This window comes from Ruegeria meonggei, from assembly GCF_042768335.1.
Lineage (GTDB): Bacteria > Pseudomonadota > Alphaproteobacteria > Rhodobacterales > Rhodobacteraceae > Ruegeria > Ruegeria meonggei.
On sequence record NZ_JAXHBT010000002.1, the window covers coordinates 113,400 to 171,070 of the forward strand.

The 57,671-nt window shown below is 57.4% G+C and carries 49 protein-coding genes and 1 pseudogene (2 of these 50 cut by a window edge); 23 read left to right on the top strand and 27 right to left on the bottom strand.

The genetic code is table 11. The features are described from left to right. From hpaE to SJY13_RS20685, 6 genes are all read left to right on the top strand, one after another. On the top strand, positions 1 to 38 hold the 3' portion of the coding sequence (hpaE, locus tag SJY13_RS20660) for a 5-carboxymethyl-2-hydroxymuconate semialdehyde dehydrogenase (protein WP_377193910.1). It extends 1,474 nt beyond the left edge of the window; 38 of the gene's 1,512 nt are visible here — the last part of the coding sequence; the start codon falls outside the window, past its left edge; it ends in the stop codon at positions 36 to 38. A gap of 48 nt (positions 39 to 86) precedes the next feature. Beyond that, on the top strand, positions 87 to 1,070 hold the full coding sequence (hpaD, locus tag SJY13_RS20665; RefSeq protein WP_377193912.1) for a 3,4-dihydroxyphenylacetate 2,3-dioxygenase: 984 nt from the start codon (positions 87 to 89) through the stop codon (positions 1,068 to 1,070). Positions 1,071 to 1,167: 97 nt separating this feature from the next. Beyond that, entirely contained in the window at positions 1,168 to 2,565 is a 1,398-nt protein-coding gene (locus SJY13_RS20670; protein ID WP_377193914.1) for a pyridoxal phosphate-dependent decarboxylase family protein, read from the top strand. Next, a complete protein-coding gene (locus SJY13_RS20675) occupies positions 2,562 to 3,416 on the top strand; it encodes a fumarylacetoacetate hydrolase family protein (protein ID WP_377193916.1) in 855 nt (284 codons plus the stop codon). Before SJY13_RS20670 ends, SJY13_RS20675 begins: the two co-directional genes overlap by 4 nt. After that, positions 3,413 to 4,213, top strand: coding sequence for a 2-oxo-hept-4-ene-1,7-dioate hydratase (gene hpaH, locus SJY13_RS20680; RefSeq protein WP_377193918.1), 801 nt, complete (start codon positions 3,413 to 3,415; stop codon positions 4,211 to 4,213). The genes SJY13_RS20675 and hpaH overlap by 4 nt, the downstream gene beginning before the upstream one ends. 13 nt (positions 4,214 to 4,226) lie before the next feature. Beyond that, on the top strand, positions 4,227 to 5,003 hold the full coding sequence (locus tag SJY13_RS20685) for an aldolase/citrate lyase family protein (protein ID WP_377193920.1): 777 nt from the start codon (positions 4,227 to 4,229) through the stop codon (positions 5,001 to 5,003). 119 nt (positions 5,004 to 5,122) lie between these two features. Here SJY13_RS20685 and SJY13_RS20690 read toward each other — a convergent pair whose 3' ends face one another. After that, positions 5,123 to 5,551, bottom strand: a complete 429-nt coding sequence (locus tag SJY13_RS20690) for a hypothetical protein (RefSeq protein ID WP_377193922.1) — start codon at positions 5,549 to 5,551, stop codon at positions 5,123 to 5,125. Between the two features lie 105 nt (positions 5,552 to 5,656). On the opposite strand from SJY13_RS20690, the gene SJY13_RS20695 reads away from it, so the two are divergent. Continuing rightward, positions 5,657 to 6,421, top strand: a complete 765-nt coding sequence (locus SJY13_RS20695; RefSeq protein ID WP_377193924.1) for an MmyB family transcriptional regulator — start codon at positions 5,657 to 5,659, stop codon at positions 6,419 to 6,421. Between the two features lie 193 nt (positions 6,422 to 6,614). After that, positions 6,615 to 7,946 carry an MATE family efflux transporter gene (locus SJY13_RS20700; protein WP_377193926.1) on the top strand — a complete coding sequence of 444 codons (1,332 nt, stop codon included), beginning with the start codon at positions 6,615 to 6,617 and terminating at the stop codon, positions 7,944 to 7,946. A gap of 164 nt (positions 7,947 to 8,110) precedes the next feature. On the opposite strand, the gene SJY13_RS20705 is transcribed toward SJY13_RS20700, so the two are convergent. The 3 genes from SJY13_RS20705 to SJY13_RS20715 are packed head-to-tail and all read right to left on the bottom strand — an operon-like array spanning position 8,111 to position 12,073. Then, complete coding sequence (locus SJY13_RS20705; RefSeq protein ID WP_377193928.1) at positions 8,111 to 8,890, bottom strand: carnitinyl-CoA dehydratase; 780 nt, start codon at positions 8,888 to 8,890, stop codon at positions 8,111 to 8,113. 3 nt (positions 8,891 to 8,893) lie between these two features. Then, the gene (locus tag SJY13_RS20710; RefSeq protein WP_377194624.1) at positions 8,894 to 10,903 is read right to left on the bottom strand and encodes an acetate--CoA ligase family protein; all 2,010 of its coding nucleotides are present in this window, start codon (positions 10,901 to 10,903) and stop codon (positions 8,894 to 8,896) included. A gap of 9 nt (positions 10,904 to 10,912) precedes the next feature. After that, positions 10,913 to 12,073: an acyl-CoA dehydrogenase family protein gene (locus SJY13_RS20715; RefSeq protein ID WP_377193930.1), complete on the bottom strand. Its 1,161-nt coding sequence runs from the start codon at positions 12,071 to 12,073 to the stop codon at positions 10,913 to 10,915. Between the two features lie 99 nt (positions 12,074 to 12,172). Between SJY13_RS20715 and SJY13_RS20720 the strand changes: the two genes are divergently transcribed. Continuing rightward, positions 12,173 to 13,090, top strand: coding sequence for a GlxA family transcriptional regulator (locus SJY13_RS20720; RefSeq protein ID WP_377193932.1), 918 nt, complete (start codon positions 12,173 to 12,175; stop codon positions 13,088 to 13,090). A gap of 123 nt (positions 13,091 to 13,213) precedes the next feature. Then, positions 13,214 to 14,248, top strand: a complete 1,035-nt coding sequence (locus SJY13_RS20725; protein WP_377193934.1) for an NADP-dependent oxidoreductase — start codon at positions 13,214 to 13,216, stop codon at positions 14,246 to 14,248. A 77-nt stretch (positions 14,249 to 14,325) separates the two neighbouring features. Here SJY13_RS20725 and SJY13_RS20730 read toward each other — a convergent pair whose 3' ends face one another. Beyond that, positions 14,326 to 18,228: an autotransporter domain-containing protein gene (locus tag SJY13_RS20730; RefSeq protein ID WP_377193936.1), complete on the bottom strand. Its 3,903-nt coding sequence runs from the start codon at positions 18,226 to 18,228 to the stop codon at positions 14,326 to 14,328. Positions 18,229 to 18,502: 274 nt separating this feature from the next. Here SJY13_RS20730 and SJY13_RS20735 point away from each other — a divergent pair, with 274 nt between their 5' ends. After that, positions 18,503 to 20,590, top strand: a complete 2,088-nt coding sequence (locus SJY13_RS20735; protein WP_377193938.1) for a tetratricopeptide repeat-containing sulfotransferase family protein — start codon at positions 18,503 to 18,505, stop codon at positions 20,588 to 20,590. A 49-nt stretch (positions 20,591 to 20,639) separates the two neighbouring features. On the opposite strand, the gene SJY13_RS20740 is transcribed toward SJY13_RS20735, so the two are convergent. Genes SJY13_RS20740 through napF form a run of 8 tightly spaced genes read right to left on the bottom strand, consistent with a single transcriptional unit; the run spans position 20,640 to position 27,146 of the window. Next, positions 20,640 to 20,897 carry a hypothetical protein gene (locus SJY13_RS20740; protein WP_377193940.1) on the bottom strand — a complete coding sequence of 86 codons (258 nt, stop codon included), beginning with the start codon at positions 20,895 to 20,897 and terminating at the stop codon, positions 20,640 to 20,642. A gap of 13 nt (positions 20,898 to 20,910) precedes the next feature. Continuing rightward, positions 20,911 to 21,612 carry a NapC/NirT family cytochrome c gene (locus SJY13_RS20745; RefSeq protein WP_377193942.1) on the bottom strand — a complete coding sequence of 234 codons (702 nt, stop codon included), beginning with the start codon at positions 21,610 to 21,612 and terminating at the stop codon, positions 20,911 to 20,913. Between the two features lie 29 nt (positions 21,613 to 21,641). Beyond that, positions 21,642 to 22,079, bottom strand: a complete 438-nt coding sequence (locus SJY13_RS20750; RefSeq protein ID WP_200818550.1) for a nitrate reductase cytochrome c-type subunit — start codon at positions 22,077 to 22,079, stop codon at positions 21,642 to 21,644. Positions 22,080 to 22,091: 12 nt separating this feature from the next. Next, positions 22,092 to 23,009, bottom strand: a complete 918-nt coding sequence (gene napH / locus SJY13_RS20755; RefSeq protein WP_377193944.1) for a quinol dehydrogenase ferredoxin subunit NapH — start codon at positions 23,007 to 23,009, stop codon at positions 22,092 to 22,094. Beyond that, positions 23,006 to 23,824 (bottom strand): ferredoxin-type protein NapG, encoded by an 819-nt coding sequence (gene napG, locus SJY13_RS20760; protein ID WP_377193946.1) that lies wholly within the window; start codon positions 23,822 to 23,824, stop codon positions 23,006 to 23,008. The genes napH and napG overlap by 4 nt, the downstream gene beginning before the upstream one ends. Positions 23,825 to 23,851: 27 nt before the next feature. Next, the gene (gene napA / locus SJY13_RS20765) at positions 23,852 to 26,344 is read right to left on the bottom strand and encodes a nitrate reductase catalytic subunit NapA (protein WP_377193948.1); all 2,493 of its coding nucleotides are present in this window, start codon (positions 26,342 to 26,344) and stop codon (positions 23,852 to 23,854) included. Next, positions 26,341 to 26,634 carry a chaperone NapD gene (locus tag SJY13_RS20770; RefSeq protein WP_377193950.1) on the bottom strand — a complete coding sequence of 98 codons (294 nt, stop codon included), beginning with the start codon at positions 26,632 to 26,634 and terminating at the stop codon, positions 26,341 to 26,343. The genes napA and SJY13_RS20770 overlap by 4 nt, the downstream gene beginning before the upstream one ends. Further along, a complete protein-coding gene (gene napF / locus SJY13_RS20775) occupies positions 26,631 to 27,146 on the bottom strand; it encodes a ferredoxin-type protein NapF (protein WP_377193952.1) in 516 nt (171 codons plus the stop codon). Before napF ends, SJY13_RS20770 begins: the two co-directional genes overlap by 4 nt. A 347-nt stretch (positions 27,147 to 27,493) precedes the next feature. Between napF and SJY13_RS20780 the strand changes: the two genes are divergently transcribed. From SJY13_RS20780 to SJY13_RS20790, 3 genes are read left to right on the top strand one after another with little or no spacing between them, the layout of a single operon-like run. After that, entirely contained in the window at positions 27,494 to 29,911 is a 2,418-nt protein-coding gene (locus SJY13_RS20780; RefSeq protein ID WP_377193954.1) for a DUF3141 domain-containing protein, read from the top strand. Next, entirely contained in the window at positions 29,908 to 31,302 is a 1,395-nt protein-coding gene (locus SJY13_RS20785; protein ID WP_377193956.1) for a bifunctional enoyl-CoA hydratase/phosphate acetyltransferase, read from the top strand. Before SJY13_RS20780 ends, SJY13_RS20785 begins: the two co-directional genes overlap by 4 nt. Then, complete coding sequence (locus tag SJY13_RS20790; protein WP_377193958.1) at positions 31,295 to 32,464, top strand: acetate/propionate family kinase; 1,170 nt, start codon at positions 31,295 to 31,297, stop codon at positions 32,462 to 32,464. The genes SJY13_RS20785 and SJY13_RS20790 overlap by 8 nt, the downstream gene beginning before the upstream one ends. A 12-nt stretch (positions 32,465 to 32,476) precedes the next feature. On the opposite strand, the gene SJY13_RS20795 is transcribed toward SJY13_RS20790, so the two are convergent. The 7 genes and pseudogenes from SJY13_RS20795 to SJY13_RS20825 form a co-directional block, all read right to left on the bottom strand. Continuing rightward, positions 32,477 to 32,938, bottom strand: a complete 462-nt coding sequence (locus SJY13_RS20795) for a phage holin family protein (RefSeq protein WP_377193960.1) — start codon at positions 32,936 to 32,938, stop codon at positions 32,477 to 32,479. A gap of 10 nt (positions 32,939 to 32,948) precedes the next feature. Then, on the bottom strand, positions 32,949 to 33,212 hold the full coding sequence (locus tag SJY13_RS20800) for a hypothetical protein (protein WP_377193962.1): 264 nt from the start codon (positions 33,210 to 33,212) through the stop codon (positions 32,949 to 32,951). 149 nt (positions 33,213 to 33,361) lie between these two features. Further along, complete coding sequence (locus SJY13_RS20805; RefSeq protein ID WP_377193964.1) at positions 33,362 to 34,033, bottom strand: D-lyxose/D-mannose family sugar isomerase; 672 nt, start codon at positions 34,031 to 34,033, stop codon at positions 33,362 to 33,364. Between the two features lie 16 nt (positions 34,034 to 34,049). Next, positions 34,050 to 34,976, bottom strand: coding sequence for a carbohydrate kinase family protein (locus tag SJY13_RS20810; protein ID WP_377193966.1), 927 nt, complete (start codon positions 34,974 to 34,976; stop codon positions 34,050 to 34,052). A gap of 37 nt (positions 34,977 to 35,013) precedes the next feature. Further along, entirely contained in the window at positions 35,014 to 35,973 is a 960-nt protein-coding gene (locus SJY13_RS20815) for a glucokinase (RefSeq protein WP_377194626.1), read from the bottom strand. A 63-nt stretch (positions 35,974 to 36,036) separates the two neighbouring features. Next, positions 36,037 to 37,338, bottom strand: a pseudogene (locus tag SJY13_RS20820) (GH1 family beta-glucosidase); the annotation flags it as partial. 2 nt (positions 37,339 to 37,340) lie between these two features. Next, the gene (locus SJY13_RS20825; protein ID WP_377193968.1) at positions 37,341 to 38,372 is read right to left on the bottom strand and encodes a LacI family DNA-binding transcriptional regulator; all 1,032 of its coding nucleotides are present in this window, start codon (positions 38,370 to 38,372) and stop codon (positions 37,341 to 37,343) included. Between the two features lie 217 nt (positions 38,373 to 38,589). Between SJY13_RS20825 and SJY13_RS20830 the strand changes: the two genes are divergently transcribed. The 9 genes from SJY13_RS20830 (at position 38,590) to SJY13_RS20870 (ending at position 49,969) form a co-directional block, all read left to right on the top strand. Further along, the gene (locus SJY13_RS20830) at positions 38,590 to 39,858 is read left to right on the top strand and encodes an ABC transporter substrate-binding protein (protein WP_377193970.1); all 1,269 of its coding nucleotides are present in this window, start codon (positions 38,590 to 38,592) and stop codon (positions 39,856 to 39,858) included. A gap of 66 nt (positions 39,859 to 39,924) precedes the next feature. Beyond that, entirely contained in the window at positions 39,925 to 40,932 is a 1,008-nt protein-coding gene (locus SJY13_RS20835; RefSeq protein WP_085822146.1) for a carbohydrate ABC transporter permease, read from the top strand. Positions 40,933 to 40,937: 5 nt separating this feature from the next. Continuing rightward, the gene (locus SJY13_RS20840; RefSeq protein WP_377193972.1) at positions 40,938 to 42,086 is read left to right on the top strand and encodes a carbohydrate ABC transporter permease; all 1,149 of its coding nucleotides are present in this window, start codon (positions 40,938 to 40,940) and stop codon (positions 42,084 to 42,086) included. Between the two features lie 9 nt (positions 42,087 to 42,095). Further along, positions 42,096 to 43,751 carry an alpha-glucosidase gene (locus tag SJY13_RS20845; protein ID WP_377193974.1) on the top strand — a complete coding sequence of 552 codons (1,656 nt, stop codon included), beginning with the start codon at positions 42,096 to 42,098 and terminating at the stop codon, positions 43,749 to 43,751. Positions 43,752 to 43,754: 3 nt separating this feature from the next. After that, positions 43,755 to 44,837: an ABC transporter ATP-binding protein gene (locus tag SJY13_RS20850; RefSeq protein WP_377193976.1), complete on the top strand. Its 1,083-nt coding sequence runs from the start codon at positions 43,755 to 43,757 to the stop codon at positions 44,835 to 44,837. 587 nt (positions 44,838 to 45,424) lie between these two features. Beyond that, the gene (locus SJY13_RS20855; RefSeq protein ID WP_085822150.1) at positions 45,425 to 46,549 is read left to right on the top strand and encodes an extracellular solute-binding protein; all 1,125 of its coding nucleotides are present in this window, start codon (positions 45,425 to 45,427) and stop codon (positions 46,547 to 46,549) included. 116 nt (positions 46,550 to 46,665) lie between these two features. After that, on the top strand, positions 46,666 to 47,778 hold the full coding sequence (locus SJY13_RS20860; RefSeq protein ID WP_085822151.1) for an ABC transporter ATP-binding protein: 1,113 nt from the start codon (positions 46,666 to 46,668) through the stop codon (positions 47,776 to 47,778). Positions 47,779 to 47,789: 11 nt separating this feature from the next. Further along, positions 47,790 to 48,710 carry an ABC transporter permease gene (locus SJY13_RS20865; protein WP_085822152.1) on the top strand — a complete coding sequence of 307 codons (921 nt, stop codon included), beginning with the start codon at positions 47,790 to 47,792 and terminating at the stop codon, positions 48,708 to 48,710. Next, positions 48,707 to 49,969 carry an ABC transporter permease gene (locus tag SJY13_RS20870; protein ID WP_377193978.1) on the top strand — a complete coding sequence of 421 codons (1,263 nt, stop codon included), beginning with the start codon at positions 48,707 to 48,709 and terminating at the stop codon, positions 49,967 to 49,969. The genes SJY13_RS20865 and SJY13_RS20870 overlap by 4 nt, the downstream gene beginning before the upstream one ends. A gap of 34 nt (positions 49,970 to 50,003) precedes the next feature. On the opposite strand, the gene SJY13_RS20875 is transcribed toward SJY13_RS20870, so the two are convergent. The 7 genes in view from SJY13_RS20875 to melA are tightly spaced (at most 48 nt apart) and all read right to left on the bottom strand, a layout consistent with a single transcriptional unit that may run on beyond the window. Continuing rightward, on the bottom strand, positions 50,004 to 51,923 hold the full coding sequence (locus SJY13_RS20875; protein WP_377193980.1) for a beta-galactosidase: 1,920 nt from the start codon (positions 51,921 to 51,923) through the stop codon (positions 50,004 to 50,006). Continuing rightward, on the bottom strand, positions 51,920 to 52,780 hold the full coding sequence (locus SJY13_RS20880) for an SMP-30/gluconolactonase/LRE family protein (protein ID WP_377193982.1): 861 nt from the start codon (positions 52,778 to 52,780) through the stop codon (positions 51,920 to 51,922). Before SJY13_RS20880 ends, SJY13_RS20875 begins: the two co-directional genes overlap by 4 nt. Beyond that, complete coding sequence (locus SJY13_RS20885; protein WP_377193984.1) at positions 52,777 to 53,382, bottom strand: 2-dehydro-3-deoxy-6-phosphogalactonate aldolase; 606 nt, start codon at positions 53,380 to 53,382, stop codon at positions 52,777 to 52,779. The genes SJY13_RS20880 and SJY13_RS20885 overlap by 4 nt, the downstream gene beginning before the upstream one ends. Then, the gene (locus tag SJY13_RS20890; protein ID WP_377193986.1) at positions 53,379 to 54,272 is read right to left on the bottom strand and encodes a 2-dehydro-3-deoxygalactonokinase; all 894 of its coding nucleotides are present in this window, start codon (positions 54,270 to 54,272) and stop codon (positions 53,379 to 53,381) included. Before SJY13_RS20890 ends, SJY13_RS20885 begins: the two co-directional genes overlap by 4 nt. A 4-nt stretch (positions 54,273 to 54,276) precedes the next feature. Then, entirely contained in the window at positions 54,277 to 55,044 is a 768-nt protein-coding gene (locus tag SJY13_RS20895; RefSeq protein WP_377193988.1) for an SDR family NAD(P)-dependent oxidoreductase, read from the bottom strand. Continuing rightward, positions 55,044 to 56,750 carry an IlvD/Edd family dehydratase gene (locus tag SJY13_RS20900; RefSeq protein ID WP_377193990.1) on the bottom strand — a complete coding sequence of 569 codons (1,707 nt, stop codon included), beginning with the start codon at positions 56,748 to 56,750 and terminating at the stop codon, positions 55,044 to 55,046. The genes SJY13_RS20895 and SJY13_RS20900 overlap by 1 nt, the downstream gene beginning before the upstream one ends. Positions 56,751 to 56,798: 48 nt before the next feature. Next, positions 56,799 to 57,671, bottom strand: partial view of an alpha-glucosidase/alpha-galactosidase gene (melA, locus tag SJY13_RS20905; RefSeq protein ID WP_377193992.1) — the 3' portion only. 468 nt of this gene lie beyond the right edge of the window; the window shows 873 of its 1,341 coding nt (coding positions 469-1,341); its start codon lies beyond the right edge, outside the window; its stop codon occupies positions 56,799 to 56,801.

Genomic DNA, 57,671 nt, shown 5'->3' on the forward strand with positions numbered 1-57,671 from the left:
CTGGTCAGCACAAGATCATGCAGCTGGGTAAGCTGTAACAACCACCAATTAGAAGCGCGCGAAAACTCTAACACCAGGAGGCCTTTATGCCCGTTCCAGCCCCCAATCTATACCCCGACTTCAACACCATCAGGCTAAGCCATGTTTGCCTGAATGTCAGCGATCTGGCTGCATCGCGTAAGTTCTATTCGGATATTCTGGGGCTGCAGGTCTCGGATGAGACGGACACCCATATCTATCTGCGGGCGATGGAAGAACGCTGGCACCATTGCGTGATCCTGCAGAAATCCGACCAGCCCGGCACGGTCGAGGTTATGGGGTTCAAAACCTTCGATGAACAGGATCTGGACCGGGCCGAGGCATATTTCCGCTCCAAGGGATGCCCGGTGGAATGGGTTGAGCGGCCTTATCAGGGGCGCACGCTGCTGACTTCGGACAATATGGGTATTCCGTTGGAGTTCTATCACAAGATGGACCGATTAGAGCCGATCCATCAGAAATACGCGCTTTATCGGGGCGTAAAACCGCTGCGGATTGACCATTTCAACTGCTTTTCATCCAATGTCGATGACAGTGTGGCCTTCTACAGCGATTTCGGCTTTCGCGTGACGGAATATACCGAGGACGATGACAGCAAGCGCCTGTGGGCCGCGTGGATGCACCGCAAAGGTGGGGTGCATGACATGGCGTTTACCAATGGCACCGGTCCACGCATGCACCATGTGGCCTTTTGGGTACCGACGCCGTTGAACATCATTGACCTGCTCGATCTGATGTCCACCACGGGATATGTCGGCAATATCGAACGCGGCCCGGGACGACACGGTATTTCCAATGCCTTCTTCCTGTATATCCTCGATCCCGATGGCCACCGGATTGAGATCTATTGCTCAGATTACCAGACCGTGGACCCGGATCTTGAGCCGATCAAATGGGATCTCAAGGACCCACAGCGCCAGACCCTGTGGGGGGCGGCAGCCCCGCGCAGTTGGTTCGAACATGGCACCCCGTTTGTGGGGGTTGATCTGAAGGAGTTGGATTTGACCGCCTCACCCATTATCGCGCCATAGGAAAACAGAAGGCTTGAAGTGCGTGATCCGGACCATAGTCTGGACAAAAACACGGCTTTTGGTGCGCGCGCGGAAATTGAAAAAGGAAGTATAACCCATGGATTGGGATGAGTTTTCGCATTGGGGGCAACATATCTCACGATGGGCTGCCGATTATCACAAAACCCTGGCAGATCGCCCAGTGCGGGCGCAAACTGCTCCGGGGGATATCGCCGCTCAGCTTTTGGCCGCCCCTCCGGACGCGGGTGAGCCGATGGAGGCTATCCTCGCCGATTTTGAGCGCATCGTGATGCCCGGCATTACCCATTGGCAGCACCCGAGGTTCTTTGCCTATTTCCCCGCCAACGCCGCGCCGCCTTCGATGCTGGCGGAAATGCTGGTGACCACGATTGCGGCGCAATGCATGCTTTGGCAGACCTCGCCTGCGGCAACTGAGGTCGAAGGCGTCATGGTCGACTGGCTGCGCCAGGCGCTCGGTTTGCCCGACGGCATGACAGGTGTCATTCAAGACAGCGCGTCTTCGGCCACCTTATCGGCAGTGTTGACCATGCGCGAACGGGCCACCGGGTTTAGCGGCAACCGCGAAGGCCTGAACGGCAAGGGGTCGTTGCGCATATATTGCTCGGATCAGGTGCATTCCTCAATCGACAGGGCCTGCTGGGTTGCTGGGATTGGTCAGGACAATTTGGTCAAGCTTCCGACGCAGGGCGATACCTTTGCGATTGATCCGGACCGGCTTGAGGCCGCCATTCAGGATGACATCGCTGCAGGGCACGTCCCAGCTGGTATCATTGCGATCACCGGCGGCACGGGTGTGGGGGCCTGCGACGACCTGATCGCCGTGGCCGAAATTGCGCAAAAATTCGACCTGTATTCCCATCTGGACGCCGCTTGGGCCGGGTCTGCAATGATCTGCCCCGAGTTCCGCCAGACATTCTGGCCCGGAGCAGAACGGTATGACAGCATCGTCTTTAACCCTCATAAATGGCTGGGGGCGCAGTTCGACTGTGCCATCCAATTCCTGCGGGACGCAGCGCCGCAGCTAAACACCCTGAAAATCGAGCCGGAATACCTCAAGACAACCGGTGCAGAGGTGACGAACTATTCGGAATGGACAATCCCCTTGGGGCGCCGGTTTCGTGCATTGAAAATCTGGTTCCTTTTGCGCTCATACGGGTTGGAAGATCTGCGCTCGCGCATCCGCAATCACGTGGCCTGGGCGCAGGAGCTGGCGCAACAGATCAAAGCCATGGAAGGGTTTGAAATCACGACCGGCCCGATCCTAAGCCTGTTTTCCTTTCGGTGCCCCGGTGATGACGACATGCAACAACGGCTGGTCGATGCGCTAAACACCGACGGGCGGATTTACCTGACCCAGGGGCTGTTTGAGGGGCGGAAAATCATCCGCTTTCAGGTCGGGCAATTTGATACGACTCGGGATGATGTGCTGATGGCCGCCAAAGTCATCGGCGACGTTTGGGAGAAGATCAGATGAAGTTCGCAACATTCACCGCCTCTGGCGATACCTTTTTTGGCGCAATCACTGATCAAGGCGCAATTGCCCTGAACGATGACTTTCCCAACCATACCAGCCTGTTTGAGGTGATCGCCGCAGGTGCGTTCGACCAATTGTCGACAGCCGCCGAAGGCAAGCCCGTGACGCATACTGATTTTGCCTATGAAATGGTGATGCCGGATGCCCGCCGAATCCTATGTGTCGGGGTGAACTTCCCGGATCGTAACGCCGAGTACAAAGATGGCAGCACGCAGCCGCAATACATGTCGCTGTTTCCGCGCTTTGCCAGCGGGTTCACCGGGCACAATCGCCCTCTGATCCGGCCTCCGGAAAACCACACGCTGGATTACGAGGGTGAGGTGGCCATCGTGATTGGAAAAGCAGGTCGCAGGATTGCGCAGGCAGATGCGTATGACCATATCGCGGCCCTAACTCTATGTAACGAAGGGACAATCCGCGACTGGGTGCGTCACGCCAAGTTCAACGTCACGCAGGGCAAGAACTGGGACAAATCAGGTGCGATTGGCCCGTGGCTTGTGCCGTTTGCTGATGCGGCCCAACTGGATGAGGCCCGCATTCAGACTCATGTAAATGGAGAGCTGCGTCAGGACGATACGCTGAACCGAATGATGTTCCCGATCCGACGTGAGATCGAATACATCTCGACCTTCATGACGTTGCAGCCCGGCGATGTAATCATCACCGGCACACCTACCGGCGCAGGTGCGCGGTTCGACCCTCCGAAATACCTGATCCCGGGGGACGTCGTCGAAGTCTCGGCCAGCGGCATTGGCACCTTGCGGAACACGGTCGAGGACGAGCAGCCATGAGCCCCGAAGACCATGCCCGTGCCGCCGCTGACTTGCTGCAAGCGGAACAAAACCGCGAACAAATCGGCTTGCTGACCCTGCGCCACCCTGAAATGGGAATGGACGACGCGTATCAGGTGCAAAACGCTCTGTATCACCAAAAACTGGCAGCCGGGCGCAAGGTGATCGGATGGAAAATCGGCCTGACATCAAAGGCAATGCAATACGCGTTGAATATCGACATCCCCGATAGTGGGATTTTGTTCGATGACATGATCTTTGATCATGGAGGCACAGTTCCGGCTAACCGCTTCATTCAGCCCCGGATAGAAGCGGAGATTGCCTTTGTAATGAAAGCGCCTGTGGGCGGCGCGGATGTTAACCGCGAGGATATCATCGCCGCAACGGACTATGTCGTCCCATCGATTGAAATCCTTGACACACGTATCCAACGCGTTGACCCCCAGACTGGGAAGGCCCGCACCGTCTATGATACGATCAGCGACAATGCCGCCAACGCGGGCATTGTTCTGGGCCGGGAACGCCACGCAATTGATGCCTTCGATCTGCGCTGGGTTGGCGCGCTGACCTTTCGCAATGGCGAGATTGAGGAAACCGGGCTTGGTGCCGGGGTTCTGAACGACCCGGTCGAAAGCGTGGTCTGGCTGGCCCGGCGCATGGCGCAATACGGTCAGAGCATTGGGCCCGGGCAGGTGATCCTGTCGGGCAGTTTCATCCGCCCTGTAGAATGCCCATCGGGCACCGCCATCCAGGCTGATTTCGGGCCTTTCGGGTCGGTCGATATTAATTTTGCATAAAGGAGCGCCGCACATGCCCGCGCCAAAGAACAGGTTCAAGGCGGCGCTGAAAGCCGGGACACCTCAGATCGGGTGTTGGATCGCGATGGCCAATACCTATGCTGCCGAGATTGCTGCGACTGCCCGGTTCGATTGGCTGCTGGTAGACGGCGAGCACGCGCCAAACGACTTACGGTCTATCCTGGATCAGGTGCGGGTGATCGAAGGATCGGGCAGCACCCCTGTTGCGCGTTTGCCGATTGGCGAGACCTGGATGATCAAGCAGTACCTGGATGCCGGGGCGCAGAACCTTCTGGTCCCCATGGTCGAAAGCGGCGATCAGGCAAGGGCCCTCGTCCGGGCTGTTCAATATCCGCCTCATGGCGTGCGCGGCGTGGGTTCATCGCTGGCGCGCGCCTCGCAGTTTGCGGCGATCCCGGACTATCTGAAAACGGCCGATGAGCAGATTTGCCTGCTGGTGCAGGTGGAAAATCGGCTGGGGTTGAGTGCGCTGGACGATATCTTGACCAGCGATGTGGACGGGGTGTTCATCGGTCCCGCTGATCTGGCCGCCGATATGAGCCACATCGGCAATGCCGGGCATCCCGACGTGGTCGAGACTGTTTTGGATGCGATGACCCGCATTGTGGCAGCGGGCAAAGCGGCGGGTATCCTGACCCTTGATCCGGACATGCAACGCAAATGTCTGGAACTGGGGGCAAGTTTTGTAGCCACAAACATCGACGTCACTCTGTTTGCAAATGCCCTGCGCGGCGCGGCCGAGACCGGGCTGGCTTTGGTACCGGACTAAACCGCATCTGACGTTGCAAAGACGGCATTTGCCAGAAAACACAGCGTCAGTTTTGCCGTTTGCAAAACGCTGTTGATCGACTGGTCCGGGCATGCCGTCTTTTATCTTTGATTCTGGTATCACGAGGACACTAGCCTCGCCTCAGGCCGCGGTTTGCAGGACAACAGGATCAACGCCAAAAAGGACAAGTTCAGAACCACGTTCATTGGCGCTCCGACCAGAACTGAAGCTGTACTGTCGGTCACAAACCACGTCCACGCTGTGCAGCGTGCAACTTTGGCTGCCGCGTCGGTCGAGATTGGGGCGACATAGGTCCCCAGCGCCCATTGCATCGCACCAAGCCCAGCGGTCAACCCGCCCGAAATGCCCAGCAGCAAAGGCGTGGGAACGGCTAATTCTGGCGGGACGTCGTGAAGGGGCCAATAAGCCACCTGAAGGAATACACGGGCCGCGGGGTGCAGCACGGGCAACGCCGCAAGGGCAAACAGAATACCCGTGGCGGCCAAAACCCCACCGGCAAAACGCATTGCTGATTGTTGTTGTGTCATGTGATTCTCCTTCGTATGCCCTCCTTTCTTGCGCGCCACATTGGGGCCAAAGCAATTACCTCAGAGGTAAGTGATTTCTGTCGGGTCCACTGTTAGGGTCGCCTCATGACGCCCTATCCAAATATGCTGAAAGAATGGCGCAAGCGCCGCCGGATGAGCCAACTGGATCTAGCGGTCGAGGCTGAGGTCAGCGCGCGGCACATCTCCTTTCTCGAAACCGGCCGTTCCAAACCCAGCCCGGACATGATCCTGCATCTGTCAGAGGTCATGGAACTGCCGGTCGACACCCGAAATCAGATGATGCGCGCCGAAGGGTTCGCACCCAGATACGCGGCGACGCCCTTTGATGACAGTACAATGGCCCCAATCAGGGATGCGGTCGATTGGACGCTGAAACGACACGACCCCTATCCCGGGATGGTGCTGGATAGGCTCTGGTCTGTCGTAAAGCTGAATGAAGGGGCGCAGCGGCTGTTTGCTCCGCTGGGTCTGTCCGAGGGACAGAGCCTATTGGATCTTTTGGCGCACCCGATGATGCCAAGTGTCGTGGAAAACTGGCCTGAGGTTGCGCACCATATGATGCTTAGGCTGCGGGCTGAAAGTGCAAATGTCGGGGGGATGCCCGAATTGGATGCTGCCGCGCAGGCCCTGGCCTCACAAGCCAATAGCCGGTCCGAAGCTGCATTAGGCCCAACTGTGCCGACTGTATATCGTTTTGGGAACCAGCGCCTGTCCCTGTTTGGCACGATTGCTCATTTCAGCACGGTCACGGACGAAACGCTGGACGATCTGAAGATCGAGTTGTTTTTCCCCGCCGATGCGGAAAGTGCCGCGATTCTGGCAACGTTGTCCGGCAAACCACAAAGCTGACGCCCGCCGGTCAAGCTGCGCTGAGGTATCTGGACGGGTGATTGCAATTGCCCTACAAGCGGTACAGTCAAACCGTCCCAATAAGGACCAAACTCATGGTTTCCACGTCGCAGGGCTGAACAGCCTTTTTTGAAGCGGAGCGATACCTCCACCACGCGATTTTGACGTCGGGCGCTGGCCCGACAGGTGAACCATGACTGACCTTACCTTTAACCCGCAGGCGTCGACACGCGCCGAATTCTGGCCGCTGATCCAGCTGGCCGTTCCCTTGATGGTGGGATTGGCGGCTGCCCTATTAATCGGCGTCGTTGACACTGTGATGATCTCTCCTCTGGGAACAGTGCCGCTTGCTGCTGCAGGCGTGACCACAGCCGTTTTGATCATTTTGATTTCCGCGCTCTGGGGCGTGATTACCGCGATTTCAGTGCAGATCAGCCAGGCCGAAGGCGCCCAGGATCCTGCGCGCGTTGCCCTTGCTTTACGCAGTGGGATGTTGATGTGCCTGCTGGGCGGTGGCGGCGGGGCGGCGCTGATGTGCGTACTGTTCCCCTTGCTGGGACCCTTGGGACAACCGCAAGAGGTTCTGGACATTCTCTTGCCCTACTGGATGTCGATGGCGATCTGGATCATCCCGTTTACTCTGTTTTTCGGCCTCAAAGCTCTGTTCGACGCAGTAGGGCGGCCCTGGACTGCGGTGGCATTGTCCTATCTTGGGGTGTTGATCAACGTGCCGGCCAATTACGCGTTTATCCATATCTTTGATCTGGGGATTCTGGGTGCGGGTTTGGCGAGTATCCTGTCGCAATGCGTTTCACTTGGGGCGGCCTGCCTTGTTCTGCTTTACACACCCGGGCTGGCAGCTTTTCGTCAGCGGGTCGCCGTGACCTGGACAGATGTCTGGGCACAAACCAAAGACGCGCTGCCACTTTGCATCGGCTATGCGGGCGAAGGTGGTGCCTATGCCGTCGTTGGCCTGATGATGGGCTGGTTGGGGGCCGAGGCACTGGCCGCGCATCAGATCGTCAACGCGCTGGCTGGGCTGGCCTATATGATACCACTTGGTATGGCAGGTGCTGCTTCAATCCGCGTCGGGTTGGCCGTTGGCGGAGGCAGCCGGTCGCGCCTGCGCCCGATCCTGAAAGCGTCATTTGTCATGGTGACCCTCTGGCAAGTCCTGGCTGCTGCCCTGTTCATTGCCGCCGGACGCTTGATGGCCGAGACGATGTCGAACGACCGGGCGGTAATTGATCTGGCGGCGACCTTGTTCATCGTTGTGGCGCTGTTGCAGGTGGCCGACGGGGTGCAGGGTACCGCCTTGGGGGCACTCAGGGGTATGTCCGACATGAACCTGCCAACTTTCATAACGCTTACCGCTTATTGGCCCCTGGCGCTGCCGGCAAGCTATGGGCTTGGGTTCGTTCTGGGCTATGGGGCGGTTGGGGTCTGGATCGGATACTTGCTGGGTCTTTTGGTGGCCGCGGTCGCACTTCCGGTACGGTTCTGGATGTTGACGAAAGAGCCATAGTTTGACTCCTATCCCCTAGTAGGAATCGCCTGGCGGAAGTGGTGCCGCCAGGAATGCGACCAACCCGACCTCCCTTGGGTTGGCCGCCACAGTTTTCTGACCAGACCCTTCCAGGATGCCGAAAGATACAATTGCAGTTATAGGTACATAACCTAAGACACCGTCTATTTACCTTTCCAGACGGGGTCGCGTTTCTCGGAAAAGGCGTGGGCACCTTCCAGTTGGTCTTCGCTTGCGTAAAGAGTATCAACACTGCGCAACTGGCGCTTGGTAATGCGGTTCATGGCATCCTGAAAATTACTGTCTTCGGCGTCCCGCACGATATCCTTGATTGCGGCATAAACCAGCGGAGGGCCCGAGGCCAGCAGACGGGCCAGTTCCCAAGCGCGGTCCATCAGTTGATCCGATGCGATGATCTCGTTGACCAAACCCCAGCGGTTGGCCTCGGTCGCGTCAAACCAGCGCCCGGTTAACAGCAACTCCATTGCGATGTGGTATGGGATGCGTTTGGGCAGTTTCACGCTGGCTGCATCAGCAACAGTGCCCGAGCGGATTTCCGGCAAGGCGAATGTAGCATGCTCGGCGGCCAGGATCATGTCGGCTGACAGGGCCAGTTCCAACCCACCACCACAAGCGATACCGTTGACGGCTGCGATGATCGGCTTGTTCATGTCGCGCAGTTCCTGCAGCCCGCCAAAGCCGCCAACACCGTAATCCCCATCGACGGCATCCCCGTCAGCGGCGGCTTTCAGATCCCAGCCTGGGCAAAAGAACTTCTCGCCTCCGCCGGTCAGAATGGCCACGCGCAGGTCCGGATCATCGCGGAAACCGGCAAAGACCTCTCCCATGATCCGGCTGGTGGCCAGGTCGATGGCGTTGGCCTTGGGCCGATCCAGCGTCACCTCAAGAATTGCCTCTTCACGGCGGGTTTTGATCGGGTCCATATCTCAGGCCTTTCTGATGAGGGCATCCACTGCGACAGCCGTATCTGGCGTGCAGAGGAGCGGATTGATTTCAACCTCGCCAAGCGTGTCGGCATTTTGCATGACATAGTCCTGAACGGCCTGAACAGCGCTGATAATCGCATCCATATCAGCCGCGGACTGGCCTCGATAGCCCGTCAAAAGGGGTGCGATGTTCAATGATCCAAGTGCGACGCGGATGTCATCGGCCGTGCTGGGCACCAGCAGGGACACGGTATCGCGCAATATCTCGGTCATCAAACCACCTGCGCCCAGTGTCAGGACAAACCCGTGCGCCAGGTCGCGAACCACACCGATTAGCAACTCGACCACGGGTCCGGTGATCATTTCTTCGATCAGAATTTCTTCGGTGCCGATGTCCCTGGCAACATCGGCGACGTCTGCAGCTGATACGCCCAGACGCACGGCCGCATGTTCGGATTTATGTGCCAACCCTACGCCTTTCACGGCGAACGGTGCTTGCAACTTTTGCACAGCGTTGCGCGCCTCGGCAGCGTCGCGAACGGTACGGTGTTGCGGAATAAGCAATCCACATTCCGCCAGGGCTTGCTTGGCTTGCGCCTCGGTTAAGGTTGTTGTGGCATCGACCTTGCCAGGTAAACAGATTGGGTCGGTGGCCGGCGCCGATATCTGCGTCGCCGCGCGTGTGGCGGATAGAGCCTCACGCAGGCCCATCAGCGGGACAACTCCGCCGGTCATCAACTCTTGCGCAACAGTGTCAGGCAGAAGCTCGGGCAGGGTGGCGGCAACGGCAAATCGCGCGCCCGTTTCAGCGCGCACTCTCAGCGCGGCCTGTGTGGCACAGGCCCAGTCCGCCGGGTCGGTGGTTGGGTAGTCAACGATCGAGACCGTCAGGTCGATATCGTCGCCGGTCATCCCGGACCACGCCCGGGCCATCGCCTCTTCGTCGCGCCAGATATAGGTGTGATAGTCCAAAGGGTTACTCAGCGCGACCATTGGCCCCAACGCATCTCGTAGACAGGCTTTCTTGTCTTTACTCAGGTTTGGAAAGTTCAGGCCAGTTCCAACCGCCATATCCGCGATCAAGCTGGCCTCACCCCCCGAACAGCTGATCGAGGCGATGCTGCCGCCCGGCAGCGGGCCATAGCAGTGCAACAGTTTCAGCGTTTCCAGAAACTCGGGCAAGGTCGACAGGCGCGGTATGCCTAAACGCGCCAGCAGCGCCTGCGCCCCGGCATCACTACCAGCCAAAGACGCGGTGTGGGATACAGTCGCCGCCCGCGCCTTTTCAGACGCGCCAACCTTTAAGGCGATCAACGGGATGCCTTTGTCATGAGCTTTGGCAGCCAGTGCCTCCCATTCGCGAATGTCCTTGAACCCTTCGACATGCAAGCCCACAGCTGTGACGCGCGGGTCATCGATCAGGGATGCGGCGATCTGAGCCTGACTGGTTTGCGCCATGTTTCCGCAGGTTACCATATAGGCAATCGGCAGACCTCGTTTTTGCATGGTCAGATTGATCGAGATATTCGAGCTTTGCGTCAGGATCGCAACGCCCTTGTCTACAGGCGTCGCCCCGTGTTGATCCGGCCATAACAATGCCCCGTCGAGCGCATTGATGAACCCATAGCAATTAGGCCCCAAAATCGGCATGTCACCAGCGGCTTTGATCAATTGATCCTGCAGCGCGCCGCCTGTGACATCCTCTGCCGTGGCCTCGGAAAAGCCCGAGGCAAAACACACCGCACCTCCGGCACCCATACGCGACAGAACCTGCGCCGCCTCAATCGTGGCATGACGATTGATGCCGATAAACACTGCATCGGGGGCTGCGGGCAGATCTTCAAGACGGGCATAGGCTTGATGCCCTGCCACTTCGTTCGCCTTCGGGTAAACCGGCCAGATTTGACCGGAATATCCCATACGCTCGGATTGCAGAACAACCTGTTGGCACCAGGCACCGCCGCCAATGACGGCAATGGAGTTCGGGCGAAGTAGCCGGGTCAGATCCATGGTCACGGCTTAGGCACCCAAGGGGCGCAGCAGATCGCGGCTGATGATATGGCGCTGGATTTCGCTGGTTCCGTCCCAAATCCGCTCAACCCGGGCATCGCGCCAGAACCGCTCGATCGGGAAATCGTCCATCAGCCCCATGCCGCCAAAGATCTGCAATGTTGTATCGGTGACCCGAGCCAGCATCTCTGAGGCGTAGAGTTTGGCCGAGGCGATCTCACGGTTGGCGGGCAGGGATTGATCCAAACGCCACGCAGCCGACAGGGTCAGCCAATCTGCCGCGTCGATCTCAGTGATCATGTCTGCGATCTGGAAACCAACCCCCTGGAACTTGCCGATGGGTTGACCAAATTGTTTTCGCTCGGCCGCATAATTCAAAGCGTAGTCAAAACAGCGACGGGCGCGCCCAACCGAGAAAGCCGCAACGGTCAGCCGGGTGGCGTAGAGCCATTCGTTCATCACCGCAAAGCCACCATCGACCTCGCCCAGAACCTGCGCATCGGGCAGGCGGCAATTGTCGAAGTAAAGGATGTAGTTCTTGTACCCCTTGTGGCTGACCGAATTATAACCTTCGCGCACTTCAAACCCCGGGGTGCCCCTATCCACCAGAAAAGTAGTGATGCGTTTCTTGGGGCCTTTCGGGGTCTCGTCTACCCCGGTTGCGATGAAAACGATGAAGAAATCCGCGTGTTCGGCCCCTGAAATAAAGTGCTTGGACCCGTTGACGACCCAGTCACCGCCATCCCGCACAGCCTGGCATTTCATCCCGCGCACGTCCGAGCCCGCATCTGGTTCGGTCATTGCCAGCGCGTCCATCCTTTCGCCGCGCACAGCGGGCAACAGATACCGCGCGCGCTGGTCTTCATTGCAGGCCATCAAGATATTCTGTGGGCGGCCAAAGAAATGGGTCAAAGCCATGGAGCCGCGACCCAGTTCCCGCTCAACCAGCGTAAAATCCAGATGAGACAGCCCTGCGCCACCGACCTCTTCGGGAAAGTTGCAGGCATAAAAGCCCAGATCGATGCATTTCTGTTTGATCTCTTCGCCCAATTCCGCCGGAACGGTGCCGGTGCGCTCAACCTTGGCCTCATGGGGGTAGATTTCGTTTTCGACAAAACTGCGAACAGTCGAAACGATCATGTCCTGTTCTTCCGACAAACCAAACTGCATGTCACATGTTCCTTGGATAGGTGATTGACGAAGGAAACGGCATTGCGCATCTTCTCGACATGCAGAGTTGATCAATGATCGTGCAGGTTTGGAAAAATTTTGACCCGCCAATACAATGTTTTGCTGTTTGATGGTTTCTCGAACCATTGCCTGGCCAACATGGTTGAACCCTTGCGCGCGGCGAATACGCTATCGCGACAAACATTGTACGCGTGGCGCTTTTGTTCGATAGACGGGCAGCCTGTCCACAGTTCCAGCGGCCTGGCGGTCACCCCGGACGGCGCTCTTGGCGATCTGAACGGCGATGTCCTGGTAGTCATGCCGTCTTATGGTTATCTGGCCCTGGACACGCGGCCTACCATCCGGACCCTGTTATCAGCGGCGTCCAAACACGCGCAACTGGCGGGTTTGGATACCGGAAGTTGGCTGTTGGCCTGTGCCGGGTTACTGGATGATCACCGGGCAACCATTCATTGGGATGAGCTGTCCCGCTTTGAAGAGGCGTTTCCAGCGGTAGAGGCTGTTCAGAAACGGTTTGTCATTGATGGCAACCGGCTGACCTGTTCGGGGGCGATGGCTGCGTTTGATCTGGCCTTGGCCCTTATACGGCGTGATCAGGGCCCGCTATTGTCGATGGAGGTTGCGCATCTGTTCATGAGCCGGGGCAGGGCGGATCAATATACGTTACCGCTGAAATCCGAAGATACGCTGGTGAACCGCGCCCTGAACGTCATGCAGAGCAATCTGGAAACGCCGCTGTCGATCACTGACCTCGCACGCAGGATTGGCTGCACGCAAAAAAGGATTGAGATGCGGGTTCAGGATGAGCTCAGGACTACGCCGCAAGCTTTGTATCGGCGGTTGCGTCTTAATCTGGCGCGAAAACTTTCTGAAGAGACAGAGCAATCCATCGCAGAAATCGCAGGCCGGTGTGGGTATGAAAACGCCAGCGCAATGACCCGTGCGTTCAAGGCGGAATTTGGCCAAACGCCGACTGAGTTCCGAAACCGGGCCTGATCCTTTGGGCAATGCACGGGATGGAAAACCGGTGGGGCTCTGACTATCTCAGTTGCAATCCGGCCAAGATGGGCGCACCAATTTGATCCCTGACATGGCACCAGCATTCAAAGGACACAACACATGCCGCAAACCTCTGAGATCAACCGCCAAATCGTCTTAAACGAACGCCCGAAAGGCGAGCCCGATGCCAACACCCTGCGCATAGCCACGACCGAGGTCCCTGTCCCCGGCGCGAATGAGATGCTGGTGCGCACAGTGTACCTGTCGCTGGACCCCTACATGCGCGGCCGCATGAACGACGCTAAATCATATGCCGAGCCGGTTTCGATTGGCGGCGTCATGACCGCTCAGGTCGTGGCTCAGGTTGTATCCTCCAATCTGGATGGCTTTGAGGCAGGGGATTATATTCTGTCCGGCAGCGGCTGGCAGGATTACGCGATTTCCGACGGGACCGAGGTGATGAACCTTGGGAAGTCGCCTGAAAACCCGTCCTGGGCATTGGGGATTCTGGGAATGCCGGGCTATACCGCCTATGCTGGTCTGCTGAAAATTGGTGAGCCCAAGCCGGGTGAAACCGTCGTCGTTGCCGCCGCTGCGGGGCCAGTTGGTGCGACTGTTGGCCAGATCGCAAAGCTCAAAGGGTGCCGGGTCGTTGGCATTGCAGGGGGTGCAGAGAAATGCGCGCATGTTGTCGAAAACCTTGGGTTTGACGCCTGTATCGACCACACGGCCGTTGATTTTGCAGACCAGTTGAAAGCCGCGTGTCCAGATGGGATTGACGTTTATTTTGAGAATGTTGGCGGCAAGGTCCTGTATGCCGTGCTTCCCTTGCTGAACCCGTTTGCCCGTATGCCTGTGTGTGGCATCGTGGCGTGGTACAACCTGCCGGGTCTGCCGGATGGGCCGGATATGGGACCAGCCATCATGGGCACCTTGCTGCGCATGAAAGTCAAGATGCAGGGCTTTATCATCTTCGACAACTTCACGCGCGAGGTATATGAAGAGTTCCGCCGCAATATGATGGGTTGGCTTCAGGACGGATCGATCAAATACAAAGAGCATATGGTCGACGGGCTGGAAAACGCCCCCGAAGCGTTTAACCAACTGCTTGGCGGCGGCAATTTCGGAAAAATGGTGGTCAACGTCGGCGTCTGAAGCCGCTGGTGATGTCCTAAAAAGACACCCCGGTTGGTTAACATACCGGGGTGTCTAAGATTTTTTGGTGGCTGGTCTTAGAACGACCAGCGCAACCCGGCCTGGAAGTTTGGACCCTGTGCGTCGTCACCAATTTCCTGTTCGGCATTCACTTCGAACAGCATGTCAGTGATAAGCTCATGTTCGTATCCGACCAGTACGCTGGCACCCGAGAAATCCGAGGTGGCAAAGGACAGCGACTGTGTGGTGGAGAACACAGTGACTGAGGCCTCGGTATCACCCAAATCGCGGCGCAGAACTCCGGACAACTGACCAACTAAAAGACCTCGATTACCCAGTGATTTTTCGGCCTCAACGCCCAGACGAGCCTCGATCACCTCGGTGGTACTGTCGCCGACGGTAGCATTGGCTGAGGACCCGGTTTCAGTATAACCTTCATCCTTCTGACGCGTATAACGCACGTCACCAAAGCCCAGCAGCCCAAATTCGTCTCCGACATCAAAGGCGCGCTCGACCCCAACATAGGCCGTCAACAAGGTGCTGTCGAAATCGGCATTTGCATCCTCACTGCCAGCGATCTGGCGCGACTTGTCGGTCGACAGCCAGCCATAACCCAGACCGGCTTCAATCGTGTATGATCCAATCTGACGACCCAAAGAGGCATCCAGATAGAAACCGTCCGTGTCGAAATCGGTTGTGTCCGTGTCTCCGTCCGAACGGAAGACACCCAAACCCAGCGCCAGGGCAAGGCCGTTGTCCAGCTGACCGGAATACCCGACACTGCCGTTGAACACAGTGACATCGGTATTGGTTTCGGTTACGTTTTCAAACCGGCGCGACGCTGCATCGATCATGACATAGGGGCGGAATGCACCGAATGTCAGGCCAGATACGCGCCCCGTGGTGGCACTGCGCGTGACCTGCGCCTGAGGAGCATATCGCAACGCTGAGGTCGAAGAGCCGACTACATGGCCGTAAAAGGCTGTGACCTCTGCGGAATTCAGCACATCAGCCCCATCAACGCTTGCATAGATCGGAGCTGCGCCACCTTCATCGTGCACGAACCAGCCCGACCGGCCATCGGATACTGTGGTGGTAAAGGTTCCTACACCCGGGGCGGCATCTTCGAATTCAAAGATTGAACTGCCCCCGACTGCGTCCAAATTGACGTTGTGATCCTGCACGCGAATTAGTCCGGTGACCTTGTCAGTGTTGACCACGTTGAGGGTGCCGGTGCCGGTGCCAAGGAAAATGGCGTATGCATCGCCAGTGTCAGAGCTTGCCGAAATCTCGCCGACATTCGTGATCACACCATCGAAGTTTTCGAAGTACAGACCATAAGCATTGGATTCCCCCGCACCGGACGCCGTGGCCGTGATCACACCGGTGTTCGAGAACGTGCCCTGCATGTCATCTGCCCAAACGCCAGCAGCAGTGCCTTGGAAAAAGTCGGTGTTATTGGTGATCCTTGCGGACGCCACCAGCGTACCAGTATTGGTGATACTTCCCGTAAACTCGTCGTCCAGATAGATCGCTTGGGCCTCTGCCTCTGTCGCACCGGTAGCAGATGCCGAAACAACATTGCTGTTGATGACCCTGCCAACAGATCCATTGCGAAGGTAAAGACCAACCGCTTCGGCCTCTTCTGTTTCCGAGGTGCTGATGGCTCTGATCACACCAGAATTCGACATCGTTCCGTCGAACTCTGTGATGTATGCGCCATATGCCGTTGCCGAAGCGCTGGTGTCGCCGCGGGCGGTAACCTGAATGGTACCGCTGTTGGTGATGTTGCCTGTTGTTTCACTGCTGCTGTATATCCCGTAGGCTTCGGCAGAACTGGTGTTGTCGGTGACAAGCACTGTGATAGAGCCCGTATTGGTGATGTTTCCATCCAGACCGCCAGAGATGTAGACGCCTGCGCCTGTGCCTTCGGTGTCTCCGTGTGCTGTGGCCGAGATCGAGCCGCTGTTGTGGATATTGCCGGTCATACCGCCGCTGACATACAGGCCATAGGCCTCGGCCTCGTCAGTCTGGTCGGTGGCCACTGCAGTCACGGTGCCGGAATTGTTGAAATCCCCTTCCAGCCCTCCGCGGATATAGAAACCTGCAACGGTTGCTGATGAATAGCCATCACCCTGGACAGATACAGTGCCACTGTTGGTGATGTTACCGACCATGCCGTCACGAACTTCCAGGCCAAAGGCTTCTGCCTCCTCGGTCTGGTCAGTTGCGATAGCTGTGATGGAGCCAGAGTTCGTAAAGTTGCCCTCCAATGAACCGCGCAGATAAAAACCTGCAACAGTTGCTGAAGTTTCTCCGTCACCTCTGACCAGGATGGTGCCGCTGTTGGTGATGTTGCCGACCATGTCGCCGCGCAATTCCAGAGCATAAGCTTCCACTTCTTCGGTCTGACTGGTCGCCTGGGCAATGATTGTACCGCTGTTATTGAAGTCACCGGTAAAATCGCCAGTGATTTCGAAGGTGGTCGCCGTGCCAGATGAATATCCATCCGCCTGCAAGGTGATCGTGCCGGTATTGATAATGTTACCGGTCATATCGCCACTGAGATCCAGCACGTAGGCATCGGCTTCATCATCATCCAGATCGGTTGCCTGTGCCGTGATTGTGCCGCTGTTTATAAAGTTCCCAGTCAGGTCACCGTTAATGTCGAACACCGTGGCCGTTGCGGACTCTACTCCGTCTGCTTGCAAACTAATACTGCCGCTGTTGGTGATGTTGCCATTCAAATCGCCACTGACATACAAACCCAGTGCCTCGGCTTCTTCATCAGTCGAGTTCGCAATCAGAGAGATGGTTCCCGAGTTGTCGAAGTCACCGGTCAAATCGCCGGAAAGGTAATAGGCCGAGGCCGAAGCTGAATCGGTCGCCTCTCCACGTGCGATGATGGTTCCGGTGTTGGTGATATTGCCGGTTGTGTCGCCCTCAATGTAAACTGCTGCACCATCAGCACTTCCGGATGCAGCGTTTGCAATGGCGGTTATCGTCCCGCTGTTGGTCAGGTCACCGTTCAAATCGTCTTCCAGGTGGAATGCCCAGGCAGTCGCCGACGTCAGACCAGAGGCGTTGACCGAAACGTTTCCAGTGTTGCTGATGTTGCTGTTTGCAACGCCCTGCACCCGAACGCCAACGGCTTCGGCAAGGCTGTCATTTTGATCCGCCGCCGCGTGAAGGGTTCCAGAATTGGTCAGGTCCCCGTTCATGTCGCCAGTCACAAATAGACTTACCGCCGCGGCCGTCGTTGCATCACCAGCAATCGCACGAATTGTGCCATTGTTGATCATGTCGGCGTTCGCGTCGCCCACAAAGAGCAACCCAAAAGCGGACGCCTGGCTTGAGCCGGACCCATCGGCAATCGCCGTGATCGTGCCCGAGTTGAAAACCGATCCCGTTGAAGCGGTGCCATTTGTGAACACGGCGCCCAGTGCGCTTGCGTTGCCGACAGAAGCTGATGTCGCTCTGGCCGTTACTGTGCCAGTGTTAATGAAATCACCACCAAAGTTTCCGCCCATCAGGAAGCCCAAAGCGGCGCCGAATGCTGACGTGTCCACTCGAATATCGATTGTGCCGTTGTTGACGATTTGCCCCGATGCGGACAGGTTGCCGTTCAACAATACACCGAACCCTAAACCACTGGCTGCCGATGGCCCTGAGATGGTACCATTGTTTGTGAACCGGCTTGTGTAGTCAGTATCGATGACAACCGCCGGACCACCTGATGTGGTCAGATTCACTGCACCTGTGGCCGTGATAGTGTTGTTTTCATCGACCGAAAACACCTGCCGTGTGTTCTGGGGGGTCGAAACAACTTCGGCTGAAGCAATACCAACGGACAAAGCTGCCACAGATACTGAGGCCAGGAAAACTGAGGGCGCAACGCTTGCTACCCGACCTTTCCATTTGACCATACGACCACCGCGCACTGCACATTCACGTGCGTGCTGAACTACGCCACCACTCATTTTCGAAAGTCCCTCCCAAAGGATATAACTTGTTAACGATTTTTCAGGCCTGCTACCTAGGAGCGAAGCTGGGCGCAAATGTGACATTGTTATAAAACTGCCGAATATATTGTTGTATGGCATTAGGATCACACAATATATCGTATTGATACTTGCGGTTTTCGCCGGTACAGCGGATGGACGGCTGGGCAAGAATGCTCTACGAAACACAGATCAGCGTTAAGAATAAGGCAAGCTCAGGCCATGTCTGCGTTGACCCGTAGGAGGCAAATTCATGACGACGCAGCAGCAGATTTCGGTACAGGACGCATTCGCTCAGGCGATGGCGCAGTATGAAAATGGGCAGCTGCAAAAGGCAGTCGCGGTGTTTTCGGAAATCGTTAAAGTTGCGCCGCAGCACGCACAAACGCATCATATGCTGGGTCTGATTGCCTTTCAGATCGGGCAAATCGAGCCGGCTGTCAAAGCGGTTGGCCGGGCGGTGCAACTGCAGCCCGAAAACGTACATTTTCTAACCAACTACACTGAGATTCTGCGCAGCTCCGGGCAATTGGAACAGGCCCGCGCCGCGGGAGAACGTGCGGTTCGACTGGCCCCGGGTCATGCGGCTGCGCATTCCAATCTGGGCCTTGTTCATTACGACCTGAACGATCTTGAACAAGCGCGCATTGCACAGGAACGGGCGCTGGCATTGGCACCCGATTTTGACAGGGCTCTCAACAATCTGGGCAGTATCGCGCGCGATGAAGGGGATCGCGACACGGCTGCCCGCTATTACCAGCGCGCGCTGCGGATCAACCCAGGTTCTTCCGAAACTGCCAATAATCTGATCTCGGTTCTGATCGAGGCTGAAGATATCCCGTCTGCTCACTCAACAGCCGAGAGCTTTGCCAAACACGCGCCGCGTGACGCGGAATTACATCGAAATTTCGGTCGTATTTTCATGTTGGAAAACGATCTGGACAAGGCAGAAAACGCGTTTCGCAATGCCATCTCTTTGAACGATAAAAAGGCCGAAAGCTATGTTGGCCTGTCGCAGGTATTGTTTGAAAAAAACCATCCCAAACTGGCTGTGATCGAGGCTGAGCAGGCTTTGCGCCTGGATCCAGAGAATGCCTCGGCTTGTCACCAAATGGCATTGATCAAGGCGCATCTGGGCAAAGCGGAAACGGCAAAGGATCTGTTTCGCAAGGCGATCGACCTCAAGCCCAAGCTCAGCGCCAGCAGGCTGGCCCTAGGACATCTTGCCATTGAACAGGCCGAATTCGACACGGCGCGCCAGCTGTTCGAAGAGGCCGCATCATGCGCCGAAGACCCACTGAGCGCGCAAATTGCGTTGGCCCGCCTGGAAAAGGTCACCGAGGACAGCCCTGTGTTTCAGGCGCTTGAAGCGGCATTGCCCACCGCCCCAACCATGCTGCCGCAAAAGGCGGTCTCATATCACTATGCGATGGGTGAATCCTATGAAAAGCTCAAACGTTATGATGAGGCATTCGCTCAGTTCAAAAATGGCGCGGCGCTGAAACGATCGCAGATCGCCTATGATCCGGCTGACACCGATACGCTAACGGATGACCTGATCACGACCTTCGACGCACGGAAAATATCGGACCTGCGCCAAAGCGCGATCACAAGCCTCAAGCCAATATTTGTGGTGGGCATGCCAAGGTCAGGTACCACACTGACCGAATCCATTCTGGATGCCCATCCAGACGTGTTCGGTGCCGGGGAACTGAACGATCTGCAGAACCTGTTTGGTCATCTCGACGACGGCCGTTCTAACGTGCCACGCGCCATGGCCTCTATGTCAGCCGAGCAACTGACCCGTCGCGCGGAGGATTATGTGGATTTGCTGTCCGCTCATGCAGCAGATGCGCTTCGGGTGGTGGACAAGATGCCCGCCAATTTTCAGTTGATCGGGCTGATCCACGGTCTGATGCCAAATGCCCGTATTATCCATGTTGCGCGCGATCCGCTCGACATATGCTTGTCCTGCTATACGCGGTTGTTCGAACGCAGCCAGTTGCACAGCTATGACCAGATCGAGCTGGGACGGTATTACAACAACTACGTCCGGATGATGAAACACTGGCAAGCCACGCTGCCTCAGGGCGCGTTCCATACGGTCCGGTATGAGGCGTTGGTCGATGATATCGACACCGTTGCGCGTGGGATGATCGACTATTGCGGTTTGGAGTGGGACGAGACCTGCCTTGATTTCTATTCGGGCAAGCGTCGGGTGCGAACGGCCAGCGTTCAACAAGTGCGCCAGCCGCTCTATGCGTCGTCAAAGCAAAAGTGGCGTCGGTATGAACGTCACTTGCAACCGTTGATCGACACGATTGGCAACAACCGGATTTAGTCCAACCGCAGAATGGCCGCGATCGTTTAGTTCCGCGCTATAAGAGACATTAGACGGTTGCACCTTTGATGCGAATTGCAGAACCCAGTGTCCCGGCGCACAAACCCACAACAACGGCAATCAACAACTCGATCGTTGCGACATTGGCAAAATCCCAATGGGCAAACAGCAGCGTCTCAACAATGCCCACCAGACCGCCCATCAAGGCCCCCAGCCATACGCGACGCGTCATCATACCCAGCGCCAGGCCCAGAATACCTGGTAAGCCGATGATGTTGCCTCCGATTGTTCCTAAAAGTTCCAGCATATCTTGCCCCTTTTCAATCCGACTGTGTGGTCAGATATGACCGGATTTCAGTGCTGCCATCCGCCACCTGTTGCTGCAGTTTTCCGGTGGATTCGCTGGCCAGAGTTTCGGTGATTTTCTGGTATTCCTCCTGATATCCCTGCGGCAAGCTATGCGCGATGCCTTGGTGACAATCGATGCAGGTCATGTTGTTGTCGATGGCGCGCTGGTGTTCCGAGGCCGCCCGCGCTTCTTGGATGGTAAAATCCATATAATCGAAGTTGTGGCAGTTGCGGCATTCACGGCTGTCAGACGCTTTCATTTTCTTCCAGACCGCCGAGGCCATAGCCAGACGGTGTTCCTCGTACTTCTCCGGCGTGCTGATGGTCCCCGCAAGCTCGTGATACACATCCTTAACAGCCATGATCTTGGCCTTGATTTTATGGTTCCATTCATGCGGAACGTGGCAGTCAGAGCAGATCGCGCGCACACCGGAATGGTTGTTATAGTGGATCGTCTCGCGATACTCACCCAGGTTGGTTTCCATGGTGTGACATGAAGTACAGAATTCCTCGGTATTGGTCAGTTCCAATGTCCAATGGAACCCACCCCAGAACAGAATACCGGCCAGAAACCCGGCGAGGATCAGAAAGCCCGAGCTGAACATAACAGCCGGGGTCCAGATCGCGTTCCAGAGGCGGCGGATCCAACCGCGGTTTTCGGGGGAGTCTGCCATCTTGGTGCTCCTTTCAGGCATGCGTTGGATTAATTGCCGGACGAGGGTTCAAACACGTTGTCGACCAACGCAGGCGCATCTGCCTGAGGCACGTGGCACTGGTTGCAGAAATAACGGGTCCCGGCGATGTGATCCAACTCATTGCCGTCACGATCCAGATAATGGGTCATCGACAGGGTCGGCGCATTGCGTTCCCCGGCTTTGGTCCAGTCATGGCAGGACAGGCATTGATTGGTGCGCACGTCAATCTGGTATTGCTCGATCGAGTGGGGGACAAGCGGTGGTTGCTGGCGATAGTTGCGCTGCATCCGTCCTTCCACGTTCTTGTGAATCTGGTCCAACGGAATGGGTTCATCCACCTCGGCGCCACGCAGGGTTTGCACCGGCGCGGATTGCGCAAGGACGAACCCGCTCAGGAATATAACGGGGATCAGGGCGACGACACCTGTCAGGATTGGCTTGTTCATCTCGGCACTCCCTTAAATAGGTCTGGCTACGCGCGGTTCAGGCGCGGGAACTGGATCGGAAGGTGCGGCGACTTGGTCGTCGAACCGGTGAGTAAATTTGAAGACATCAACTGCACAGACATCGATACAGCGACCGCAGTTTGAGCAGTCGGTTGACAGGATCAGCGGCGTGGAACCCGGCTTGCCTTTCAGCGCGGGCGAAATGATGTGGTTTTCGGGGCAGACGGCGTAGCAATCCATGCAATCGTCACAGGCCGAGCGGTTAACCGCGCTGACCCGCAACAGGCTTTTGGTGCCGATCAGGCCATAAAACGCACCAACCGGGCATATGCGGCCACACCAGCCATGGCGGGCGACAAACACATCAAAGACAAAGATCGCAACGACCATGGCCCAGGCAAAACCGGCCCCAAAAGTCAGGCCGCGATGCAACATGGTGATTGGGTTGATAATCTCCCATGCGATCACGCCGGTGAGGCCCGAGACGATCAGCGCGGTGGCCAATATCCACAACCGCGTGCGCCGTTTAGGTTGCCAACCTTTCGGCAAATCCAATCGCCTGTGCAGCCAGTTTGCCGCGTCGGTCACCGGGTTGATCGGACAGACCCAAGAACAATAGACGCGGCCCCCGACCAGCGCATAGGCCACCACGACGATCAAGCCGCCAATCAAAGCGGTCAGCGCCGGCCAATGCCCGGCGATCATGCTTTGCAACATGATGAATGGGTCCGTCAACGGCAGTACACCCAGGGTCTGCGATCCTGCCAAGGTACCTTTAACGACCCAGATTCCGAACCAGGGTCCCAACAGGAACAGGACCAGAAAGAACAGCTGACTGATACGGCGCAGTATCAGGTATTTATGCGCGCCGACCCAGCCTTTGACCGCCACGGCCTCTTGGCCTATTGGCATATGTGCGCGGGTGGTCATTGTCCCACCCCTGGAAGATCATAGGCGGGTTCAAAACCACCCGGTGCGATCAGGTTGTCGACCCCCGGGCCGGGCAGACGGTCGGGTAGGTCGATTATGCCTTCGACAACCGGCGCGCCCTTGGCATCTTTTTCTTCCCATCCTTTGCGGTAATGATCCGCGCTGCTGCCGCGCGCAAGACGGGCCGGCAATACCTTGATTGCGGCTTCAGGCAGAACACAGCTTTTTTCGCACATGCCACAGCCGGTGCAGCGGTCGGCATGTACGGTTGGGATAAACATCGCGTGGTGACCCGAGCGGGCGTTATGCGCCGTTTCCAGCGTGATCGCTTCGTCTATCACCGGGCAGACACGGTAACAAACGTCACACCGCAAGCCCAAGAAGTTCAGGCAGTTTTCCTGATCGACCAGAACCGCGACGCCCATTTTGGCATCGTCAATGTCATCCAACGTGGGATCAAGCGCACCGGTCGGGCAGGCGGCAACACAAGGGATATCGTCGCACATTTCGCAAGGCACATCGCGAGCGGTGAAATAGGGCGTGCCCGTCGCCCCAGCATCCGACCCAAGTTCGGCCAGTTTCAAGGTATCATAGGGGCAGTCTCGCACACACAGCCCGCAGCGAATGCAGGCCGATAGGAACTCCCGCTCTGGCAACGCGCCGGGGGGGCGCAATGCCTCGGCCGGCAATGCAAGGGCGTCGCGGGCCAGCCATGCCAGCAGTGATCCGGCGACCACACAGCCACCTGCCGTACGCGCCGTATCCTGAAGGAAGCGGCGACGTTTCGGCGAAAGGGGTGTTTCGGCGAGGGGCATGGGGATTACCTTTGCGATCCGTGCCGATTACGCGCGCTCGACCTTACAGGCGCATTTCTTGTAGTCGGTTTCCTTCGACAGCGGACAGGTTGCGTCCAGCGTCAGCTTGTTGGTCAACTGGTGTTCATCAAACCACGGCATAAAGACCAAGCCGCGCGGCACCTTGTTGCGGCCCCGGGTTTCAACCCGACTGGTGACCTCGCCCCGGCGGGTCGAGAGCACAATTTCCTGCCCGCGACGCAGTCCCCGATCCTTGGCGTCCTGCGGATGCATGTACACCACAGCCGAGGGAAAGGCGCGGTGCAGTTCTGGCACCCTGCGCGTCATCGAGCCTGAATGCCAATGTTCCAGCACGCGACCGGTAGACAACCACAGGTCATATTCTTCATCTGGCTCCTCAGCGGCGGGTTCATAGGGGGCAAAGATGATCTTGGCTTTGCCGTCCTTATGACCGTAGAATTTTACATCTGCGCCTTCCGGCACATAAGGATCGTACCCTTCGCGGAAGCGGTAAAGGGTTTCTTGCCCGTCCACGACTGGCCAGCGCAATCCACGCGCCTGATGATAGGTTTCGAACGGTGCAAGGTCATGCGCGTGGCCACGGCCAAATTCAGCATATTCCTCAAACAGGCCTTTCTGGACGTAGAACCCAAAATGCTCGGATTCGTCGTTGTCAAAGCCTTCCGCAGTTTCGGCTAGGGGGTACTTGTCCACCGATCCGTTGGCGTAAAGCACATCATACATAGTCTTGCCGCGGTGTTCGGGCATCTTGGCCAGCAGCTCTTCATCCCAGACCTCTTCAACGGTGAAGCGTTTCGAAAACTCCATCAACTGCCACAGGTCAGATTTTGCTTCTCCTGGCGCTTTCACCTGCTGGCGCCAGAACTGCGTACGGCGTTCCGCGTTGCCATAGGCACCTTCTTTTTCGACCCACATGGCGGTGGGCAGGATCAAATCGGCAGAGACAGCCGTGACTGTTGGATAAGGGTCAGAGACTGCGATGAAGTTTTCCGGGTTGCGATAACCCGGGTAACCTTCCTCGTTGATATTGGGTGCCGCCTGCATGTTGTTGTTGCACTGTACCCAATAGGCATTCAGTTCACCATCCTTCAGCTTCCGGTGCTGCAAGACAGCATGGAACCCGGGCTTAGGTGGAATAGTGCCTGCCGGGATGTTCCAGGCGGCTTCGCAAATCTGACGGTGTTCGTCATTTGCCACCACCATGTCAGCAGGCAGCCGGTGTGCGAACGTGCCCACCTCACGCGCGGTTCCACAGGCCGAGGGCTGACCGGTCAGCGAGAAAGGCGAGTTGCCGGGTTCTGAGATCTTACCAACCAGCAGGTGTACATTATACATCAGCGAATTCACCCACGATCCGCGGGTGTGCTGGTTGAAGCCCATGGTCCACAAGCTCATCACTTTGCGGTTCGGGTCTGCATATTGTTGCGCCAGCTTCTCAAGTTTATCGGCGGGCACGCCAGACAGCTCGGCTGTGTATTCCAACGAATAAGGCGCGACCGCCTCGGCGTATTCTTCAAAGCTGATAGTCTCGAGCTTGCCCGAGTTTGGGTTCTCTGCATCTTGCTGCAGCGCGTTTGTATCGCGCAGACCATAACCGATATCGGTGGCGGTCTTGGTGATGTTGACGTGTTTGTTGACAAACTCTTCGTTAACCGCGCCGTTCTGAATGATGTAATTGGCGATGTAATTCAGGATCGCCAGATCGGTCTGCGGGTTAAACACTAGGCCATTATCAGCAAGCTCGAACGAGCGATGTTCGAATGTCGACAGAACATGCACTTCGCATCCCGGCTTGGTCAGGCGCGTGTCGGTCAGGCGCGACCACAGGATCGGGTGCATTTCGGCCATGTTCGATCCCCACAGCACGAAAGTATCCGCGTGTTCCAAATCGTCATAGCAACCCATTGGCTCGTCAATTCCGAAGGTACGCATAAAGCCCACGACCGCGGAGGCCATACAGTGCCGCGCGTTGGGGTCGATATTGTTGGACCGGAACCCGGCTTTCATCAATTTCGAGGCAGCATAGCCTTCCCAAACCGTCCACTGGCCTGACCCGAACATGCCGACACTGGTCGGGCCCTTCTTGGCCAGCGCCTCCTTCCACTTGGTGGCCATGACGTCAAAGGCTTCGTCCCAACTGACCGGCTCAAACTCACCGTTCTTGTCATATTCGCCGTTGGTCTTGCGCAGCAATGGGGTGGTCAGGCGATCCTTGCCATACATGATCTTGGACAGGAAATAGCCCTTAATGCAGTTTAGTCCGCGATTGACCGGCGCGTCAGGATCGCCCTGAGTGGCGACGACACGCCCGTCCTTAGTGCCGACCAGCACAGAGCAGCCGGTGCCACAGAATTGGCAGGCAGCCTTGTCCCAGCGAATGTCTGGGGCACCAGCCTGCGCGTTGGCTTGACCGGTGGCCAGAGGAATACCTGCGGCAGAGGCCGTCGCTGCGGCCGCTGAGGCCTTGAGGAATGTCCGACGAGATTCTGATATAGTCATAGCGTGGGCCTCCGGCTGGTGGTTTGGCTTGGGGCATCGGGGTGCGGATGGCTGTCCGCAATGTCCTCGAAATGGTGGTACGTCAGCGTCAGAGAAATCACCCCGGGGATCTGGTGCAGGTCCATGATGATCTCGGACGCAAGGCGTGTCGGCGTGTCTTCGACAACAATTACAAAACGGCCATCTTCGGCCTCGGCGTGAATTTCGACACCGGCGGTGTCTTTCATTGCCTCGGACGCCGCCAGTGTGTGCGCTTGCGCGATATGTAAAAGGCATCCGCAGATATTCATTGGCTGACTTCCGTTTGAGATATGGTTTGGCGTTTCAATGTGACGGCATTGACCGGGCAGGACACCGTACACGACCCACAACCAGTGCAGGCGTCGAGGTCTAAAGATGGATCCGCGCGGCCACCCAGTTGCAGCCTGAAGCTGATGGCGTTTTGTTCGCAATTGTCCTGACACACCCGACAGCTGACGCCATTGGTAGACAGGCAGGACACAGCCTCGACCGACGCGCGCCACGGCCAGTCTTGCAGGCGTTCTATGTCCAGGGCATCCGTGGGACAGGATTGGGCGCAACTCCCACAAAAAGTGCAGGGACCCTCGGTGGGTTGAAACACCGGATACCCATCCTGACCAATGGCAATCACACTTTCGGGGCAAGCTTCGACACAGTCGCCACACTTACTGCATTGATCTGAAAAGCCAGGCACAACCGAACCCGGAGGTCGAACAATGTTACTGTTCTCCCGGAATGCTGCTGCGCCTAAAAACGCGCGTCGGCTAGTCAGTTGGCTCATATCGCTTTGACCTGGCTACCTTTGATTCCTTTTGTGAGCTTACTGCATAACCGGTCACAAGCTGACGCATTTTGATCCAGATCATGAATGGAGGACTTATCTTTAGTCCAATTGAAGACTTACGCGGCTGATGTCGCGCGCCGGCTCAAGTGGTAATCACGGTTCAAACTATCCGGAAACGAAAGCTAGGTTGGCGGCGCGGGTGTTACATTTGGCCGCTACTGCAAGACACAGCGCAGAAATTGAGTATCACTTCGAAACCGGATATGCTGCATCGCAGAAATCGTGACAGGAACAGCGGCGCACCCAGTCGGACAGGGTGAACGCAACAGGCTGGAGATACGTTTATGACTTCGGATGTTCCGGAAAACACCAGAAAACTTGCGGCGGACATGGCGCAGGACGCGACAGCGGAAAAGGACCAGACCGCCGATCTGGTGAGTCGAGCCTTGGACCGCACCGGTGTGCAACGGGACATTCTGACCAAATCAATGACACTTCAATCGGCTAAAATTTGCCGGGAGCATACGTTACGCAGTCGTGACCTGATGCAAGGGTTTGGGGCTCTTTCGCAAGATCTTCTGGGTTCGAAATCCTTAACCCAGGATTGGGCGGCCTACCTGAAAGACGCAAGCCAACGGGCAATGCTGACCCTGGATGTGCTGCGCGAACGTGGTGATGTATTTCTGGAGCATGAGGCCGCCGGTTGTCCCCCGGTTCTGGCCTATGAATACGAGGTCGTCGTCGACGGGACGACCTTGAAACGCCCCTGCAACTACAATCTGCTGCGCATTGTTCCCCCGGTCAACGTGACTATCGAAGATACAAAGCGCCCCTATATCATAATCGATCCACGTGCCGGACATGGCGGCGGCATTGGCGGGTTCAAACAGGACAGTCAGGTCGGCGTCGCATTGTCGAAAGGCCACCCGGTCTATTTCGTCAGTTTCGGGCGTGACCCTGTGCCCGGGCAGACCTTGGCGGATGTGATGCATGCCGAAGCCGGATTTGTTCGAACCGTCCGCGCGCGCCACCCGGGCAGCCCGCACCCCGTTGTGACTGGCAATTGTCAGGGTGGGTGGGCGACATTGCTGATGGCAGCCTGCAATCCGGATCTGACCGGCCCTGTGATCCTGAACGGAGCGCCCATTGCACCCTGGTCGGGCGAAGTGGGGCAGAATCCTATGCGCTATAACGCGGGTGTTCTGGGTGGTACATGGCAACCAATGCTTTGGTCTGATCTGGGCGCCGGGCAGTTCGACGGCGCCAACCTGGTGATGAACTTCGAGCAGCTGAACCCAAGCCGGAACTATTTTGGCAAATATTTCGACCTCTACCGCGATCCTGACGGAGGCCGAAAACGGTTCATCGACTTTGAGCGTTGGTGGGGCGGATACTTCCTTTTGAACGAAGCCGAAATTCACTGGATCGTCGAACAGCTTTTTGTCGGCAACCGGCTGGTCAAGAACACCGCGCAACTAGAACCGGGCGTGCCGGTCGACATAAAGGCTGTCAAAGGCCCGATCTTTGTCTTCGCCAGTCAGGGCGACAACATCACGCCACCACAACAGGCGCTGAACTGGATCGCTGCGACCTATGCCGATGAAGAAGAAATTCGTCTGTGCGGGCAGCGGATTATCTACATGCTACATGAAGATGTGGGCCATCTGGGCATCTTCGTGTCGTCCAAAGTAGCCCGCAAGGAACATTCCGGGCTGGCCTCGACCCTTGAAACAGTCGAAGCCATGGCACCTGGGCTGTATGAGATGGTGATCGAGAACACGTTTGGCGAAGGCCCAGACAAACAGTTCGAGGTTCGGTTCTACGACCGCACTCTGGCAGAGGTTGCCGCGCTGGATGATGGTCAGGAGGATGAGGAGAGTTTTGCCGCCGTTGCTCACATGTCCGAGGTTCAGGCAAATCTGTATGAAACCTTCGGGCGCCCAGTGGTTCAGACGCTGACAACGCCAATATCGGCTAAAGCCTCGCGTGATTTGCATCCGTTGCGTGTCCAACGCGCAGCGATGTCATCGGGATCACCCGCAATGCAGGTCGTCAAAAGCCTGTCGGGCACGGTTCGCGAACAGCGCAGCCCAGCGAACCCGGAAAACCCGTTCTTTGAGTTAGAAAAGCTGACGGCCGATTGGATTGAACAGTCGATGGATCTGAGCCGTGACCTGCGTGACGCGTGGTACGAAGCAACGTTTTATTCGCTTTGGGGCGGTCCATTGGCTGCGTGGTTTGGCCGGAAATACGCAGCCCACCGCACGCTGCCGGACTCTGAAATCCTGCGATCCTTACCGCAGGTCGAAGCCGCGCTGGCCCATATGAAACAAGGCGGGTTGGCCGAAGCGGTTGTTCGGATTCTGATCCTGTTGGGCGACAGTAACCAAAGCTTCAGATCCGAGATATTGGACCGTTGGGCCCATGTTTTTCGGCACGAGACACCCTTCAAAGACCTGAGTGTTGACCAGCGCCAGCGCGTTCTTCACGAACAGACTATTGTTGTCACCTTTGATAAAGAGGGGGCCATAGCGTCCTTGCCTGACCTGTTGACGCAACCCAAAGATAAAGAACAGGTTGTGGATCTGGTTCAGCGTGTTGTTGGCGATATTCCCGAGCCCTCGCAAGAGCTTATGGACATGACCCGAGCGCTGTGCGACACGCTGTGCATTCCCGAGGCAGAACAGAAGACCAAATCCAGACCCGCGCCCAAGCCCAAAGCGCGCAGACGGGCCACGCCGAACAAGGCCAATCCGACATGAAAACCAATGAAAACCGAACTTTTTCGCAGTTGAAGGTTGGCGACGAAGCTCAGCTGACGCGGCTATGCACCGTGGACGACCTCTATGCCTTTGCATCGGCCTCCGGGGATCATAACCCGCTGCATCTGGCCAGCTATGATGGGGACGGCGACGGGCGTCCCGAAGCTGTGGCTCCGGCCCTATGGCCTGCCGGTCTGGTTGCAGCCGTTCTGGGAAACATCCTGCCGGGTGCCGGGACGCAGACCCGTCGCGCGGACCTCAGTTTTCATATCCCGGTCCTGGCAGGCGACGAATTGACCGCATTTGTGTCAGTCCTTGAAAAGAGGCAAGATGGCGACTTGCGCTGTGCCGCTGAAGTGCGCCGGGTCGGTGATAATGCCCTGATCCTCAGCGGTGAAGTTCAGGTTACACCTCCGACACATCATATGGAGTTTGATTCCATCGAAGTGCCCGGCCTGATCGTGCAGCGCCACCGCCATTTTGATGCACTTCTTGAGAAAGCCAGACCTCTGGACCCGATGCCAACTGCTGTGGTGGCCCCGGAAGAGCCGAACTCACTTGGCGGGGCCCTGCTGGGGCAATCAAACAGCATCATCACACCGATTCTGATTGGCGATCCGGATAAAATCGCCGCTGCCGCTGCCAAACTTGGGGCGGATCTGTCAGGGATCGAGATTGTCGCAGCTCATAGCCATGAAACAGCAGCCCATCGCGCAGTCGATCTGGTGGCTGAGGGCAGGGCGCAAACCCTGATGAAAGGGCATTTGCATACGGACGTTTTGCTGCACGCGGTCCTGCGGCGCGAAAAGGGACTGCGCACCGGTCGCCGGTTGTCACATGTGTTTGTCATGGACGTCCCGGGCATGTCGCGACCGATCATGGTGACAGATGCGGCAGTCAATATCGCGCCTGACCTGGAAACCAAGGCCGATATTGTCCAGAACGCTATACACCTCGCACATTCCATCGGGATAGAAACGCCCAAAGTTGGTGTGCTGTCCGCCGTTGAAACGATCAATCCGCATATGCCTTCGTCTGTTGACGCGGCACTGTTGTCCAAAATGGCTGAGCGTGGCCAGATCACCGGTGGTTTGGTGGATGGTCCGTTGGCGATGGACAACGCAGTTGATCTGAACGCAGCGCGCACCAAGGGTATCACCTCGGCCGTGGCGGGTGCGGCGGATATTCTTGTGGCCCCAAACATTGAGGCCGGCAATATGGTTGCGAAACAGCTAACCTATATCTCTCACGCCGAGGCGGCGGGGATCGTGGTTGGGGCGGCGGCTCCGATCATCCTGACTTCGCGGGCGGATGACGACGCCTCGCGGCTGGCTTCCTGCGCGGTCGCGGCACTGCACGCCTATGCGAGTAAAGGCAAAATCCATGACTGACCACGTTCTGGCGCTGAATGCCGGATCTTCTTCACTGAAATTTGCACTCTACGAACTGGTCGAGGATAACCGCCCCAGCATGCGTTGGCGCGGCCAGATCGAACGGTTGGGCGACGCACCCCGGTTGCTGGCGCAATCGGCTGGCGGACGTTCGATCAACGAGCCGCTAACTGACACCAAAACCCATGACGAGGCAATTCGGGCGTTTCTGAAAATGGCCCGGGAAAACCTGCCGGATATTCATGTCCGTGCCATTGGCCACCGAGTGGTCCATGGGGGCACAGTTTTTTCGGAACCGGTTCGGATAGACGATAGCGTGCTTGACACTCTGAACGGTTTTATCCCTTTTGCACCGCTGCATCAGCCCTATAGCCTAGCCGGTATCCGCGCCGCCAGCGCGGCCTTTCCGGGCACCACGCAGGTGGCCTGTTTTGATACGGCCTTTCATCGGACGCACCCGTGGGTAAACGACACATTTGCCCTGCCGCAAAGCTTTTACGAAAAGGGCGTGCGTCGGTACGGGTTCCACGGGCTCAGCTACGATTACATCTCGCAAAAGCTGCAGGATATTGCGCCTGGTCTTTATGAGGGCCGCGTGGTGATCGCCCATCTGGGCAATGGCGCGTCGATGTGCGCGGTTTCAGGGGGCAGGGCCGTAGCCTCGACCATGGGGTTTTCGGCCTTGGACGGGCTGCCGATGGGCACCCGTAGTGGCCAGTTGGACCCGGGCGTTGTGCTTTACATGATGCAACAGGACGGCATGACCGCCGAGGAAATTGCCGACACCCTTTATCGCAAGTCTGGTCTGCTGGGCCTGTCAGGTATATCGTCCGACATGCGCACTCTGTTGGCAGCAGATACGCCTGATGCGCGCAAGGCAATCGACTATTATGTGTTCCGTATCCGCCGCGAATTGGGCGCGTTGTCCGCCGCGTTGGAAGGGATAGACGCGCTGGTCTTTACCGGCGGTATCGGCGAAAACTCAGCCGCGATTCGTCAAATGGTCTGTGACGGGATGCGCTGGATCGGAATCGAGATGGACAAAAGCAGGAACGCGGATGGCGGCACAATCCTGTCTACGGACCTCAGCCGCGTCCGCATACTTGCAATCCCGACAAACGAAGAGATGATCATCGCACGCGCCGCCGCGCGTCTGGGGTAATAATCCGCAGCCTTACTCTTTCCGGCGGCGCGCGTATTTGATCAGGGTGCTGAGAATGGCGCTGAATACTTCGGGGGTCAGAGTGCCAATAGGGTCGCGCCGTATACCTGCCACCGTTTCGCGTGCATCAGACAGGCTGTCTTTGATCTCCGCTTCGATATCGTTGAGGGCCATGTCCCGAAGCTCGACCGCAGCGGTGGTATCAGCCTGCGGGTTTTGCGAATTGGCCAGCAAGGCCAGAATGACCGCCAATAGCAGGTTTGCGGCGGCCACAATCAGGGCGGCCAGCGGCTTTGACAGCGTAACCGACAGCCAGAAAAACCCGGCGATGTTCAGCATGACAACAGCGAGCCCCACAGCCAGACCAGCCGCAGCATAAAACCCGGTACGTTTGGCGGCGATGGTCAGGTGCCGTTGTGCAATCAGCCGTTCGGCGCGCAGAATAATCGAAATGTTGCGGGAAATTCGGCTCATGGTCGGGCTCCTACCGGGATCGGCCTATCAGATAGCCAAGCGCAAAAACGCCGAGGGCAAAAAGGATCGGTTTTTTTTGGGGAAGGTCCTCGAGTTCAGTCAGGACCTCTTCGATCTGGGTTGTCCACGCGTCCAGATTGTCGGTAATCTTTTCGGTCACCGTTTCATGGTGATCATCGGGTTGGGGTTGTTTAGGGTCGGATGTCTTGGATTGTTCAGCCAATTGGCGACGCAGGTTCGCAACCTCGGCTTCAAGCTGTGTCTTTGTGACCATCACACCGTTCCTTTCCCGATCGCCGGCTGGCAGGTATCTTGGGTTACGAGGATCATGTTAATGCCCCTTTCCGGTTTAAGAAAAGGAAGTTATCAGGGATAGAGCGAAATTGCCTGTGCAATCATGGAAGTGTGGTTGGTGTCAAAAGTTCAGGCGTAGTAATCCGCGACCAGCAGGAAATCCGGCTCGGCGTCTTCTTCTATGGTGGCAAATCGTGGGATCGGCTGTTCGAACACGTTGTCAGTGCGGTCGTCATTGACGGTCGAAACCTCGCCGATCAGACAATCCCCTTGTTCGGCCCAGAACGCATGCCAGATACCCGGCATCAACGTCACACTCTGGCCCGGTTTCAGGCGCAGCAATTCCCCAGGTTTTATGGTGACCGGACAGTTATCGCTGGGCACGGTAACCGGGGTGTCCCGATCAATGCCACCTTGCGGGTCCGAGGCATAAATCTCCATCACCAGGTCACCGCCACCACGGTTGATAATGTCTTCAGCCTTGACGATGTGGCGGTGCATTGGCGACAGCTGTTTGTCCCGCGACACCAACAGTTTTTCGGCATAAAGCATACCGCGGCCTTTGTTCAGGTCGCCTACATCGCCGTTGCGAAGGGTAAACAGGAACAAACCCAGCGCATCGAAACGCCCCTGGGCGTAGTCGGTGATGTCCCAGCCAAGCCCGCGATCACGAATGCCCGCTGCCTGATCGCTGCGCATCTGATCGGGTGACCAGTTGGCAAAGGGCGGCAGGACAGCACCGAAGGACTTGATGAAGGCCTCGGCCTCGGCTTTGATGGCGTTGATATCTGATCGTTTCATCTGTGTGCCTTATAGGTCAAAGCTCGTGCGCCCAGGGTGGATTTGCCCCCGCGCGGGATACAGTGATGGCGGCAACTTCCGCCCCTTTGGTAAGGGCCGCGCGCAATGTGTCGGTGGCTATAGCGCGCAGGGCGGTTTTGGTCAGGTGGCCCGACCGCTCTAGTTCAGCCAGCACGCCGGCGTTGAACGTATCGCCCGCACCAACCGTATCAACCACTTGAACCGGTTGTACAGGGACCGAAGTTTCGGATCCATCTGCCAAAAACCCCGATGCCCCGTCGCCGCCCCTGGTCACGATGATCACCGATGGTCCGCTTTGCAGCAGCAAGGGCACCTTTTCAGAGATGCTTTCGGGGCCGGGAACGATCCAATCCAAATCCTCGTCCGACACCTTAACGATATCAGCCTGCGCGATCATCCGGTTCAGCCGTGTGCGATAACGGGTCTGGTCCTGGATGAACCCAGGCCGGATGTTGGGATCCAGCATGACAGCGCGATCTGATCCGTGGCGATCCAGCAGCGCCGCATAGGCATCGGCGCAAGGTTCGCAAGCCAGGCTGATGCCGCCAAAATACAGCGCGGATACCGCAGGCAGTTGGGTCGGCATATCCTCGGGCGTCAGCATGCGTCCGGCCGAGTTTTCGTCCATGAAGCTGTACGTGGCATGCCCGTCCTGCAATTGAACAAAAGCCAAAGTTGTTGGTCGATCCGAGCGGATCACCTGGCTTGCATCCACATGGCTGGCCCGCAGCGCAGCCGCCATCTGTTGCCCGAACATGTCCGACGACAGCCCCGTCAGCATTCCGACCGGAGCATCCAACCGACCCAGCGCAATGGCCGTGTTAAAGATGGCGCCTCCGGAGTGGGGCACGAATCCGTGTTCGCCCGAATCGGTCGGGGCAGCGATCATGTCGATCAGGGCTTCACCGCAGCACAGGATCATGCCGGGTCCTTTCTGTTTCAGGGCTCAGGCGGGCATATTAACGCGCAAGCGCACTTTTACAGAAGTTGTTAGCGCCAACAATGCCAAATTCATCCTGTTTCGACACATAAAGGTTCATTGAGCGGCGCAGATCGCTGAACCGCCCTCCTGCGTTAAAGGCATCACGAAAGGCGTCCTTGAACAGCCAACGGTTCTTCTTGGCGACGCCCCCGACCAAAAAAACACCGCCGATGGGCATGAACGCAACCGACAGGTCCCCCATCACCGCCCCTAGATGTGTGGTGAACAAATGCGAGGCCCTACGAGCAATCGGATCATTGTTGTTACGGGCATCTTCCAGAATCTCGCGGGCGCTGCGGACGGACGTATCGGCGAGCCCGGCAGCCATTCCGGCGGCTCGATACAGAATGGGCAGCCCCGTACCGCTGAGGAACATTTCAGCCTCGATCGTCAGGCTGTCGTCAAAAAAGCAATCCGGCGCGATATGGCGGGCGGCCCTAAAAATTTCAACCTCGTCCGCGTGGCGTGGGGACAGGCCGACATGACCGCCTTCACCCGAAGCCGTGTGGTAACGGCCCTCGGAATAAAGCAGCGCGCCGACCCCAAGACCAGTACCGGGGCCAACAACCAAGCGCGTCCCGGTGGGCGGCTCAGTCGCGCCTTGCAGCACTTCAACCTCGTCGCCTGAGATTTCGGCAACAGACCACGCCGCAGCGGTAAAATCGTTGATCACGTATGTATGCTGCGCGCCAGTCACCCTGCCGATATCGCGTTCGGACAGATCGAGATGCGCGTTGGTCAGCTGGATCGTGCCGTCTTTTACCGGCCCGGCCCCTGCGGCGACCACGGCTCGGGGATCGGTTCCAATCTCATCCCGCAGGCTGTGAAACGCTTCGAGTAATTCGGGTAATGTACCAGTTGGATACTTGCGCAGATCGGTCAGCTTACCGTCCGAGACGACGCCCAACCGGGTATTGGTGCCGCCAATATCAGCCACCAGATTCCAATGCGCACGAATGGCCCCGGCAGGTTGCGCCAAAGGCAGCGAAACCGTGCCCCCGGTCAGAACGGTTTTCAGAGCGTTATACGAGGCCTTGGGTGTCCGTTCCAGCGTCTCGAAATCCACGTCGACCAGGCCAAAGCGCTTTTCATACCCAAAGGCCCATTCGTAATTGTCCAGCAAGGACCAGATGAAATAGCCTTTGACCGGAACATCCTCATCCAACGCGGCCTGAACCGCCTTCAGGTGCTGGTTGAGGTAGTCTATCCGATCCTCATCCTGCTGACGCTCGGGGCTGGCCATGCCGTTTTCAGTGACATAGATCGGCAGATCGCCAGTGTATTCCTGCTTGGCGCGGGTCAAGAAACGGGTCAGCGCGGTGGGCTCGATTTCCCACCCCATCTGCGTTTTGGGCAGCGGGCCTGGAACCTCTTTGAGGCTGGGCCATGCAGTGTCATCAGGCGCGATCAGTTTGCGGGTATAGTAGTTCAGACCGCACCAGTCGACCGGGGCACCAATGGTGTCAAAATCGTTTTGCCATCCGGTTGGCAAATACGGTTCCAAACCCTTAAGCACGTTGTCCGGATAAGCTTTGTTGAACACACCACCCAGAAAGAACCTGTTGTAGATCCCGTCATAGAGATCCGCCGCCTGCCGCGCCTTTGGGCTGTCATCGGCGGGTTCGGCCCATTCCAGGTTAAACACTGCGCCCAGATTGGACATTCCCAAACTGCGCATGGATTCGATGGCCCGACCATGGGCCAGCAGCACATGGTGCATTGCGCGGGCTGTGGCGCGGATATCGCGCAGACCCGGTGCATGGTGGCCATCAAAGTGGCTCAGCCAGCTGACACACCATGGCTCGTTGATCGGGGCAACACTGTACATGCGGTCGCCGATGCGGCCCATGATGACTTCGGTGAAATCGGCGAACCACTCGGCGATATCGCGGTTGCGCCAACCGCCCAGATCAGACAGCGGCGACGGCAGCTCCCAGTGATACAGTGTTGCACAAGGACGGATGTTGCGTTCCAGCAGCGCGTCGGCCAGCCGGTCGTAATAGTCGAGCCCGGCCTGGTTCACCTGTCCGCGCCCTTCGGGCAGAACCCGCGCCCAGCTGGTCGAAAACCGGTAACAGTCGAAACCGGCATCCCGCACCAGGTCAAAATCCTGTGGAAACCGGTTCAGGTGATCACAGGCCAGATCGCCATTTTCACCCCGCGCCACATTCCCAGGCGAGGCGGCAAACGTATCCCAATGGTTTTGCCCCGCACCGCCCTGCGCGTGGCCTTCGATCTGATAGGCAGAGGTTGCAACGCCAAAGAGAAAATCTTTGGGGAAGTCAGCACGGGTGTATTTCATTGTCACAACCTGTTGGGGGCGGGGCCGGTTGAGCCGCCAACTACCAGTTCGGCCTCCAGCAATCTAGTTTTTACCGGGTCATTCGGAGATTTGATCCGATCAATCAGCATTTCCGCCGCCATTTCGCCCGCCTGACGGACAGAGGATCGGGTTGCGGTAAAGATCGGAACATCCTGCCCGTTCTTCAAATAGGACAGGTCGTCGTCATGGGCGATAACCGAGACATCCTTGCCCATCTCCAACCCGGCCTCATGCAACGCACGCCGTACACCAACGGCCGATATCATCGACGAGGTCAGGATGGCCGTGGGCGGATCGTTCAGCCGCAACATGTCGCGGGTTTCATGATGCCCATAAACTTCGGTCATCTCGGCACTGCGCATCAGCTCTGGGTCGGGTGTCACTTTGACCTCGCGCAACGCTTCCAGATATCCGGCGCGGCGTCGTTGTGCGAAATCCATATCTTCCAACCCATTGATCAAAGCAATACGCCGGTGCCCAAGGTCGGTCAAAAACCGTGTTGCGCGCTGGAACGAGCTTTTGTTGTTCACATCAATCCAATCATAAGGCACCTCAACCCCGGTCGAGCGGCCATGAACGATGAACGGCACCCCCATGCGGTTCAGAACCTCAATCCGTGGCTCGCGGACCTTTGGGCCCTGCAGAACAACGCCATCTACAGCGCCGCGCTGAAACAAGCTGCGATAAGCGTCCTCGATCGAGGTATCTTCAACATTGGTGAACATCATGTCATAGCCGTATTCAGCATATTTGCGCACAGCACCGGCAACAAAATCCCCGAAGATGGGGTTCACCATCTCATGCCGGGACGAGCTGGGAATCACATGCCCGATCACCATCGACCGACCAGTTGCCAGCCCCTTGGCGCGGCTGTTGGGTCGGTATCCGTGTTTGACGGCGGCCGCCTGAACGCGCACGCGCGTACCCTCATTCACTTCGGGGTACCCGTTCAGCGCGCGACTGACCGTTGTTTGTGATAGGCCAAGAGTTTCTGAGAGTTCCTTAAGGTTCATATTCGCTTCAAAGCGCCTTAAATTTTGCCAGCATCCGCCTGCGGACATATCTCTTGCCCACCAATGGCCAGTGTTTCAGCTGCAGTAAACGCAACCTATTAAGTTGTGAATAAACCGATTGTTGACAGATCGCAAGTGTTAGCGCATAAACTCCCCTATTCAAAGCGCTTTGAAAACTGAGTCTCAAAGACGCAAGAAAACGTTGGGAGGAAGCTCTATGAAACACTCGCTTTACGCAGGCGCGGCCACGTTCGCCCTGATGGCGGGCGCGGCGTATGCCGACAAGGTCACCGTGTTCGGGCCATGGCTGGGGCCGGATCAGGAAAATGTCGAAAAGGTGTTGGATGGCTTTGCCGCCGCAACCGGGCATGAGTACGCCTATGTCGGTTCGGACAGTTTCGAGCAGCAGATCCGGATTGATGCCGAGGCCGGATCAGCCCCAAGCGTGGCTGTGTTCCCGCAGCCCGGTTTGGCAGCGGACATGGCGGGGTCAGGGTTCCTGACACCGTTGGCCGACGGCACCGCAGATTGGATTCGCGACAACTATGCAGCCGGTCAGTCTTGGGTTGATCTGGGCACTTATCCTGGCGCGGACGGTCAGGATCATTTGTACGGCTTTTTCTACAAGGTCGATGTGAAATCGCTGGTCTGGTACGTGCCCGAGAATTTTGAAGACGCGGGCTATGAAGTGCCGACCACGATGGAAGAGCTCAAGGCGCTGAGCGATCAAATCGTGGCGGACGGTGAGACACCGTGGTGTATTGGTCTGGGATCCGGCGGCGCGACCGGTTGGCCCGCGACGGACTGGGTCGAAGACATGATGCTGCGCACCCAATCGCCCGAGGATTATGACGCCTGGGTCGCCAATGAAATGAAGTTCAACGACCCCAAAGTGGTTGCCGCCATCGAGGAATTCGGTGCGTTTGCCCGTAACGACGACTATGTCGCGGGCGGAGCGGGCGCGGTTGCTACTACCGATTTCCGCGATAGCCCCAAAGGCATGTTCAGCGCACCTCCACAGTGCTATTTTCACCGTCAGGCATCGTTTATTCCGGCCTTCTTTCCCGAAGGCACGATTGTGGGCGAGGATGTCGATTTCTTCTATTTCCCAGCCTATGAAAGCAAAGACCTCGGCAGCCCAGTCCTAGGCGCCGGCACCTTGTGGGCGATTACCAATGACAGCCCCGGCGCACATGCGCTGATCGAATACCTGCAAACGCCCGAAGCGCATGAGACGTGGATGGCACTGACCGGCTTTCTGACACCACACACAGGTGTCGATACCTCGGTTTTCTCGGACCCGACGCTGAAGAAGATGAACGACATTCTTCTGGGGGCCACCACCTTCCGGTTTGACGGCTCTGACCTGATGCCGGGCGGCGTTGGTGCAGGCACCTTCTGGACTGGAATGGTCGACTATGCCGGTGGCGCACCGGCGCAAGAGGTCGCCGATGAAATCCAGTCCTCGTGGGACGCGCTGGACTAAGTCGTCTGAGACTGGGCAACCCGTACAGCCGGGTTGCCCGAAACCCCCGTCGCAAGGGAGAGCGGCATGCATCCGGCATTTCAGGGCCTTCTGACCATCGCCATCGGCGTGTCGGGTTGTGTGGGCTATTTCTACTTTTCCAATCAGTTTCTGGACAAGGTTCTGTTCCCGGCCCGTGGTCCAAATGCGGGCCGCAACATCAACCGTGCGAACATAATCCGGCCCTGGCTATTCCTGTTTCCGGCTTTGGCGGCTTTGGGGCTTTATCTGGCCTATCCGGTTGTGGAAACGCTGCGCTTGTCGCTGACCGATCGGGTTCCGGGTGGAGGTTATACTTGGGTTGGGTTGGACAATTACATCCAGATGGCGCGTGAGCCAAAATTCTGGGAAGCCATGCGCAACAACATGTTCTGGCTGATCATCGTGCCCGCCATGTCGACCGCTTTTGGCCTGTTGGTGGCACAGCTGACCGATCGCATCCGCTGGGGCAATATCGCCAAGTCGCTGATCTTTATGCCGATGGCGATTTCCTTTGTAGGGGCCTCGGTGATCTGGAAACTGGTCTATGACACGCGCCCGGCGGAACAGGACCAGATCGGAATGCTGAACGCGCTGTATCTGTTCTTTGGCGGATCCGATCCGCAGACCTGGCTGACAATCCCGTTCTGGAACAGTTTTCTGCTGATGATCGTGTTGGTCTGGATTCAGACCGGGTTTGCCATGGTCATCCTGTCGGCGGCCCTGCGCGGTATCCCCGAAGAAACCATCGAAGCCGCCATTCTGGACGGGGCAAACCCGTTTCAGATCTTCTTCAAGATAAAAGTGCCGCAGATAAAGACCACCATTCTGGTCGTCTGGACCACAATCACGATCACCGTGCTCAAGGTTTTTGACATCGTCTTTGCCATGACCAACGGCCAATGGGAGACGCAGGTGCTTGCCAACTACATGTACGACAAGCTGTTCCGCGCCAATGACTGGGGTGTGGGCTCGGCCTCGGCCATGGTAATCATGCTGCTGGTGGCTCCGATCCTTGTCTGGAACGTGCGCAATGCGCGCAAGGAAATGGAGTAGGGGCCATGAGCGATATTGCAGGAACCAAACCGGCGCTGCGCTGGGTCGTCCATGCCTCGGTTCTCTTTCTGGTAGTGTTATGGGTTGTGCCGACGCTGGGGCTGTTGATCTCATCTTTTCGAACTTCTGATCAGATCGCGACCAGCGGGTGGTGGCGGTCACTGTTCCCTTCCGAGCAGAACCTGACGCTGCGCAGTGCCGCGCCCGAGACGCAGGTTCAGGAAAACGGGATCTACGTGATCGAGGGCAACCTGTTCGATGACGGAACACAAGCTACGATTTCGAAATGGGGCGTCAGTTCGCGCGCAGTTGATGCGTTTGAGCCGGGGCAAACCGCCGAGTTGCGCAAGGGCGGAATAATCTCGGTTGATGCCGCCGGGAATTACCGGATGGAGAACCCCGAGGAATTCACGGGCAGCCGCGGAGTCCGCGTCTTTGTTTCCGCAGAACTGCCACCCGAATTCACGCTGGCCAATTACCACAAGGTCCTGTTGGCCGAAGACAGCACCGACAGTATGGGGCGCGCATTCTTCAACACGCTTACCGTGACGATTCCGGCAACGATCATTCCAATTCTGGTTGCTGCGTTTGCGGCCTATGCGCTGGCCTGGATGGATTTTCCCGGCCGGGCGTTGCTGATCGCCGTGGTCGTCGGTCTGTTGGTTGTCCCACTGCAACTGGCCTTGATCCCGCTGTTGAAATTCCACCTCAATATCGGGATCGGAAAAGGGTACCTAGGTGTTTGGATGGCCCATACCGGGTTCGGGATGCCTCTGGCCATCTATCTTTTGCGCAACTACATGGCAGGGCTACCGCGCGATCTGATCGAAAACGCGCGTGTTGATGGCGCAACCGAGTTCCAGATCTTCACCAAACTGATCCTGCCGCTTAGCTTTCCGGCACTGGCGTCTTTTGCGATCTTCCAGTTTCTGTGGACATGGAACGACCTGCTGGTAGCCAAGGTCTTTTTGATCGACGCATCCGGCCAAACGACCGTCATGACCAACCGCATCGTCGAGCTCTTAGGTACGCGAGGCGGAAATTGGGAAATTCTTGCCACGGCAGCGTTTGTGTCAATCGCCGTGCCGCTGGCTGTCTTCTTCGCAATGCAAAAATATCTGGTCCGCGGTCTGTTGGCCGGGTCCGTAAAATAGAGGCGTCTGATGAACGTGCAGAACACCGCAAAACTTTCCAAATCGACCAAAGTGTCCGCCGACTGGTGGCGCGGCGGGGTGATCTATCAAATCTACCCCCGCAGCTTTCAGGACAGCACCGGCGACGGGATTGGGGACCTGAAAGGGATCACTCAGCGGCTGGGCTATATCGCGTCATTGGGGGTTGATGCGATCTGGATTTCGCCGTTCTTCAAGTCTCCGATGAAGGATTTTGGCTATGACGTCAGCGACTATCGCGATGTCGATCCGATGTTCGGCACCATGGCGGATTTCAAGGGCCTGCTGGAACAGGCGCATTCCCTTGGGCTGAAGGTGATGATCGACCTTGTTCTGTCGCACACTTCGGATCAGCACCCGTGGTTCAGCGAAAGCCGCGCCAATCGGGACAATCCGAAGTCAGATTGGTATGTCTGGGCCGATCCAAAGCCGGACGGTACGCCACCCAACAATTGGCTTTCGATCTTTGGCGGCCCGGCCTGGCAGTGGGATTCGCGGCGTCTCCAGTATTACCTGCACAACTTCCTGACCGCGCAACCCGACCTGAATTTTCATTGTCCGGACGTGCAGGACGCCTTGCTGGACGTGGCCCGGTTCTGGTTGGACCTTGGTGTGGATGGTTTCCGCCTGGACACAATCAACTTCTATTTCCACGACATGCAGTTGCGCGACAATCCGGGCTTGCCGATGGACCAGCGCAATGCCTCAATCGCGCCGATGGTGAACCCCTACAACCATCAAGATCACCTGTATTCGAAAAGCCAGTCCGAGAATATCGCCTTTCTGGAACGGTTGCGCGCGCTGACGGATCAATACCAAGACCGCGCCTGCCTGGGTGAGGTCGGCGACGCGCAGCGCGGGCTTGAGATCATGGGCACCTATACGTCGGGCGATAAGCGAATGCACATGTGTTATGCGTTCGAGTTTCTGGAGAAGCGTGCTTTGACCGCCACCTATGCCAAACAGGTTTTTGACCAGTTGGAGGATAAGGCAGGCGACGCCTGGCCCTGCTGGGCGTTTTCCAACCACGACGTTCAGCGCCACGCCTCCCGCTGGGGGCTGGATGATGCGGCCATCCGTCAGCACGCGGTTCTGATGATATGCCTGCGCGGATCGGCCTGCCTATATCAGGGCGAAGAGCTGGGCCTGCCCGAGGCGGACGTGCCCTATGAACATTTGCAGGACCCCTACGGCATTGAGTTCTGGCCCGAGTTTAAAGGCCGCGACGGTTGCCGCACGCCGATGGTCTGGGCCGCACAGGACGAACACTCCGGGTTCTCCTCCGGCCGCCCGTGGTTGCCTGTCAGCTCAGCGCAGGCAGACCGCGCTGTCGACCAGATGGAACAGGATCGCGATTCAATGTTGCACCATTACCGTCGGGCAATTGCATTGAGACACGCGCATTCAGCGCTGCTGTCTGGTCAGCAGACGGACATGGCCGCAACCGGCCCGATCCTGACCTTCCTGCGCCAAGACGCGACCGAACAGGTGTTCTGCGCGTTCAATCTGGGTTCAGAAGACCAAGAAATCACTCTACCGGACGGTAACTGGCAAGCCATCGGGGACGAGTTGGGCAGTGTCGATGGAAAGGGTTCACTGACCCTCGGCCCTGCGCAATTCTGTCTGATGGCGCGGAAAAGGGGATAAGTCATGTCGGAACTCAATCTCACGGATGTGGCAAAGACCTATGGCAGTGTCGATGTGCTCAAGAACATTAACCTCGACATTGAAACGGGTGAATTGATCGTTTTCGTCGGCCCGTCTGGCTGTGGCAAGTCCACATTGCTTCGGATGATTGCAGGGCTTGAGAAGATCTCGGGCGGAACGCTTGAGATTGAGGGGCAGGTCATGAATGACGTGCCTCCGGCGCAACGGGGCATTGCGATGGTGTTCCAAAGCTATGCCCTGTACCCCCATATGACCGTGCGCGAAAACATGGCATTTGCCCTGAAGATCGCCAAGATGCCAACGGATGAGGTCGACGCAGCCGTCGATCGTGCCGCGCGCATCCTTCAGCTGGACCCTTTCCTGGACCGTCTGCCCAGGGCACTGTCCGGCGGACAACGTCAGCGGGTTGCAATCGGCAGGGCCATCGTGCGGGACCCCAAGGTCTATCTTTTTGATGAGCCGCTTTCAAATCTTGACGCAGCCCTGCGCGTGGCGACGCGGATAGAGATCGCGCGACTGAAAGAGGCGATGCCCGACAGCACGATGATCTATGTCACCCACGATCAGGTCGAAGCGATGACGCTGGCCAGCCGGATTGTGGTTCTGGCGGACAAGGGCATCGCGCAGGTGGGTACGCCACTGGAACTGTATGAAACGCCCGACAATGAATTTGTAGCGCAATTCATTGGCTCGCCTTCAATGAACCTCTTGTCCGGGGTCATCACCCAGGCCGGCGAGACAACAATTGTAAAGCTCGACAGTGGCGGGACAGCCGTGTCCAGGATTGCCACGGATGCCTCAGACGTAGGCAAACAAGTCAATATCGGTGTGCGCCCCGAAGATTTCCTACCCGCAGACAGCGATCCCATTCTGGAAGGCATTGTTGATTTCACCGAGGCCTTGGGTGAGGTCACGCTTCTTTACTTCGCGGCCGAAGACGGGGCGGATACTGTCGTTGCCAAACTGCCCGGTGTCCAAAGAAACATGCGCGGGCAAACCGTCGCCGTGACTGCCGAACCGGACAAGGTCCACCTGTTCCATCAAGGGATCTCCATGCGGAAATAGGATCACTTAGCGTGACATTTTCTGCAGACCCTAAAGCCACAAGATGGTCCAACAATGGCTAAAGTGGCGCCGGTCGAATCGTCATCCACTTTCCCCGAGAACCGTCCGTCCGCGAGGCGAAGTAGCGCAAGGTTCCACCAGTTGACGAGAGGTCACAGCGGTTAACGATCCTGTAGCTGCCGGTTATTCAAGCGTTGGCCAGAGCGCCAGCTTTGTGATCATGCGGACGGATCAGACCATTTATCCAACGATTGTTCCGAAGGTGTAACGGCTAGGGAATCGGACCAAGACCCGCGTGTTGCGCGCCACGGACACCCATGGTTTGCCTTTGACTTCGGTGAAACAGGCCATGTCTCACCCCTTCAATAGTTGGGGTAATATCTTGTTGGTACTTCGGAAATCCCGCCCTATGGTGACTTCGTCCGGGTGGAACTGTGACCCTGAGATCAAATCCACCGGATGCGGCTGCGAACTGGACTTATGAAACTTGGTAACTGTCACTTTTGGACTGACAGATCTGCCGCGAAGGTCTAGCCTGCAACTACAAAACTAAAAGACTGCAAAGTCTAACAACGGGAGAATCAAATATGGCCGAACGGAAAACGCTTTCCAGACGCTCAGTGTTGAAGAGTGCGGGTGCCGCTGCTCTGGCAGCACCACTGTATAGCAAAAGCGCGCTGGCGTCCTCGGGTGAGATCAACATTCTGATGTGGTCGGATTACCTGCCACCCACGTTCCTGCAGGAATTTGAAACCCTTACCGGCATCAAGGTCAACTACACCGGTATTGGATCGAACGAAGAAATCATCAACAAGATGAAGGCCACCAAGGGCCAGGGCTTTGACATCGTCTCGCCGACCAACAACCGCTCGCTGCAGTGGGAGCCGCTGGAGCTGCTGCAGCCGTTCGACATGAACAAAGTGCCAATCGATCTGGTGAACCCGGCGATGGCCTCAATTGGTACGGACGCCTGGAATTTTAGCGACAGTGGCGTGCATTGGCTGCCGCATATCTGGGGAACAGAAGGTATCGCTTACCGCACCGACCTGTGGCTGCCCGAAGGCGATGCGCCCTCATATGGCGATGTCTGGTCCGAAGCAAACGCAGGTAAGACTATGGGCCGCGCGCACTCGATGATGCTGGGCGCAGGTCTGTATATGGAAAGTGCCGGTGAAATGGAGCCGGGCTCGGTCTGGGCTGCCTATGGCGACGAGGACACCATGCGTAAGGTTTGGGGTCAGATTGCCGACTGGTGCGTCGAGCGTAAGAATCGCATCAAACTGATCTGGAACGACGCGGATACTCAGAAAAACGGCTTGCTGAACGAAGGTGTGATCGTTGGTCAGACTTGGGATGGTCCGCCGCTGGCGCTGAAATCTGCGGGTGAACCGGTGCACTATCAGGCGCCGGTCGAAGGCGCGATGGCCTGGGTCGACGGTATTGCAATGCCAACAGGTGCTGCCAATACAGAACAGGTATATGCCTTCATCGACTTCGCCTATCAGGCGAAGCCGGCTGGTGTCGCAATTGACAGCCACGGGTATAACTCGCCAGTTCTGGGTGCCGATCAATATTCCGGCGACACCTATAAAAAGAACTTTGCCGAGGCCTATCCGGGCGATTCACTCGCCAACCTGAACCCGTGGCCGGCCGAAGCGCCCTGGTACGCGGAAACACGGACCGAGTTCGTCAACAAGTTCAAAAGCGCCTGATCGCTTAGCAAAACTACCCCTCGCATCTCAGCGGGGGGTTATCTGCCCGTGCGCCGATGTGGCGTAACGGTCGATACTGCGCGGTCTGAAACCGTGCCAGACGGGGATACCTGAAAATGAGTGCTGGGGTCGGTGTAGATCTGGAAAACCTGTGGATCCGTTTCGGTGACTTTGTCGCTGTGCGTGATGCTAATGTAAACATTAACGGGGGCGACTTCTTTTCGTTCCTTGGGCCCTCTGGCTGCGGCAAGACAACGATTCTACGCGCGGTTTCGGGCTTTCTTGACCCCAGTGAGGGCAAGGTTCTGATCGGCGGCAACGATATGCGCGGCATTGGCCCGAACAAGCGTCCGACTGCTTTGATCTTTCAGAACCTCGCGTTGTTCCCCCTGATGAAAGTATGGGAGAACATCACCTTCTCGATGGAAATCAATGGTGCCAGCGCTGCGCAACGGCGCAAGCGGGGTGATGAATTGCTGGACATGATCGCGCTGCCGGGACAGGGCGACAAGCTGCCCAGTGAGTTGTCTGGCGGTCAGCGTCAGCGTGTCGCCATCGCGCGCGCCTTGTGCGCTGAACCGGATGTCCTGTTGCTGGACGAACCCCTGTCGGCGTTGGACCTGAAGCTGCGCCAACATATGCGGACCGAGTTGCGTGAAATCCAAAAGCGCGTTGGCATTACGTTCATCTATATTACGCATGATCAGGGCGAGGCCCTGACCATGTCCGACAGCATTGCGGTGATGCGCGCCGGTGTGATTGACCAGATCGCCGATGGAAAGACCATCTACAACGATCCCAACACAGCGTTCGCCGCATCATTCGTGGGCGAAAACAACGTATTCCGCGGTAAGATCAAGCAGGTCATGGGAAATGAGGCTCTGATCAGAACAAACCGCTCGGGCGATCTGGTGGCCCGTGTTTCGACCGCCAATCAGGGCAAGCTGAAAGAGGGCGATGACGCCATGATGTTTGTCCGCCCCGAGGCCTTTGCCATCGCACCGGACGGCGCAACCGGAGATCACTTTGTCACCGCGCGGGTGACCCACGAAGAGTTTGAAGGAAATGCGTATAACATCTTCACCGAAGGCGAAGGTGGCAAAGAGATCAAAGTTTCTCTGCCAAACCTGGGCCAATCTTTTGAGGATCACACAGGTCAGAACATCACGCTGGAATACGAGACCCGCAACGCGGTTCTGGTTCCGGCGGGTGAACTGGCTGCGGAATAGGGGGCCATACAATGCCCGGCTTCCTGAAAGAGTTTTTCAACCGCAATGGCACCGGCATGGGGCTGGCGATCCTCGGTCTGGTCCTGTTCTGGACCATCGGCCTGATTATCCTGCCACAACTGTCGATGCTGGACTTCTCGTTCCGTCCGAACCTGCCACCGCCAGAGATTGGCGGGCCCAAAGACGTTTATACGCTTGAGAACTACAAGTACCTCGTCTACGGCCCCGAGGGTGGCAGTCAGTCCTATAACACGGTCGATTTGCGCGTGTTCTTCCGAACCTTGCTGGCCGCAGTCTGCGTGACGATATTCAACCTGATCCTCTGCTATCCGATTGCCTATTACCTGGGTCAATCCAAGGGCAGCCATATCCGCATCTTTGCGATCATGCTGATCATCCCTTACTGGATCAACGAGATTCTGCGGGCCTTTGCCCTGCGGATCATCTTTGGTGAGACCGGCGTGCTGAACACACTGTTCACAGGGCTGGGCATCTGGGACACCCCGTTTGATTTCATCCGTAACGACATCGCGCTCTATGCGGGGCTGGGGTACGCCTATATCCTGCTGATGATCTTTCCGATGTATAACGTCATAGAAAGTCTGGACAAAAACCAAATTGAGGCTGCGCGCGATCTGGGCGCGCCCTGGTGGCGGATACACTGGCGGGTGGTTATTCCCTATGCCAAGCCGGGCATCAGCTCGGGCTGTACCATGGTCTTTATGCTGTCGGCAGGGGCTCTGGCCGCGCCGCAAATTCTGGGCGGGCCTTCGTCCCTATGGTTCACACAGCTGATCTATCAGCAGTTCAACGACAATAATGACTGGCCGCAGGGGGCCGCCTACGCCATCGTGCTACTGGTGACCTGTATCCTGTTTGTGCTGGCCGTGATGCGCCTGTTCAAGGTGAACATGGGGGATATCGGGAAATGAATAATTCCTTCCTTCGTGTAAGTATCTGGGTCTATCTGGCGATCTTCTTTCTGTACTTGCTTGGGCCGTTGGTGATCATGTCGATTACCGCGTTCAACTCGTCGGGTTTCCCGCGGATGACACCGTGGGAATGTCTGACTTTCCAATGGTTCGGAGAATTGTTTCAGGATCAACGTATCCTGAACGGGATCAAAAACTCGTTGATCATCGGGGCCGGGACGGTTGTTTTGTCCGTGGCGATGGGTCTGGCGGGTGCGTTGATGCTAACGCAGATATGGCCAAAGCTGCGCGCGACCTACTACACGGTCATCATCGCGCCGATCCTAATCCCGGGCGTTGTTCTGGGTATCTCGACGCTGGTGTTCTGGGACCGGATCAATCGGATGCTGGGTCTGGGTGCGGACAGCTTTTTGTCGAACGGCATCTTCCTGACGGTAATTGGCCAATCCACCTTTATTGCAAGCTATTGCATGCTGGTCCTGGTGGCGCGGCTACAGCGCTATGATGTTGCCCTGACCGAGGCCGCTTTGGATCTTGGCGCCACTCACGCACAGGCGTTCCGCAAAATCCTGCTGCCTTTCATGCGTCCGGCGATTGCCTCGGCGGCGGTATTGGCCTTCCTCGCATCGTTCGAGAACTACAACACCACCACGTTTACCTTCGGCGAATACCCGACACTGACGATCGAGTTGGCGCAAAAAGTGCGCTATGGCATCACGCCCTCGATCTCGGCACTGGCCTTCATCATCGTTGCGTTGACTGTGTTCTTTGCTCTGCTGAACGAGGCCAAGCTGAAGCGGCAGGAACTAGTGGCCGCTGCGCGCAAGAATGCCACGGTCGAAGAGCTGGCGGGCAAGATCAAACTGCCCAGCTTTTTTGCCGGCAACATGGCTGCGGTTCTGGTTGTCGTCTTTGCTGTGGCAACGATCACCGTGGTCGGCACGGCGACGGCCTACAATCCGGGACAGTGCATCGCCAACGTCAAAGAGCAGAAACGGCTTGAAGCAGAGCAACGCATTCAGGAACTGCGCAAGCAGCGCGAGGAACAGCGCAAGAAACGGGAAGCTGAAGAGGCTGAGCAGGGTGATGCGCAGCAATCGGCTCCGAAGCCGTCAAACAACAGCGGCTTTGGCAACGTATTTGCTCCAAATACGCTGGATAGCGACGATGATGACGACGCAACAGGTGCTGAAACACCGTCAAACAATGGTGGATCTGGCGGCGTCTTTGACCCCAATAGTCTGCAAGACAACCAATAGGTCGACCTTTTGGACCTCGACGCGCCCGAAGAGATTACCGCTCTTCGGGCGCGTCTTTTTTCAGGATGGTGACGCCACAGGCACCGATCTGGTGACCATTCCAGATGACGGGGTCGGCGTTATAGTTAATCAGGAAGGTATGGTTTTCCGTTTCACGTCGCCGCAGGCCTTCCGGCATTTGATGCAAGGATAGGCCGACCTGTTGCGCCGTCATAGTGATCACACGATCCCACAATGCTTCATCCGGAAAGCCAGCCAGATACCAGAGCCCGTCGTCACCTTTCAACGCGGGTGCTTCATCTTCAAAGCTCAGCAGGTCGGGGCCTGTGCCGGACAGACGGTCGATCCAGTGTTGGGCCGCACCGCCTCCGATCACGCCGCGATGGACGTTTGGGGGCAGGGTTTCGACCAGATCGACGTCGCAGTCCAGCCTGGACAAACCGGGCCGCCCGGCCTTTGGGATTTGAAAATCATGGGTGATGGCACCGCTACGAGGACCCAGAACACACAGGTCACATGCGCCTGACAGTCGCTGTTCCAGTTCGCTGTCCAGCGTTGCCAGCCCGGGTGCCAGGATCACCTTGTATCCCTGTGTGGGAAGGTTGGATGATGAGAGGAAGTCAACCGACAACCCGGCACGCCGCAACGCGCGGTAAGCCGAAAAGACCAGCCGGAAGTAGCTGAATCCGGCGCCTTGCGGCTGTGCGGTCCACGCCCAATCCGAGGCGTAGTCAAACAGAATGGCCACCTGCGCCTGTACCTGTGTCACCGTGCCCATCCCCGCCAGGGTATCTGCCGTTCCGCGGGCCTCAGCCAATCCCGGGGCGGGGCGGTTATTTGGGGTCAACAGGCCTGCGTGCATTTGTTCCTGCGCAAACGGTGCTTGCCGCCAGCGGAAATAACTGACCACTTCGGCCCCATGCGCAACGGCTTCAAGCGACCAGAGGCGGACCATGCCAGGCAGGGGGGCCGGGTTGTAGGGAGCCCAGTTGACCGGGCCGGGTTGTTGCTCCATCACCCACCAACGGCCGCGTCCGACCGCGCGGTAAAGGTCGTGGTGAAAGGCTTGCATGTCAGGATCACCCTGCTGCAGGAAGGCGGTTTTTTGGGCATCGTCCGCCTCTAGCCGGTCAGAAAGAAAACCGATCGGATAGCTGTCCCATGTGGCAATATCCAGATCCTCACCAACCTTGAAATGGTCGAAATCCAGCTCGCGCCCCATATAGTTGTGCAACAAAGGAACGTCGGTCAGTGGTCGCAGCACATCGACCTGCGCCTTGTTGAAAGCAACCACCTGATCCGAGCTGAAGCGGCGATAGGCCAGAACATGTGCGGGGTTGGGCTCTGTAACGGTCAGATTGGGCGGTTCGATCTGGTCGAACCCGTCATATTCCATTGACCAGAAAACGTTGCCCCAAGCCTCGTTCAGGGCATCGATGGTGCCGTATTGGTTTTCCAGCCAATGGTGGAACGCTTTTGCGGCGAGATGGCTGTAGCTGACGGTGGTATCATGGCAGCCATATTCATTGTCGATCTGCCACGCGGCGATGTGAGGGTTGCGCCCGTACCGCTCGCCCATAATTTGGGCAATGCGTGTGCATTCTTTGATATAGCCCTGATGACTAAAGCAGTAGTGCCGGCGCGATCCGAATTTACGTGGCTGCCCATTTGCGTCCACGGCCAGCATGTCCAAGTGCTTTTCCAGCATCCACCGCGGAGGGGTCGCGGTTGGCGTGCCCAACACCACTTTCAAACCCGCAGCACCCAGTACCTCAATCGCGCGATCCAACCAGTCAAAGTGCAGGTCACCAGGTGTCGGCTCCGTCCGGCTCCATGCGAATTCGCCAATGCGAACCCAGGTGATACCGGTTTCGATCATGCGTTGGGCGTCGTCAGCCCACATCGCTTCGGGCCAGTGTTCGGGGTAATAGCATACGCCAAGTTCAGGCTTCATAAGATGACTCTGTGTTCCGTCTGGCCTTTGCCCACCGCGGTGGCGGCAAAGGTCATGCCATTTGTTGGTTGTGCATTCAGGGTGTCCACATCCAGCCCCTGACGCGCGGTAGTGCAGAAAAGCGTCGTCAGATCGTCACCACCAAAGGCGGGGCAGGACGTGTGGGTCGCCGGAAACTCAACAGCCGTCAAAAACTGCCCGGCGTCAGAGTAACCCGCCACGCGGCTTGCCCCCCATTGCGCGATCCAGATAGAGCCCTCGGCATCCACCACGGCACCGTCGGGGTTCAACCCATCCATCCGCAAGTTCAGAAAAACCGAAGGCGACCCAATGGGCCAACCCGTTTCCGGGTTCAACGCATATCGCATGACCAGTTTTGTCGCTGTATCGGTGAAATAGGCGCAGGACCGGTCCGGAGCAAAGCAGATGGCGTTCGAGATGGTAACATCCGGCACCAGCCGTTGCACTTCCCCACGCCAAAAGCGGTAAATCGACCCAGCACCACGCTCTGCACTTTTGCCCATGGTCCCGATCCAGAACCCGCCCCAGGGGTCGGCGCGACCGTCATTGGATCGGGTGACGGGGTTGTCCACCTCAAGCGGGGCAATCAGGTCTTTGTCCTCAGTGGCCAGGTTGAACCGCCAAAGCCCGGTTTCTGATGCGATCAAAAGCGTGTCCCGGTCCACCCAGCCAGCGGCCGATACATGTTCTGGGAACTGCCAGCTGCGCGGCTCTCCATCCTCCTGCGTCATCAGGCGTTTGCCCAGAATATCAAACCAGAACAGCTGTTTGCGGTTCGGGTGCCATAATGGCCCTTCGCCCAACTCGCAGGGGCGGTCATCAAAGACCCTGCTCATCCGGCTGCCACATCATAGGCCGTAACGATCTGCCCGGCCCGGTCCGCGATGTCAGCGGCCGCCATTCCCGGTTTGAACAGGGCCGAACCGATCCCAAATCCGTCGGCTCCGGCGGTGAGCCAGTCGCCGAAATTCTCAGGGCCCGCACCGCCAACGGCATAAACCAACGTACCTTTCGGCAGGATCGGTCGCATTGCGGCCAAGCCAGATGGTCCCGCCATAACGCCCGGAAACAGTTTCAGCCCCGTCGCTCCGGCATTGAGTGCCACAAATGCCTCGGACGGAGTATAGATGCCGGGCCAGCTTTCCAGACCAAGGGCATGGGTTCTGGAAATCACATCCGCATCGCAATTGGGCGAGACGATCAGCTTGCCGCCGACACCTGCGACAGCATCAACTTCGACGGGGCTCAGCACAGTTCCTGCGCCTATCAAAGCCTGATCCCCAAATGTGTCTACCAGAATTTTGATGCTGTCCAAAGGATCGGGCGAATTTAGCGGAACTTCGATCTTGTCGATACCAGCCGCGATTAGGGCATGGCCGACTGCGGCTGCTTCGGTCGGCCTCAGGCCGCGTAAAATGGCAATGATTGGTCGACTCATGCAATTTGTCTCGTTAGTTTTCGGGCCTGTGATAGGCCTGCCAGAGTGGATTGGGTGCTGTTGGTGGTTTCGACAAACGCGCCTTGGTGTTGCAGGGCCATGGCATAAACACCGGACAGGCCCTCGGCACCGATAATCGCTATTTGCTGGCCCAGCCAATAGGCTCGCGTAGCGGCCAGTTCAGCGCCGATCAACAACCCCGACAGGCGTGCGCGGGCCGTACCTGCGTCCTGCCCATGCAGCAGATCCGCAGCGCGAAGGCCAAACAATCGCGCCGCCAGTTGTTCGGGTTTCGACAGCGTATCCGCTGCGGCTTCAGCAAAGGCGGCCTCGTCCCAGCCCTCACCAACCGAGTGCTTCAGGACAGACTGCGCCTGTAGAAGTTCGAACATTTCACCTGTCATGAACGTGCGGAAACTGATGACTTCACCAGCGCTGACCTGCACCCATTTGGTGTGGGTGCCGGGCAGGCAAATCACGCCGTCCCAGTTCTGGTGACCAGCCAGAAACCCCGCAATCTGGGTTTCTTCGCCCCGCATGACATCCGGTGGTGACAGTTGTTTCAACCCGGGCACGACGAAGGCACGAATACGCGGGTCTGTATCCGGAACCCGGATCGGATCAACCGGCATCGCGGCACAAGGCACGCTTGAATAAGGCGCCTCGACCCAGCCCTGTCGCGCACCCACCATGCCGCAGGCCACAACGTCGACTGGCTCTCTGCCCAGCCATCCTTCGATCAAATCCAACAAAGCCACCTGGAAGTCACCTTTGGCAACGCGCGCCATGCCACGGTCAGACTGCGCCTGATCCAGCACGGAATCGCCCTGCATGGCCCAGACCCGCAGGTGCGACGTTCCCCAATCAACAGCGATCCATTCGGTGTTCATGGCTCTATCCTGATACTACAACGCCGCCGTCGACGGCCATGCATTGACCTGTCATGGCTCGGCTGGCCTCGGACGCAAGGAACAGGGTCGGCGCGATCATGTCTTCGGGCGTAAGATGGTCTTTCAGGCACTGGCGCTCCAGATGTGAGGCCAGATCTTCGGGCGTGGCCCACATGTCCAGCTGTTTCTGCGTTAATACCCATCCGGGTGCCAGCGCGTTGACCCTGATTTTCTGCGGACCCAATTCGCGGGCAAGCGAGCGGGTCATTCCGGTAATCCCGGCGTTCGAAGTGGTATAGATCGGATAGCCTGCATTGCCCATAATGTAACTGATCGAGCTGAAATTGATGATCGCGCCGCCTTTACCCTGCATCTGGCGGGCGGCCTCCTGACAGGCAAAGTAATAAGCCTTGAGGTTCACCTCGATCATCCAGTCCCAGAATTCCGTGGTGGTTTCCTCAAGCGAATGGCGTTGATCATTGGCCGCATTATTGACCAACACGGTCAGGGGACCATGCGCCTCGGCAGCTTGCACCATCGTGGCGTGCAATAGCTCTGTATCCGTCATGTCGCCTCGCTTGAACAACGGTGCGCGCCCGTGCTTTTCACGCATCTCGTCGACAAAAGCGCTGGCATCTGATCGGCCGATAAAGGCGACATTCGCGCCTTGTGACAGGAACCCGTCGGTCAGCGAAGCGCCCACACCCGATCCTCCGCCGGTGATATAGACGGACGCTCCGTTCAGGTCGTGAAATGTGGCTGGTTGATCCATCAGTGGCTCTCTCTGGTCACAAGGCGGGTGTCTTTGCCTACAAGAAAATCTAGGTCGGCGCCCTGATCAGCCTGCAGCACGTGGTCAATGTAAAGCTTGGCATAGCCGCGGGTATAGTGTGGCTCGTCCGGTTGCCACGCGGCGCGGCGAGCGTCCAGTTCCTTTTCGTCCACAAGTAATTCAAGCGCACCCTTGCTGGCTGACACGCGGATACGGTCTCCGGTTTGCACCAATGCCAGCGGGCCACCAGCCTGCGATTCGGGGCTGACATGCAGGATGACGGTACCAAACGCCGTGCCGGACATGCGCGCGTCCGAAATTCGGATCATGTCGCGCACGCCTGCTTTTACCAACTTGGCCGGGATCGGCATATTGCCGACCTCCGGCATGCCCGGATAGCCCTTGGGGCCGCAGCCCTTAAGCACCAGAATGGTCTCGGGTGTCACCGGCAGATCGTCGCGGTCGATATTGGCCTTCAGATCCTCAATGCTTTCAAAAACAAAGGCCTCTGCTTCGGTTTCCAACAGCCCGTCTGTTGCGGCTGAGGGTTTAACGATGGCCCCGTTGGGTGCGAGATTCCCCCGCAGCACCCGCAAGCCAGCCGCAGGTTTAACCGGGTCATCAAAAGGCCGGATCACATCGCGGTTAAAGCATTCGGCCCCGTCGTAATAGGCTGAAATGTACTTGTTTAGAACGGTCTTGGCCGGGCGCAAGTGCGGCTTTATCTCGGACAGCACAACCGGCACGCCGCCCGCATAACAGAAGTCCTCCATCAGGTATTTTCCCGATGGCATGCAATTCACCAGCAGGGGGATTTCCGACCCGATCTCAAAGTCTTTCAGCGTCAGATCAACACCCACGCGACCTGCAAGGGCCAGCAGGTGGACAACCGCATTGGTCGAACCACCGACGGAAGCATTGGTCAGTATGGCGTTCTCAAAGGCTTCTTTTGTCAGGATATCGGATGGCTTCAGACCCTCATCCACCATCTCAACGATCCGCTTGCCGGTCAGATGCGCCAGTGCCATGCGACGTGCATCCACAGCAGGTAAGGCGGCGTTGGTCGGCAGGCTCATGCCCATCGCCTCGACCAGCGAGGCCATGGTGCTGGCGGTGCCCATTGTCATACAGACCCCGGCACTGCGAGACATGCCGGATTCGGCGTTCATGAAGTCCTGCAGGGTCATTTCACCCGCCCGCACGGCCTCGGAAAACTTCCAGACATCCGTGCCTGAGCCGATATCCTGCCCGCGATACTTGCCGTTGAGCATCGGGCCGGAGCTGACAACGATTGAGGGCAGATCGACCGAAGCCGCGCCCATCAATTGCCCCGGTGTGGTTTTGTCACAGCCGCCCAGCAGGACAACGCCATCGATGCCATAAGCACGGATCAATTCCTCAACATCCATCGCCAACAGATTGCGAAACAGCATGGCGGTAGGTTTCATTTGGGTCTCACCCAAGGACATCACCGGAAATTCAACCGGAAAGCCTCCTGCCTCCCACACACCGCGCTTTACGCCCTCGGCCAAATCACGCAGGCCCGAGTTGCAGGGCGTGAGTTCGGACCAGGTATTGCAGATACCAATGATGGGTCGCCCGTCGAAAGCGTGATCCGGAAAGCCCTGGTTCTTCATCCAGGACCGATGGATAAATCCGTCTTTGTCGAGTTTTCCGTACCAGTGTTGTGAACGGCGTTTCTTCATATCTTGGGGTGCTTTTCAGGCAAGGGGTGTCAGGGCGAAATGTAACGATCAGGCGGCACGGGCCGGGCGGCACCAGTCGGGTAGCCAATCGGCATGGGCGGTCAAAAGATCGCTCACCAGGTTTCGGATCTGGCGCAGGTCAAGCTCGGCCGCAGTGTGGGGATCCATCATGGCTGCGTGATAGATGTAGTCAGGGTTTTGATCGACCAACGCACGAACGGTCAGTTCCTGAACGTTGATCTGTGTGCGCATCAGGGCAATCAATTGCGGAGGGATGTCCGCCACAACCGAGGGCTGCACCCCGTTGGCATCCACAAGGCACGGCGTTTCCACTGCCGCGCCCAAGGGCAGTTGCGGAATCTGCCCGGTGTTCGGCAAGTTGCCATAGGCAGTATAGGGCGTATCGGTGACAATCGCATTCATCAGGTCAGCGGCAAATTCGTGACTGCGGACAACATCGATATTGCGGCCATCGGTCAGCGTCTTGGCCTGTTCTTTCCAGGATTCCACCTGTTCCACACAGCGCGTGGGGTATTCATCCAGCGGAATACTGAACTGCGCGATCAGGTCCTGCCGACCGTCTTTGATGAACCACGGCACATACTCCGCGAAATGCTCCGAGCTTTCGGTGCAGAAATAGCCCAGGTGGTCCATTACCTCATATCGCACCTTGTTCGGGCAGCGCGGCATCAGCAGGGGTGGTTTGGGAAAGCGGCCGCTGGCATAACCCTGCTGCAGCGCAGGATAAAGATCACGCCCGTTATGTTCCAACCGCAAGAAGAATGCGACGTGATTCACGCCCGCAACCTTGTATCGGAAGTCCTGTTTGGGCAGGTCCAGATCATGGGCCAGTTCTTCGACCGTGTTTTGAACCGAATGGCACAGACCCACATGTTTTAGCGTTGGGAACTGTTCGGCCAG

Bases quoted from the DNA above. Each gene is read 5' to 3' on its own strand.
- SJY13_RS20850 (WP_377193976.1), top strand. From the start codon at position 43,755: ATGTCGGAACTCAATCTCACGGATGTGGCAAAGACCTATGGCAGTGTC.
- SJY13_RS20695 (WP_377193924.1), top strand. From the start codon at position 5,657: ATGACGCCCTATCCAAATATGCTGAAAGAATGGCGCAAGCGCCGCCGG.
- SJY13_RS20845 (WP_377193974.1), top strand. From the start codon at position 42,096: ATGAACGTGCAGAACACCGCAAAACTTTCCAAATCGACCAAAGTGTCC.
- SJY13_RS20805 (WP_377193964.1), bottom strand. From the start codon at position 34,033: ATGAAACGATCAGATATCAACGCCATCAAAGCCGAGGCCGAGGCCTTC.
- SJY13_RS20885 (WP_377193984.1), bottom strand. From the start codon at position 53,382: ATGAGTCGACCAATCATTGCCATTTTACGCGGCCTGAGGCCGACCGAA.
- SJY13_RS20780 (WP_377193954.1), top strand. From the start codon at position 27,494: ATGACTTCGGATGTTCCGGAAAACACCAGAAAACTTGCGGCGGACATG.
- SJY13_RS20670 (WP_377193914.1), top strand. From the start codon at position 1,168: ATGGATTGGGATGAGTTTTCGCATTGGGGGCAACATATCTCACGATGG.
- SJY13_RS20690 (WP_377193922.1), bottom strand. From the start codon at position 5,551: ATGACACAACAACAATCAGCAATGCGTTTTGCCGGTGGGGTTTTGGCC.
- SJY13_RS20710 (WP_377194624.1), bottom strand. From the start codon at position 10,903: ATGGATCTGACCCGGCTACTTCGCCCGAACTCCATTGCCGTCATTGGC.
- SJY13_RS20855 (WP_085822150.1), top strand. From the start codon at position 45,425: ATGGCCGAACGGAAAACGCTTTCCAGACGCTCAGTGTTGAAGAGTGCG.
- SJY13_RS20750 (WP_200818550.1), bottom strand. From the start codon at position 22,079: ATGAACAAGCCAATCCTGACAGGTGTCGTCGCCCTGATCCCCGTTATA.
- SJY13_RS20860 (WP_085822151.1), top strand. From the start codon at position 46,666: ATGAGTGCTGGGGTCGGTGTAGATCTGGAAAACCTGTGGATCCGTTTC.
- SJY13_RS20830 (WP_377193970.1), top strand. From the start codon at position 38,590: ATGAAACACTCGCTTTACGCAGGCGCGGCCACGTTCGCCCTGATGGCG.
- SJY13_RS20705 (WP_377193928.1), bottom strand. From the start codon at position 8,890: ATGGACCCGATCAAAACCCGCCGTGAAGAGGCAATTCTTGAGGTGACG.
- hpaD (WP_377193912.1), top strand. From the start codon at position 87: ATGCCCGTTCCAGCCCCCAATCTATACCCCGACTTCAACACCATCAGG.
- SJY13_RS20715 (WP_377193930.1), bottom strand. From the start codon at position 12,073: ATGCAGTTTGGTTTGTCGGAAGAACAGGACATGATCGTTTCGACTGTT.
- SJY13_RS20880 (WP_377193982.1), bottom strand. From the start codon at position 52,780: ATGAGCAGGGTCTTTGATGACCGCCCCTGCGAGTTGGGCGAAGGGCCA.
- SJY13_RS20795 (WP_377193960.1), bottom strand. From the start codon at position 32,938: ATGAGCCGAATTTCCCGCAACATTTCGATTATTCTGCGCGCCGAACGG.
- SJY13_RS20900 (WP_377193990.1), bottom strand. From the start codon at position 56,750: ATGAAGAAACGCCGTTCACAACACTGGTACGGAAAACTCGACAAAGAC.
- SJY13_RS20770 (WP_377193950.1), bottom strand. From the start codon at position 26,634: ATGAATATCTGCGGATGCCTTTTACATATCGCGCAAGCGCACACACTG.
- napH (WP_377193944.1), bottom strand. From the start codon at position 23,009: ATGACCACCCGCGCACATATGCCAATAGGCCAAGAGGCCGTGGCGGTC.
- SJY13_RS20840 (WP_377193972.1), top strand. From the start codon at position 40,938: ATGAGCGATATTGCAGGAACCAAACCGGCGCTGCGCTGGGTCGTCCAT.
- SJY13_RS20685 (WP_377193920.1), top strand. From the start codon at position 4,227: ATGCCCGCGCCAAAGAACAGGTTCAAGGCGGCGCTGAAAGCCGGGACA.
- SJY13_RS20745 (WP_377193942.1), bottom strand. From the start codon at position 21,612: ATGGCAGACTCCCCCGAAAACCGCGGTTGGATCCGCCGCCTCTGGAAC.
- SJY13_RS20875 (WP_377193980.1), bottom strand. From the start codon at position 51,923: ATGAAGCCTGAACTTGGCGTATGCTATTACCCCGAACACTGGCCCGAA.
- SJY13_RS20865 (WP_085822152.1), top strand. From the start codon at position 47,790: ATGCCCGGCTTCCTGAAAGAGTTTTTCAACCGCAATGGCACCGGCATG.
- SJY13_RS20895 (WP_377193988.1), bottom strand. From the start codon at position 55,044: ATGGATCAACCAGCCACATTTCACGACCTGAACGGAGCGTCCGTCTAT.
- napA (WP_377193948.1), bottom strand. From the start codon at position 26,344: ATGACTATATCAGAATCTCGTCGGACATTCCTCAAGGCCTCAGCGGCC.
- SJY13_RS20740 (WP_377193940.1), bottom strand. From the start codon at position 20,897: ATGCTGGAACTTTTAGGAACAATCGGAGGCAACATCATCGGCTTACCA.
- SJY13_RS20870 (WP_377193978.1), top strand. From the start codon at position 48,707: ATGAATAATTCCTTCCTTCGTGTAAGTATCTGGGTCTATCTGGCGATC.
- SJY13_RS20800 (WP_377193962.1), bottom strand. From the start codon at position 33,212: ATGGTCACAAAGACACAGCTTGAAGCCGAGGTTGCGAACCTGCGTCGC.
- SJY13_RS20890 (WP_377193986.1), bottom strand. From the start codon at position 54,272: ATGAACACCGAATGGATCGCTGTTGATTGGGGAACGTCGCACCTGCGG.
- SJY13_RS20730 (WP_377193936.1), bottom strand. From the start codon at position 18,228: ATGAGTGGTGGCGTAGTTCAGCACGCACGTGAATGTGCAGTGCGCGGT.
- SJY13_RS20725 (WP_377193934.1), top strand. From the start codon at position 13,214: ATGCCGCAAACCTCTGAGATCAACCGCCAAATCGTCTTAAACGAACGC.
- hpaH (WP_377193918.1), top strand. From the start codon at position 3,413: ATGAGCCCCGAAGACCATGCCCGTGCCGCCGCTGACTTGCTGCAAGCG.
- SJY13_RS20825 (WP_377193968.1), bottom strand. From the start codon at position 38,372: ATGAACCTTAAGGAACTCTCAGAAACTCTTGGCCTATCACAAACAACG.
- SJY13_RS20675 (WP_377193916.1), top strand. From the start codon at position 2,562: ATGAAGTTCGCAACATTCACCGCCTCTGGCGATACCTTTTTTGGCGCA.
- SJY13_RS20785 (WP_377193956.1), top strand. From the start codon at position 29,908: ATGAAAACCAATGAAAACCGAACTTTTTCGCAGTTGAAGGTTGGCGAC.
- SJY13_RS20735 (WP_377193938.1), top strand. From the start codon at position 18,503: ATGACGACGCAGCAGCAGATTTCGGTACAGGACGCATTCGCTCAGGCG.
- SJY13_RS20810 (WP_377193966.1), bottom strand. From the start codon at position 34,976: ATGATCCTGTGCTGCGGTGAAGCCCTGATCGACATGATCGCTGCCCCG.
- SJY13_RS20835 (WP_085822146.1), top strand. From the start codon at position 39,925: ATGCATCCGGCATTTCAGGGCCTTCTGACCATCGCCATCGGCGTGTCG.
- SJY13_RS20790 (WP_377193958.1), top strand. From the start codon at position 31,295: ATGACTGACCACGTTCTGGCGCTGAATGCCGGATCTTCTTCACTGAAA.
- napF (WP_377193952.1), bottom strand. From the start codon at position 27,146: ATGAGCCAACTGACTAGCCGACGCGCGTTTTTAGGCGCAGCAGCATTC.
- SJY13_RS20700 (WP_377193926.1), top strand. From the start codon at position 6,615: ATGACTGACCTTACCTTTAACCCGCAGGCGTCGACACGCGCCGAATTC.
- napG (WP_377193946.1), bottom strand. From the start codon at position 23,824: ATGCCCCTCGCCGAAACACCCCTTTCGCCGAAACGTCGCCGCTTCCTT.